This window comes from Lysinibacillus sp. EB106-09-02-XG168 (assembly GCF_058791475.1).
This window is the reverse complement of record NZ_JBYTDN010000003.1, coordinates 2,363,309-2,420,979: the sequence shown is the minus strand read 5'-3', so window position 1 is coordinate 2,420,979 and position 57,671 is coordinate 2,363,309. Positions and strand designations below refer to the sequence as shown.

The window sequence follows — 57,671 nt, the reverse complement described above, 5'->3', positions numbered from 1 at the left end:
GTTGTTAGAAAAGCACTATAATTGTTGGTTTAGAATAAAGTTTGCTTGAAAATAACTTTAAATCCTTTATTTCACGGCAAAACAAAAGCCATTGTTTTGAAAAAAGATTGATCAAAACAATGCTTCTCTTTAAATTTTAAAACAATTTTTTATAACAAAGTTAGTTTGATTTTTTTAAGACTTCTTAAATACAATTATAGATAAATAATACACCTTTTTTCTTCTAATGCACCTAACCACTTTGGTATGTTTAATTGATGGTTCCATCTAAGATCCAGACGTTCTAACCCCTCAATTTCCAGCAACGATTTTGGTAATTCCGTTAGAAGATTACTTCTTAGATCAATTTTTAATAAATTCTTCAATTGTTCAATCTCTTCAGGCAATGTGGTCAATTGATTATGTCTCAAATACAATCGTCTTAACCTAAAAGATTTATGTAACGAATGAGGTATTTCTTTTAATTCATTTGTCTTCCTCCTTTTTTTTTGGAAATATAATCTTAACATAAACCTTGTTGGATAAACGCCAACGTTAGCTCAATAACTATTTTAAATCAATTCTTGAGTAGATTTTATTATAGGTCGTACCATCATCATTATAAAATATGGGTCGGAGATAGGTTCGTAACGGTGTTTGTTTATCATTTTGGGATTTTCTATTGGGCAACACTCAAATATCTCAGAATGACCTAAACTCTTTGCTTATCTTCCATTACCCCTAGGTTGTTCAGTATCCAAAGTTTGATAACTCACAATTAAAGAAGCACCATTCAGCATATTGAACGGTGCAAAAGGAGTTCTCGTTAAGAGTTTAATATTTGTAAACGATGAATCTCTTGTTTTTCAAGTAGCGGGTCTGTTTGCTGGCTACAATATTTATAATGTTCAGTATTAATATGAAAAGTAAGCGCGTTTTCATCTTTCCATCTTTCGTAAAAAACAAATGTATCGCTATTTTCAACAGATTCGTGAAGAATATATTGAATGCAGCCATCCTCGATTCGAGATGCCTCAACCAAATTTAATAACTCTTTTTTTAGCAGTTCACCTTTTCCTGATTTAGCTTTTAAAACTGCATTGATTATAATTTCGTTCATTATTTTTCCTCTCCTTGTTAAGGACATATTATCCTCTTATTCATACAGAATTGAATCATTAATGCCTTTTGTAGTATGTTTCCTAAAAAATGGATTCCGTCGTTTATTAAAATCAATTCATGGATCACCCGAATCAACACTGAGAATAATCCTCCTCTTCAGTGCTTGCAAGCAACAATACCCCCACAGTGTACGAACTAAGTTTGTTACCTACTGATATCAGATCGGTCTTAATATCAAGACAGTACGCACTAAGACGAACAGCCAAGGCTTTTTTGAAAAAGCTCTTGGCTGTTGAAGCATCTTTAGATATAAAATTCAATATTTCTGAGATTTAGTAATTAGTGTGAGTAGCCATGTAACCAGAAACGGTCCCTTCATAATTGAATAAGTGTAGTAACGCTCCTTATTGTTAAATGCTATTAAACGCTCTACAATCGCATCACGATCAGAATTAGCTAAATGATGCACACGTCCACCCTCACTTACCTCACTGCTTGGTATATAAAGTAACCAGTTCTGAAGGAAGTCAAATCTCTTAATAATCTCCAGGTCTGTTCAGGTGAAACTCAAATTTTAATAGATGTGTATTTGCCTTTTCATTACTATTTTTATTTAACATCGATTGGAAGTGGTGCATTAGGTGCTACTAGTTTTTGTTCACGCATTTCTTCCCAGAATGCTGTCGGAATTACCGTGTTCAATGCAACTTTGTCTTCTGCAATTCGCTCTGGTTTACTTGCACCAGGAATGACAGCAGCAACTGCTGGGTTCGCCAATGAAAATTGTAAAGCAGCCGCCTTGATGCTAATTTGATGTCGATCTGCTATATGTTTGATTTTCTCCACTTTCGCCATAATTTCTGGTGACGCTTTTTGATATTCGAAGTGAGTGCCTCCCGCAAGAACACCTGAACTATATGGGCCACCAACGACAATGTCCATGTTATTTTTTTTAGCTGTAGGCATTACTCGTTGTAGCGCACGTTCATGGTCTAATAAAGTGTAACGACCAGCCAGCAAGGATACATTAGGCTTTGCTTCTTCCAGGTCCAGCATGAGTTCAATTGACTCTACTCGGTTTACTCCAAGTCCCCACCCTTTAATGACTCCTTCATCACGTAAACGTGTGAGAACACGAAATGCCCCTGTTCGAGCAGTTTCAAATTGTGCAATCCATTCATCGCCATAAAAGTCTTGCGCTAAATCATGAATAAAAACAAAGTCTAGATGATCTGTTTGTAAACGTTTCAAACTATCCTCGATAGAACGAAGAGTTGCATCAGCACTATAATCATTGATAATTTTATTCTTACGGCCGAATTCAAAAAGCCCACCTTTTTCACCTAAATCACGTGCAGATGGATCTTCTAATTCATCTGAAATAATTCGACCTACCTTTGTACTTAAAACATACTCATCACGATTTCTTTTCGATAATGCTTCACCAAGACGAATCTCCGCTAAGCCGGAGCCATAAAGCGGAGCTGTGTCAAAGTAACGAATACCACTCTCCCATGCCGCATCTACAGTTGCTATAGCTTCTTCTTCCGGGATATTACGGTACATATTACCAAGCGGCGCAGTACCAAAACCTAGTTTTCCTTTCAGTAAATCTCTCATTTAAAGAATCCTCCTAAAAATTTATAGTAAGAATTGGATTGAATTGTGTGAATAGATATAAAAATCAATGACTGAATGATATTTTATCACCTGACTTGATAAATCGTTTAACAAGAAAAAAGTACACACTATAAAATACCTTATTACACATCTCCGTCTTACAAGTGTCATTATGAAATATATTTAACACGATGAAAAGTACGTACTTAAAAGTGCTTTAGAAACAAAAAAGTACCCTATGTACCTTTTATAAAAGTAAAAAAACTTAAACAGCTTGAATTAAAAAGTTTATGCCTGATATAGCTCAAAATATATTAACAACAATAAGGAGATGATGTAGGGTTCTTCATAAGGTTACAATGTTCCACCTGAAGTCGAATATTTACTTACCGAGGATGTTATCTTTAGATAAAATATAAGTTTTTTGTTTACACAGTAAAGTTGCCATCCCTGTAATCACATATATTACAATTTCAATCCTAGAACGTTTTCTTTCTAACCTGTTATTTTTCAGTTGACTGAAATATATAGCCACATTTTCATTGTTTACTTATAGGGGATAATACCTGAGAGAGAAATTTTAATAATATTCGAATACAGTTTGTTTTCAAAATTAAGGAGACACAAAAAAGGATTGAACAAAAAATATCAATCCAAAAAGTACAAACATTTAATTATAATAACTTCAGATAGAATCCTATTATCCCTAGTCCTACTAGAATATAAATTAAAACTTTTAATGTTGAAGATTTGATTAATGCTGGGTATAAAATTTCTGATACTGTAACCATAAAAATTATGCCTATTGTCTTAAAAAACTACCAATAAAAACGCCTATAGAAACTGGAATGGATACAATAAGGGAAATTAAAAAACCAATCAAGATATTTGAACCTGCTAAATTCATAGGAATAAACAAAATAATTCCTTCTGGGATACTATGGAATAAGAGTGTTTGTAATAAAGTCATTGTAAATTCGGGTTCTTGATTTGCACCTAAAACAATTCCCATAGGTATATTGTGAACCGAGAAACTAAACACTAATATTAAACCAGTACGAATATACAGTTTTTTCATTGAATTACTCTTTATATCTTGTTTATTGTGCAACCGATTATGCAATACTTCGAATATGAGCATCCCTATAGTAAATCCAATGAAGGTACTTAACCAACCACCAGTTTCAATTGCTTCTGGGAAAATTTCGAAACTAATTAAGCCCAAGATAATACCTGCACAGAGTCCATAAATGATATCTACCTTCTGTTGCAACCCCTTAAAAAGCCAAGCTATCGTTCCACCTAACAATAGCCCTGAAGACGTACATAAAAAACCTAGTAGCCACATTCCACATTATCACCTTTCAATGGTTATAATTAGTGGTATGATTAACTAGTTGATTTTAGCACACCAGTCAATTTTATTTAACTAAAGAACAAGCTTTCTTTTTTCCAATTCATATTTATCAGGGGCTGATGGCAGTATAAAATCAGGATAATATTGTGTTTACTCTTGTTATATTCGTATTTTCCTAAAGGGCGTACTTCTTTATCTATATTTGAGTTAAACAACATATCCTTTAATTTGAAAAGTTTTCGTGTCCACATTATTTCCCCCGACTCTTAAGGAATTCCAGTTTTAAAACAATTATATATAAAATCATTATTCAACTACTTGTAATGAGATTTTGTAATCGGCTAAGTTCATCAATCTAATGAATAATTTTTAAAATTATCGGACAAATCTACATTAAACGATAATTAGCATTCTTTAAACGAATAATCCCCTTTTGAACGATAAATTATAGGACCTCCCCGTTAACTTGAAAGTGGTGGCCAAGGTATTTATACTATGTAAACTAAAATTATTTGGCGAGCATAAGGGCTTGAATGCTTCAACTACCCATAATATTTGTACTTTTATATGGACAAGAATCTACAGACAAATTAAAAATGATGTTACTTATGACTATCTTCTTTCTTATCAACAATGCACTTATGTTTGCTTGTGGTTTTGTTCAACTTCCGTTACTTAAACCTTTTATTTAACAGCTTGAATAATAGCTGAGACATCGTTTTTTGGTTCATTTGAGATTTTGTAAAGCCTGCATCTTTTAAAAGTACTATCTTTCCCATAAATCTTTAGGATTTTATTATATGCACCTATACTATTTCCTTTTAAAAACAGAAAAAGGATTTATAAAACTGATCCCATTAATAAATTCTTTGAAGAACTTTTAACTAGAAAATCACTTATAAAATTAATACTATAAAGCATAATTGAATATTTGATACGAATAATACATATATTGGTTTTAGTATTTTATTAAATTAGAACTCTATAATTATCCAAATGATGGATTTATAATATGAGGGAAAATTATCTATAAAGATAGGATGATGACATTTATTGAAAAATCGGTTCTTGCTATGGTTATTTTACGAGTATTGTCTGGAAGTATTGAAGTAAGTGCTGGATTGTTGATGCTAAAGTTGAATAATTTAGAAAAAGCCTTCTATATTAATACAATGCTTGCATTGGTTGGTCCAACAGTTTTAATCGTAACGACAGCAATTGCATTATTTGGACTAGCTGATAAAATTCCTGTGACGAGAATCATTTGCCTATTTACGGGAATAACACTTATTATTATTAGCTCACATGTTAAGTAATATGAACATTCCATTCTTAATCCTTGCTAAACTTCTTAATTACAAACTCACATTTATTAGCCATAATTGATTTTCCTTTCTAAATAATACCTTTTGATTATTCTTCCTAATAGTGTTCATTAGTTTGCTGTAGAGTGTGACGACGCTGCGTTTGCGTTTTTTTATGTATAAGGAACCTCTACCTGCACAAATTTATATTGAGTGTAATTTCACTTTATCACCGATTAATATTTCAATTTCTTGTATTAATGATTGTAATTAAATAGTGGCATAAGTATCCAAAAACGCTTATTTTTAAAGTGTTTTAGTATTCCCTTGTTTCATTTTAGTTATGGTAAGGTCATAAAAGGTTTCATTCGTGATTTTAAAAAAAAGATAAAATTCGTGTTTTATTCAATTGATAGAGTATCCAGCTGATGGACGAATCGCATTTTTGGTATTTAAACACGAATGTTTGTAGTGGTTATATCTAAAAATGTTCGTTAATTTTATTTGTCAGGAATTTTTGCCAAACAAATCAGCACTTCCCTGTCTTGAACTGTATTAATATCAGGGAGAGTAAATCCTTACTGTGGTTTTCCGCACAGCAGCACAATCCATCCCTAAAATCTAATACAACTTGATATGATTTGCTGAAATATCTTCAAGTGGATTCGATCCTTCACTAGCACATGTGTGGAGTTTATGTGGTAACACAAGGGATGTAGGTTGATTTATGAAAAAGACTAAGTTCTATCATAGTAGAACTTAGTCTTTTTTTAATTCCAAACAGTTTTCCATCAACATACACACTTAGTACTTAAAGAATGGTTTTCTTCCCAGTCGAGTTCTTTTGTCAATGATACGTATCGTTATGCTTTCACTTTAGATCCAACGAATTGATTATAAAATGACAGGATTTTTTGATAAACAGCAATTTCATTTTCTTTTTTAGAGAACCCATGTCCTTCGTTTTCAAGAAGCATGTACTCGACATCACGACCTTTATCTTTTAAAGCTTGTACGATTTGATCAGATTCTTCTTTCACAACACGTGGGTCATTCGCTCCTTGGATAACGAGCATTGGTTTGACCATGGTTTCTAAATACGTTAATGGAGAGTATTCAATGAGTTTTTGCTTGTCTCTTTCAGGATTTCCTACCCATTGATCCATAATTGGCTTCCAGTCTTCAGGAACCGAGTTGATAAATGAGAACAAATCAGAAGGACCGAATATGTCCACTACGGCTTTGAAATACTCAGAATGTCTACCATGAAGCAATAAGGCCATGTATCCTCCATAACTTCCGCCCATCAATAAAATATTGCCTTTTACCGCGTAGTTATTTTCGATGAGCCAGTCGAGACCAGCTACATTATCAAGGCGTGGGCCGTGTCCCCAATCTCCTTCTACCATTTTCGTGAAAGCCAATCCATAACCTGTCGAACCACGGAAATTCGGAGCAAAGATGCTATACCCATGATTTAAAAAGAATTGGAAGGAAGCTCTAAAAAACTTACGCTCTGCAGCTTGCGGACCACCATGCGGCCAAAAGATGATTTCACCATTATCATTTTCCTTTTTAGCTTTGAAAAATAAGGACTCTATTTCAAGTCCGTCAAAGGAAGAATAAGTAATCACATCCGGCTCAACTAATTCGCTTTGCTCTACACCTGGAACTGTGTATTCCGTTAAAGATGTCCATCCATTTTCCTTAAATTGATAAATATTATGCGGCTTTGTAGCACTTCTTCCTAATAAATACAAACTACCGGATTTTGTGACTATAAGCTTTTCGATGACACTGCATGGTGAATCTAGTTCTTCCCAATTATTCGATCGCAAATCATGCTTGTATAAATGATCTTCTATACCTTTTTCACTGATTACATATAGGCATTGCTTTTCTTTGTTATATTTCAACGAAGTAAAGCTTTCATTCTCCAAATCTCTCACTTTTACAAACTCATTTGTCTCTAAATTATACGAAGCCAAATACGTAAAATCAGCATCGTAATCCGTTAATAAATAGATGAGCTCATCGGATACAAAAACTGCGTCACTGACCGTATGTTGTTGATCTGTTGGCGGTGTCAGGAGAATATGTTTCTCTCCTCGTTTGGCGTATATGAGTGTATACGTATTAGCAAAATGTTTATAGTAGAGAGCTACCTCTTCATTCGGGCTAAAATCGATTAAAAAAGTGGGCGCATCTTTTCCCTCAAGAACTGTTTCTTCCTCACCAGTCTCCAAGTCATAGACATATGCATTTAAATACGTAGGATTTCCTTTCGAAGATGTATAATAAAGCTTGTTCCCATCTTCTGATAAAATTGGCTTAGCATTGCGAGTTCCTTCTTCATAAATAATTTTCTTCATTGTCCCACCTTGAAGAGGAAGTCCATAAAATTGCGTATTTTCGTCCCCGTTCTGGTCAAAACCAGCAATGATGAATCTTCCTTGTTTATCATAGAGAAGGCCTTGACAGCTCTGGTCAATAAAAGTAAGCGGCGTCGGGAATGTATTTGGTAAATTCATGGCCCATAGATTAAACTTGCCACTTAAATTTGTACTGAAAACTAGTTGTTTTTCATCTGGACTAACCGCAAAATCACCAATCGAAAATGTTCGTAAAAATTGTTCTACATCTGGTTTAGAAAAAGATATCATAATGAAAACTCCCTCCTTTTTTAAATTGAGCAAAAAGTCTATCTTTTTATACAATACCATTATTACGCATTAATGTATAATTCATGGTGATTAATTTTATCTAAACTTTGATGATAAAAGTTAACATCATAATACTAGTTATAACTCAGTGATTGAATAATATCTCCGTTTAGTATTACGGTATCAAACATTTCAAGTTTTTCTTGGGTAATTTTCAAACATTCTATTTGCCGTTCTAAATACCATATTTTAGACTTCAACAAAAATAGCATTTTTCCTTTTTACAATAAAAAACGATTTCCATCATCAGAAATTCGTTTTTTCAATATACTCCTCGCATTGTGTTGTTTCTGTTATCAGTAGTTGTTGATGTTGTCGTTGAAGAACAGCTATTAATTAGTAAATTAGTAGCTGCACTTATTGACGAAAAACTTAGTTCATTGCGCTTCCTCGTCCGCCGAGGGACTGTAGATGCCTGGCACCGAAATAGCAAGTAGGTGCAAATATAACCCGAGCTGTGCCCGATGGTGGACCATGTGGTTTAATCCGAAGGTGCGGAACGCAATTGCTCTTGGCTCACGGCGGATGATTTGATCACCGTGGCGCAGCGTCCATTCCTCACCGAGCGCTTTCTCGTCACATTTGGCCAGCAAATTTTTCAATTTACCGAAATTTGCGTCAAACTCATCCAGAACGGAAGATTGTTTTTCCAAAGGCTTTCGTCGCAGCGGTACGGTTGAAAGATCAAACTCTGAATACTGAAGAATTGCGATTTGCCAATTCAGCAGATTGATCAGGTGCGTGGCCAGCTCGCCAAGCGTCATCGATTTCTCATGTGGTTTCCATGACATATGCTCCTCGGGCAAGCGTTCAGAATGCGACGCGTAGTAACCAGTTCATACGTTGCGTCACCGACAATCAATTGTGTAACCATAAAGTTCCTCCCCTCCTTATAGTTAGCATACTATAAATTCCATTCGAGTAGAAAGCTCTATGATTAACGGACTATGATATTTCATCTTTCATTCAGTTCTATGCCGCTCCTAGAGCGAATTTTACTTGTTTTACTATTATTAGTAAGATTTTTTAAAAGCGCCACCAAGTGATACAGTTACAAAAGGAGTCAAAACTATTTGCTATTTGCCAGTTGTAGCTACAAATAAAAAGCCGTGAGAGCAATCGAGATTCGATAACACGTACCGTTGCCCATCTCGATTGCTCTCACAGCTCAGAAATAAAAGCACTTTTTTTAGAGCATCTTTTAATTTTGAAAATTAGATAAATCACTCTTCCTAATTTATCCATTCGCATTTCATCAGCAATTGATCTCCATTTAATTGTGCTGATATATCCCATCCATCTTTGTCATTAGACTTTTCGCAAGATATAATCTAAAGCTGTATTTCTTTTTGTTCTTGGTTGATTAACTCTATAAAAACGATCAAAAAGAAAAGGAAGATTGTATTCTTTTAATTCTTCGGGATTCAATAGAGTAAGTTGAACAGATGGTGAATTTTTATACTGAAAAATCGGACTTATTTATTTCCTTTACGGTGTAAAATCAATAGTAAAGTTGACTCAATACCAAGCAGCCCAGAAAATTTTAACGGACAGTAAAATTTTCTGGGCTTTTTATTATAAATTTTGATTTCTTAGAATAGCAATTTTATTAGTCGCTTGATTGAATTAATTGTATCTATTTACAAATAAACCTATAACAACGACATTACTATTAGAATAATAATTCAGACCTAAGTCTGAAGACAGGAAACGAATAAAAGTTGTATTATTTCATTTATACTTTTTAGTTATAAAAGTAAAGGGAGAAATTCTAGACAACCATTACGTAGTCTAAAAATTACTACTACTAATACATTCAACTACATTAATTTTTAAATACTACGTAATGTGTTTGTTATATGGCACGAATATGCAAGCAGCATCTTGTACATCTTTAGTACAATGGTGTTTTTTTGATGTCTTTTTAGCCATGTGCTATATAATAATTCATCAGGCAATTGACTGATTTTAGCTGAAGATTATTGATATGAATTAGTGCATTATTAATCATACTTTTTATTTTAAATAGATTGTGAGTAAGAGAACGATTTGCCTGCTGAATCTAATTCGGCAATTCTACTTACACTAAATCAATATCGAGGCTAAGATTACTTTGTATATTCTTTTTAACATACCGCGTTTTTTGATGGTATTAGCTATCAATGTATCCTGAAAATATAAATGATAGGTGGAAAATAAATTGAACTATCGAGTTTTACTGTATTACCATTATACAAATATTCAATCTCCTGAGGAATTTGCTAAGGAGCATTTGGAAATATGTAAAAAAATGAACTTAAAAGGTCGTATTTTAGTTGCTTCTGAGGGCATCAACGGTACACTTTCTGAATCAATTGAAGAAACAAACGCTTATATAGAAATGATGAAAAATGATCCGTTATTTAAAGGCATTGTGTTTAAAATTGATGAGGCAGAAGATCATGCATTCAAAAAAATGCATGTACGTCCAAAACCTGAGCTGGTTAATTTAAGCTTAGAAAATGATATTGACCCACTCGAAATGACAGGTCGTTACGTTGCACCTGCTGATTTTTATGAACAAATGCAGCAACAGGACACAATTGTTATTGATGCACGAAATACTTATGAATATGATGTAGGTCACTTCGAAGGTGCAATTCGACCAGAGATTCAATCGTTTCGTGAATTACCTAAATGGATCAAAGACAATAATGAATTATTAGAGGGTAAACGTATTTTAACGTACTGTACGGGTGGCGTACGTTGCGAAAAATTTTCTGGTTGGCTTATAAGAGAAGGTTATGAAGATGTAGGTCAACTACACGGCGGAATTGTAACCTATGGTAAAGATTCTATTGCAAAAGGTCAACTTTGGAATGGGCAATGTTATGTATTTGACGAACGCCTTGTTGTTCCAATAAATCAAGTAAACCCAACTATTGTCGGTAAGGACCATTTTGATGGGACTCCATGTGAACGTTATATTAACTGTGCTAATCCAGAATGTAATAAACAAATATTAAGTTCAGAAGAGAATGAGGCAAAACACTTAGGTGGCTGTACGATTGAATGTACAAAACATATACGCAATCGTTATATAAAACTTCATGACATTTCTCACGAAGAGGTTACCAAACGCATTGCTAAATTGGAGAAATCATTGAATTTAGCATAAGGGAATAAAACTGAACTATTAAAAGGTCTGATCACAAAAAGATACGCATAGCTCTATCGAAAGAAATTCTTTTGGGTACTGAGTTATGCGTTACTAATTTATTTAATTGAATAGTAAGCCCTTACTGACAATGATTTCTAACAATTTATCCTGTTCATCTTCAAAAAGTAATTTACCTTCATGATAAATTTCCTCTGTCAGGCACCTAAAATTCAGCACAATTTTGGTGCTACATCTTATGAGAATACTGTAGTAACTGTACATATGATAAATATAATTATAAATTGAGGAAACTTTATCATTACTTAAACAAAAAGAAGCGAATTTGGGATTTCTATCTTCCAAGTTCGCTTTATTCTTAAATGGAATTGTAGAATTTCAAAGAACGCTAAAATTTGTGCATACTGAGCAAGTACTACTCTTTTATAACCAAATATGAATTAACGGATACGAGCTTTACGGAAACCATCAAATATACTCATTGCCGCGAATAAAATAAAGATCATTATTGAACCGCAACTATCCATATTTCAAATTGCTTAGCTGTTGTGGTAAATAATTTACTCATGCGTTATAAATTCTTGGTTGATTAAATTTGGATTACTTAATATAACAATGAATGCAACAGTTGCGAAAAGCTCAAAAGTTGCATTAAAGCTTGCCATCTTTTTCGTCCATTGTCCTTCATCCATACCCATACAGAGGTCTTCACTAGGTAAAAATTTGTTAAAATCTCACTAAATGAATGATTTCTAAGTATGGGAATAGTCGGATTAATACAAACTGATACTAACAGTTGCTTCGTTATTATTAGGAAAATATGAAGGGAGTAATTCATAGATGCCATTTGTCACCGTATTTGGAGGAAAAACCTTTGAAGTAGAGGAAGGCAAAAAATTAGTATTAGCTCTTGAAGATAATGATATAAATATTTTTCATCAGTGTGGTGGAATAGCAAAATGTACTACTTGTAGAGTGGAGGTACTAGCAGGTGAATATAAGGATATTTCTAAAATAGAAAAAAACGCCTTCGCTACAAAAAATATTGATGAGAATTTATATGAAGACTGTTTGCGGCTATCTTGTCAAATTCGTGTAATAGGAGACATTACAGTTCGGCCTATTTTAACCTTGGAAAATACACAAGGCAATAGAGGTCCAAGACCAGCAGATTAACCAAGAATCGATTAATTCTATATCACAAATATAGAGAAAAGTTAAAAACGCGGGCTTTAAGGTATCCGCGTTTTTAAGTTAGGCTAAATTATTTTTTCTGTATATTTGCTTATGTCAAATCCAATTACAGATGTCTGGTCGAGGTTGATAACATCTATATAAACTATGACATCACCCTTTACAGCTAACCCTTCCCTGCCGGCTTTTAGAATACTTTAAATACTACTGACTTTTTATAGTATTGATAACTGCGAAATGTCAGCGCTCCCCCCATTACGGATTTCTTCGAATGATATTATCTGCCATCCGTATCGCAAGTGCAACCGTTGAGTTTGTCGGGTTTGCCGCAGCAAGAAAAGGTATAACACTGTTGTCTGCTACATACAGACCTGAAACACCATGGATTTCTCCATAGAGATTTGTTGCCGAAATAGATGGATCGGTACCCATTCGACATGTACAGGATTCATGCACGTCACTTCCCGGCGGCATTAAGGTAGGCTCACCATCTAATGTAACTCCCATCGCCTCAGCAGATCGAATGATTCCCTCACGCATTTGATTAATAACAACCCTATCCCTTTCGCTATAAGAAAAATCAACTTGCCCCAGAGGAACACCATATTCATCCCGTTGGTTAGGATCTAAGAAAATCCTGTTCTCTCTCCGAGGCTCTACCAAACCGAAAGTTGCATAGACAACACTAACTTGATCTGGAAGTACTTTATCTTCAAACTGTTGGTAAGAAAAATATTGATTAGGACCTAATATTTGTATTTGATAAGGGAATTCTCTTGTTTCACGTTTCAAAATGGCTAAATTACCGATATTATCTGAGAACTGCCTGCGACTTATTTTTCCCGTACCTAATACAAATGAATGATTAGTTAAATAGCGACCTATAGCTGGACCACTAATCCCGGAATTTAGCAAAATTCGAGGTGTCTCTAATGTACTTGCAGAAACAACTACATTTTTTGCACGAATAGTGTAAGTTTTTTTGTCTTGTGTTGATACAACATTTACCCCAACAGTTCTTCCGTTCTGAACCAAAACTCGCGTCGTATAAGCATTTAGCGCAAGATCAAATGGTTTATCATTTAAGGCATAAGCAAGAAATTTGATTGAACTAAACCATGCGTTAGAGTGAATTTCCCCCATGCGCGGTCCTCTCATATCAATGGCAAGAGGCATATTCGTGGCTTCTAAAATACCACCAGCGTGAAGCCGATTCATAAGAATCCGTTGCATTGAAGAACCATCTGCATAGGTCGTTGTACAATTCAAGACACGTTCTGCCATTCTGAAATATACATCTAATTCATCTGGATGAACAGGCCAATTTTGAAGTTGAAACTGCGCAGGTCTCGGACAGGCAGCATTCCAAAATAATGTCCTTCCACCAAGTGCGAATGTTAATCTAGCACCTGAGAATTCTGGTAAATTTTCTCCTACTGGAGTTGAATTGTCAGGCCATAGCTGGTCGCGCATTCGATCGACATTCATAGTGGGGATATTCAGCGCATGTGAATGAAATAGCTTCGTCCCTTTCTCTAAAATACCGATTCGCTTAGCCCCTTGATTCTTCCACATTTCGCATAAACGGTAAAGCGTTGCCCCTCCACCTGCACCACTTCCGACGATTAGAACATCATAGTTCGTATTGGCCATTTGCTCCAGTGATTTAGTTGGGATCCAATTATTTGGATAAACCCACATAATAGCCACGTCCTTTCGCGTTAGTCTTTGACATTTAAGGTTATGACTTTTGGTATTTTGATATCACCATTTTGGAGCTTTCAAAAAAAGTTTGAATAAAAATTTAGTTCAAACCAGATTTTATGCCAAATAAAATATACATATTTCATTATTTGGTATTTAGTTTTTTTAAAGCAATGCAATTTTACTTTAGAAATGAAAGTATTTTCTTCCCTTTAGTAAAATAAAAAAGACATTGGAAAAGGTTTATATGCCTGTTTTGTTCCAATGCCAGTTTTTATTTATGCAACTGTATCTATAGGGATTTTCTTCATGAAAAAACCAGTTCCGTAAAGGTACTAGTTTGGTTATAACGAATACATAAATTACTTGTAAAATTTTATTCGCTCTTCAAGTGGTTGGAATTCTTTTTCACCTGGTGTTCCCGTAGGATTTCCAAAAGGCATTTGCGCAATAAGCTTCCAATTATCAGGAATATTCCATTCTTTTTTCACTTCATCATCAATTAGTGGATTATAATGTTGTAAAGAAGCTCCTAATCCTTCTGCTTCCAATCCTGCCCACACAACTAATTGATGCATACCTGATGCTTGATTTGACCAAATCGGAAAGTTCTCAGCATATGCAGCAAATTGCTCTTGAAGCGATTTAACTATAGCATCATCTTCTAAGTATAATACTGTGCCATAACCTGCTTTAAAGGAATCCATTTTTTGTTGAGTTCCTGAAAAATCACTATCTCCAACTACTTTTCTTAACGTTTCAGTTGTAATGTCCCATAGCTTATTATGTGCCTCACCTGATAATACAACAATACGTGCAGTTTGAGAGTTGAATGCTGACGGCGTATGTTTCACAGCAAATTCTACAATTTCTTTAATTCTTTCATCTGATATTTTTACCTCTTTATTAATTCCGTAGTAAGTACGTCTTTCTTTAAGTGTAGTGTAAAAATCTTTTGTCATAATTCTCTTCCTCCAAATTTACTGAAATTATTTTTCAACACACATTGCACTAGTCGCGTAGAGATTTTTACTTACAAAATTAGAATTTTCAAATGGCTGTTTTATACCTAAAACCTCATCGGACTTCAACAGGAACACCTGTAAGTTAAGTCTTAATGAGAACCGCCATTCGTATGTTCTTTTATCATTTCGACTATGTTTATTCTCCAGTACATAATTAGTGTTCTTAAAATATGTTTTCCAAACAAACAATAGAGTATTCAACTATCTGTGAATTAAAAATAAAATTCAATAATTTTTAGTAAAGATTGATAAAAAGATCAATGTTATAGATTATGTTCGACAACTAAACCGGAGAGAGCAACAGTAAAGCTAGACCTTTCAATTTGAATTGCTAAATGGAATGTCCAATAAGCAGACGTATATGTAAGCTAAATTTGCACACATTAGTATTGAGTGTATCGCACGCACTTATTTTGGTTGTGGCGTTGGTTGACCGTCACATCCTCCCTCAATTGTTTATTTGGATCACTTTCAACAGTGATCCTTTTTTGCATCAATCAAATGATGGGGAAATTTCTTTTATGATGAACTTAAGAGAGGTAGAAAATGCAGGTGATTAGTGATTATCCCTATTTCTACCTCCTTTTGGCATATTGATGAACTGATTTATCTCAAAACAAGCATTGTAATTAAACATAACCCCGTTCTAAATTTAGGACGGGGTTAAAAAATTTTGAATGTAAAATACTTCACTCGGATGTTTAGATATTGCCTAGATAGCTTCGCGTTATGTTTGGGAGAACAATATTTCCGTCCTTACTATATTTTTCGAATAACTCTGACAGGAGAAAAACAAAACGTTTATACTCTTCGTCATCTTTTTTTGGAGCATAGGACGCTGACAAGTTCCTCCCTAAAAAACCTTCATAATCAAAAATCAATTCATTTTGATACTTTTTTACCTCATATTTTCCATCCTTAAAAAAGCTGTTAAATACTTCTGGAGTTTCCTCTATTCCACCGCTAAATCCTTTGAAATTTAAACAGGTCTTTTGGCAAATTTCTGCATTTGCTTTAATAATCGGACTAGCTAAATCTCTGCTATTCCAAACAAGAGCAACATTTGCCTTTTGTTTTAAAATCCGTTGACATTCGTTTTTGAACGCTTTTTTATCAAACCAATGAAATGCCTGGGCAACAGTTACTAAATCCACACTATTCTCTTTTAAAGTGGTATGTTCAGCAGTTGCTTTTATTGATTTAAAACGAGAATATAGTTTTAACGATTGCTCAGCCATCTTTCTCATGTCATCATTTGGCTCAACTCCAATAACATTTATACCTCTTTCAAGTAGCTGGCGGCTAAATATCCCTGTACCTGAACCGATATCGGCCACAATCCGATCCTCTTTCAGTTGGTTAGCTGAAAACAAATAATCAATATATTCATTAGGATAACTTGGGCGATATTTCGCATATATATCAGCCTTGTCGGTAAAATTTCCTGTTGGATTCACATTATTACCTTCTTCCACACGATTCTCATTAGCTATTTTCTAAAGGGTCCATACCTTAATTATATAATCTCAGTACTTCTTTTTTCCATTATAACGGTATCGTGCCATTGCCCATGTAATTGAGCAATTTTTTCTCTTGTACCCACTTTTATAAAACCCATCTTTTTATGTAACTGAATACTTGCTGTATTAATGGCAAAAATTGATGATTGAAGCGTCCAAATACCTGCATTTTCACTCTCCTTAAATAGTGTTTCAAATAGCTCGGAGGCAATACCTTTTCCTTTACTATCATTTGATATATAAACACTTACTTCCCCAACTCCAGAATATACAGGGCGTGTAGAGACAGGTGAGACGGCAATCCAACCGATAACTCTATTATGTTCTTCTGCTACAAAGCGCAAAGTTGCCATGATGTCCTTCATTCCATACTTGTTCACTTGGTGCATTTGTTTCAAAGGTGGCCATCCCTGTTTCGATTCCTTCTTTATAGATGTTTAATACCTTTTTTAAATCGTTAAGTTCCATTTTCCGAACAAATAATGTTTCCATTCAATTTCCTCCCCATTATTTAGAAAAGGATTGCTAGCTCTCGCTAACAGTCGAATAATTAACAACATGTATTTGATTGGTTGGAAATATTACTACTACATACGCCTGTTTCAGGTAGCTCTAATTCCACACGTTGCGAAGCTTCCAGATTGCCTGCTAAATAGGCAGTTATTGATCGGACTTGTTCATAACCTGTTGCCATTAAAAATGTTGGTGCACGACCATAACTCTTTGCTCCGACAATATAGAAACCTTTTTCTGGTTGTCGTAGTATTTCTTCTCCATGTGCTCGTACTGTACCACAGCTATGGATATTAGGATCAATTAGTGATGCTAATGCTTGCACACTCTCTGTTGCATTATCAATGGAAAGACGTAGTTCGCTGTTTATTGAATAATCCGGTCGATTCCCTGCATTTACAATGAGCTCATCGAATCCAGTTAATACAGTTTGTTCTCCATTTGAAGTACCAACAATATTTATTTTTTCATCTTTTTTCACCATTGAAATATGAAATGGTGTCATTACTTCAATCTTACCTGCATCTACTAATTCATGAATGCGTATACCTAGACCTCCACGTGCTTTCAAGGCATCTTCTTCTTCCCCACCATATACTTCTTCAACAGATTTTTTACGCATAATCCAGACAAGTTTCGTTGAAGGGTGCTCTTTTTGTATGGCAACCAAAGATAATAAAGTATTGATAGCTGAATGACCTCCTCCAATAACAGCGACCTTCTTGTTTGCATATCTCTTAGTATTCGTTTGGATATCTGGAATACCATACTCAATGTGACCTGCTAATGCTTTTTCATTTTGCAGCCAAACACCTGTCGAATTTGCTGGATTTGGGTTCCCCCATGTACCTGTTGCATCAATAACAGCTTTAGCCTCAATGATATTTATGTCATCTTCCGTTTCAATATATATTTTAAAGGACTGATTTACACGATTTTTTGATTTCATCTTATCATTCAATTGACGTGAAACGGCTACTACTTTTGATTCTAGATGAATGAAAGGTTTTATTTGTGCTAACTCTGCTAAAGGTTTTAAATAGAGCTCAATTAATTCATGTCCAGTCGGTAATGTTTCTAGGTCAGGTTCTTGCCAATTAGTTTCCTCAAGTAAGGCTTTAGCAGCTTTATTGATGTTATATCGCCATGGAGAAAACAGTGTAACATGACCCCAAGTTCGAATATTATGAGCTATTTCACTCCCAGCCTCTAGTAAAATAAAAGACTGCTTTTGTTGTACTAAATGGGCTGCTGCAGCTAACCCAATTGGACCAGCACCAATTATTACAATAGGTAAATCCTTATTTAAATCACTAAAAGCCTCTTGTGCCACGATGTTAGTTGCAGTAGTACAACAAGAATCATTTTGCTTAATGATTTTAAGTGTATTCATAAATAAACCCTTCTTCTCTATAAAATTTTAATATAAGCATATTCTTATATAATGTGTATTTTTTACGTCTAGCTTTAAGCTAGACGCAGTTTTATTTAAACTTTCTGATGCAGTTAACATGCTTCAATCTCGCACATTTTTTCTCAAATGTGTTTTTACCTCTGAATTAGCTAGTACTGGCTCTATAATTGAATGGTTTTATAATATTTCTTCTGCCATCGTAGGGCAACCCATACAAGTCCAATGAGTACAGGTACTTCGACAAGAGGACCAATAACAGCGGCAAACGCCACGCCACTATGAAGCCCAAAAACACCTACAGCTACTGCAATTGCCAACTCAAAGTTGTTACTAGCCGCTGTAAATGAAAGGGCTGCTGTTACTGGATAAGATGCACCTACTTTACGGGAAGAAAAGAATGAAACCGCAAACATTATTACAAAGTAAATTAATAATGGAATTGCAATTCGCACTACATCAAGTGGTAATTCCACTAATTTCTCACCCTTTAATGCAAACATCATTACAATTGTGAACAGAAGTGCTATTAACGTAAGTGGTGAAATTTTTGGTAAGAACTTTTCCTCATACCACTGTTTCCCTTTTGTTTTCATACCTATTAATCGTGTTAGGAATCCAGCAGCAAATGGAATACCTAAGTAAATAAAGACGCTTTTCGTAATTTCCCACATAGAAATAGATACATTAAAATTTTCTAAGCCAAACCAACCAGGTAATACATTTAAGAAAAAGTAGGCAAAAACTGAATAAGTTACGATTTGAAAAATAGAATTAAAGGCAACTAGACCTGCTACATATTCCCGATCTCCACGCGCTAAATCATTCCACACGATTACCATTGCTATACATCGTGCTAAACCAATCATAATAAGTCCAGCCATATACTCTGGATAATCATGCAAGAAAATAATGGCTAAAAAGAACATTAAGAACGGTCCAAGTAACCAGTTTTGAAAAAGTGATAGTAAAAGAACTTTCCAATCCTTAAACACACGCCACATTTCTTCATATTTTACTTTTGCCAGTGGCGGATACATCATCACAATTAGCCCTATAGCAATCGGTATGGATGTTGTACCAACCGACATGGATTCTAATACTTTGCCTATATTAGGCATCGTAATACTGAATAGAACGCCAATACCCATCGCAACAAAAATCCAAAGAGTAAGGTAACGATCTAAAAACGAAAGCTGTTTTGTTAAAGATTCATTATCCACTAAATTTCCTCCCCTATGTTTGTACAGTCAGAGCCACAATTGCATCCATTTAATGGCTCAATTTGTTCTAAAATCCCCATCATAAGTGGCGTCTGTTCCTCTACTAAACGATAATGTTTCCATGTACCAACTTTTCGTTCAGTAATAATACCAGCTTCCTTTAATTTTCTGAGATGCTGACTAACTGCTGGCTGTGAAATCCCTAGAACATCTACAAAATCACATACACAAACCTCCCCATTTTTCATGCATGCCAATAATTTAATACGGTTCAGATCAGCTGCTGCCTTTAATTGTTTTTCAATTAGTGTGTTTTCCATTTAATTGTCTCCTTATATAATCATTTGCTTATATTTAATTTAAAATAAAATCCCCAGATAAGTATAGGTGATAAATTAATATATAACTATACACTTATATTATGCTTCCTTTTCTTTAATTGCAATAGTATGGAAATAATTTTTTTATTTGTTCCAATTCTAATGTATAGCTTATACGCCAACATTACTAATATTGGAACATTATTTTAATACTGTGTTGGATATGTAAATCTTTTAGAAGGCTTAAGCACAAAGCTTATTCTGAGCGCATTGTTTATCTGCGCGGGAGCAATGCGACAGCTAAATTTATGACAAGCAAGATCGATCAAATTTCTGCCTACCTTTGTATGATACTACTCATACGAACAACCTTATAAGAAGAGCTTAAACCGATTCTGAGCTGTAGCGTGTGACAACGCTGCGGCTTTTATGTATAGAAAACTTAAATTTGCACACATTATTATTAAGTGTATCGCACGCACTTAGGTTGTGGCGCTAGTTGACCGTCACGACCTCCCCATTTGTTACTTAGGGTCACTCCACCCCAGTGACCCTTTAAAAGTTATTTTCTACAGCTACAATTTATATTTTGATTTACTTTTATTACATATCGAGGTGCTTTCATTGACTACATTCGGAAAATGCTTATATATCAGTTTTTTTGTAACAATGTTTTTATTAACAACAGTTTGGGATTATTTCAAAAATAATAATTTGGCTTTGCTTGAAAATTTTTTCTTTTCCTTTTGGGTAGCAAGTTTTTTATTTATTGTATTGTTACTTAGAAGTAAAAAAGATGAAATGGAAAAAAGCGAAAAACATGAAGCGGAATAGATTATGTATATTCTGCTTCATGTTTTTCTTTATATAACACAGGATTAAAGAGGGGGATAGTATAGTCACTCTTTTTTCATTTCTTAAGGCCATGAACTATCCAACCTTAGTTTTTAAATCATATAAATAGTAGTATTAAGATAAAGCAGTCTAACTTGGTGTCTGTCTTCCTTATGAACACATTAATTGTCATACACTTTTTCCTCTTCTATTCACTTTATACTAAAAGGAGGAATACACAGTAATACATCTAAATTTATTGTCATTCATACTGTCGTTATGCTGGTTAATAGTATTCTTTATCACAATTAACTCTTCTCAATTCACACTATTTTTTGTATCTTACTTTCACGTAGATCCCTTGATTTTTTTATTAGTAGCAACCATAATAACTTTTTTCCTTGCCAACTACGGGTTAAAGAATGTAAAAAATTTAACTACTATTGTTAGAGGACTTCTTACAATTATTATAACTATAATCCTATTGGTTATAATTTGTATCACATTGATCATAAGGAGTTTTTCAAGTTAAAAACAGATGGCGAATCTTTAAATGCACAAAGGTGTAAATATAAAATTAGGATTAGTATTGGTCACTTCCTTTTTAGGAAGTGGCCTTTTTTAATTTTGACCATTACTTTTTAAGGAAAAAGCTCGAATTTCATTTCTTACATTTTCATAGTTGTAATGTTTTTAAATAGAAGTACATACACTTGTTTTGGGATAGCAATCTGTTACTTGCATCGCCCCAAGTTGTTAATGCACTGCGCTATCCCGCAAATACATAATTTTTCTCCTTCACAGCTAATGTACAAAAATAATAATGTCTATATTGTTATTCGTGTAATATCTAAAGCTATAACGACCGCGTTATGGCTTTTTGTGATGTACCACAACCCGAAAATTATGGTAGCATTCATTCTTCTTACTGCTTTTCATTTGCCAATGTGCCGATCTCCAATAAATATATAATTTGTCCGTTTTGAGGTGATTTATATTTTTTATCGTAGGCTTAATTTCAAAATGATGTATCCTTGGGTTCCAATTTGATACATAAAATAAACGGGACCTGTTGAGATTTTTTTATCTTCAAATACTTCGAGGGAACAACTTGGAGCTAAACTATTCTTAAGTAGTCTCTAACTACGTATTTTCATACAGATAAAAAATTAAGCAAACTACTACTGTCCATCAATTACATCATAAACGAAAGCAAAAAACATTGAAAAGAATATTCTGAATGAAGTATTTGATGAAGCAACTTAATAAAATTAAGAAGAACTATTTAGTAGCTCTTTTAATATAGGTTGTTGCTCCTTGATTTTAGGTAAGTAGTATTTTAAATTGTCGGATAAAGCAGGTGTTTTCTTACAATGAGAAGAAGTACTTATAAGGGAAGCATTAGTAATATAAGAGGTGAAGATAAGGTGAAGATAAGGTGAAAATAAAAACAATATTGTTTTTGATTATTTGTTCTATGTGGTTAGTGGCTTGTAACGGTAATGAAGAAACAATAAAAACGATAGAAATTCAAGAATTAATTAATTTCGAAGAAGAAAAACCCGACACATTACAGTTAATATCCGATGCGAAGGATATTAAGATTATAGAGAAAACGTTTAAAAAAGCTAGAGAATTTGGTGAAGTAGATAACAAAGTAGTTCCGCAATATAAGATCAAAATAAATGATGATGACTACTATTTATGGATAGACAATACTTTTACAGGGACAATAGCAAACGTAAATAGTAGAAATATGTTTTATAATATCTACACTACTAAAGAATTTAAAGAGGCCATTAATTATCAAGAACAAAAATAAATTACTTCTAAAAACTTGATCAAGTCTATTTGGAAAACTTGAAAACAACCCATACGCACCTTCCTACTGTGAGAAAAAAGTACCATTTATAATGGCTCCACGCTGTATGAAAGCAGCTTTCCAATATGGCTACTACATGTTTCTTACTTAATGAGAAATTGCAATAATTACATTTCTTTATTTTTTGTGATGTTGGCATAAACTAGTATTGGAAAGTCCCCAATTATCTAGCTAGACCATTTATTTTAGTCATTTACTTGTGGGTAGTTACTCATTTTGAACAGTTACACTTACTAAAATATTAACACTCAATGCAAGGAAACCGATGTTGATATCTTGAATATAGGATGACCAGCTTGGAAACAGCTTACTTAGATGGGCACCTGTAGCTGCTTGCCTACCTACAATCGTGACACCTACGATAATCCCGGCAAAGACACCTTGTAAAGTTATTGGTTTCTACCTTACATTGAATATCGCAAAAAAAGAGTGTTTCAAAGTTGAACTTTGAAGACACTCTTTTTTTAGATACACGGAACAAATCCATAGCTCTCTTGGTCAATATGCAAAGAAAAAACAATAAGAAACCTTATATTGAAGGCCTCTTGTTTTTTCAAAATAAATTTCTTAGTTACTGAATGAAACGGTTATTTAAGCTGTAAAACAAGCAATAGCTGCATAGATAGTAGCGTCACCAGTTCAAGCTGTGCAACTCGGTAATACTACTCTTGATTAGGTTCCATATAGTAAGGATTTACATGGATAAGGACTTCCCCTACATCAGGGTATTTTTTTAATATCGAATTTTTTATGTCACGAGCTATATCATGACCTTGTTTAATTGTTAAATCATGATTAAGGGATAGACGGATGTCGAGAAGCTTATAGTGACCGTGTTCTCTTGCGCGAATTTTGTCTATTCGTTGCACTTGATTAAATTCATGAATAGTAGCTTCATATTCATCTAAAAGTTCCTGATCCACACTTTTTTCCATTAAAACGTCAACGGAAGGTTTAACTAATTCCATTGCGATTCTAAAAATAAAATAAGCTACTAAAGCACTTGCAATAGCGTCGGCGTATAATAAGAATGTCCACCCAATGGCATTTCCTATTATCGCTAAGAGGACGCCAATGGATGCAGCAAGTGATGCAACAATATCACCCTTATGATCTAAAGCAATCGCTATAATCGCCTTACTATTCCACTTTTTGCCCTGTTTTATGGAGTATCTATATAGTATTTCTTTCGCTATGTAAGAAATAATAGCTGCAATTAAAGCACTGTATTGTGGTACGCTAGGTTTTTCAAAAAATCCTAAAATTGCTTCTACTAAAATATATAGTGCAACTAATATTAAAATAATTCCAACGATCGCTTCACTAATAACCTCCGCCTTACCATGCCCAAAGGGATGATCCTTATCAGGTGGTTTATTAGAAATACCGACTACTGCTAGCACAGCAATCGAAGCAACTACATCTGCTCCAGAGTGAATCCCATCTGCAAAAACAGCCTCACTACCCCCAAAAAGACCAAAGAAGATTTTACCTACCATAAGAATTACGTTGGATATAAGTGCAATCCATGCAACCTTTTTGCTAATTTGTTCTCTCTCACTAACCATTTATATCTCCTCCGAGTAAGAGTTTTAACCATAAAAAAATCCGGGAAGAATACTCCTCAAATACTCTTTACTCTTCTTCCTTCAATTAATACTCAACTATGATATCAGACGAATATCGAGTGGGTCTACAGCAACCTTTTTTACCATTACTAAATAAAATTCGAGCGTAAAAATAAGTTGCCTCAGACCAAGATTAATCAAATTAAAGGTTTCACGAAAATAGACATTTCACCGAACTAGATGAGCCCTATAAAGTCGTTCACTTATTGCATTGGCTCCATTGCATTCGAAAAAATTATCCATTCCAATTTTATATGCAATATGCTAATTTATTACATATCGATATGTAACATGATTTATTAAGTATTAAGAAAAGGTGGATTGATTATGAATTCAATGTACAAGCCACTAATTTTTGCTTTGATGGTAGGGCTATACGTTTATATAGTGAGCAAAAGTGAAAATAGTGTAATTCTTAATTTTGTCATACTTTATTTTGTACTAACGATGATTTCTTGGGTATTTCGAAAAATCGAACAGAAAAGAAAAGCGGTTCGAAAGCTATAGTTACTCTGATAGAAGAATAAGGAAGTGGAAGTAACAATGAACTACATAATAAGATTAGCGAATGAAAACGACTTATCGGGTTTATGTGATATTAGAAATAATAAAGATTTATTCACAAAGTATTTAAAGCAATTTGCAAAAAGGGAAGTATATTTGGCAATTGCTGTACAAGATTCACTTATATTTGGTTTTGGAGTTCTTAAAATAAATGGTACTTTGATTCCTAAACTAAGTGACTTATATGTAAAAGAGTATTATCGGGGTAATGGTATAGGTTCAGATTTAATTAGGTATAGAGAAAATATTGCAAAGAGTCTAGGTTATTCTGAGATATTTGTGAGTGTCGACCCAATAGAAAATCCCAAAATGATATAGTTAATTAGCCAACACGGATATGAACCTATCTCTAACACATATTTGAAAAAAGCCGTATTTTATAATGATGATGGTACGACCTATAATAAAACGTATACAAGAATTGATTTAAAGAAACTGTTAAACTAGCGGTGATTAGTTGAAATTTGAGAAAACAGTCTTTCCCAAAGATCGTTGCTGTAAAAACTAAAAGCAGAGTTACTCTACAAAACGGGGAGAATAAATCTGCTTTTTTTGTATTAAACTTTGGTGAGTGGAGACATCCTTAAAATTGCCCTCTTATTTAAGAAATTTTACTATTTTTCTATTAGTTCTTCTTTCCATAAACGTTCCATATTTATTTCATTCTTTGTGTAATATAATACAAACACATCAGGATTACTAAGTCTCTTCCAGCAATCAAAATCAAAGCTGTTATCATAATTCTTTAGCAGTAGAGACATTAAATTTCCATGAGTAACGATCATTGTGTTTTCATATTCACTTTTAAAAACTTCATCTACAACTGTTACTATTCGGTTCATAGCTTCTTTACTTGATTCTCCACCTTGAAATTTCAACTCCAAATCATTGAATGTTGCTTTAAGTTTTTCAAGCCAATCAGGTAAATCCGCAGTACTTAGTGTACGTTCTGATAAACGTTCATCAATCTCTATGTCTATGTTTGTTTCCTCGCTAATCGGTTCTACTGTCTGAATTGCACGTAAAAAAGGACTTGAAATAATTCGATCAATTTCACTTTTTGATAAAAATTCAGATAAATAGTTTGCTTGTATTAATCCTTTTTCCGTAAGTTGTGACTCCGCTGGTTGCCCCTGTGCCTCACAATGTCTTACAATATATATCCTTTTTTTCATACAAAGCCCTCCATTTATGTATAACTACTTTACTGCTATGATTAATTTAAAGCAGTAATGACAAATGAATTTGAATCAACGCATTCGCATGTTTAATACTTTCCTTTAAATGGGGGTGGCTTAATAGTTCTTCAGTAATTTAATTACCATACCGCTTCGAGATCATCGCTTCCCCCATTCATAATCACAACTTTTTCACCTGTAGTTGATTCGTATCGCGCTTTATAATGTAATAGCTATTCTACTTCTAAAACAAAGGCAAAGAAAGCGTCCCCATTAGATACATTCGCTTCCTTTTCATCCATCCACCAAACGCCATAAGAATAATAATACACGCCACGTTGTGTAGGTGCAGTAAAACGATTGTCTTTGACCACGACCTCAGTTTCCTTATTACCACTTATTTGCGCAACATGAAATTCATTCGGTTTTGTTTCATAGTCCAATACAAGCGTTATGGTTTCACCTGATTTAACTTTTATAGGCTTTTGGCCTTCTAAAAGTTCAACTGGTCCAGCAGTATCAACGCATCCATTTTGCCAACAATAAGTACCGAGTGTAGTTTCGAATTTTTCATTTTCAATCTCTATAAAGGCTTTAGGAGGCTTTTCTCCCGACAATCCATCAGTATTTGAACACCCCGTTATAAAAGTAAGTCCTAAAAGAGCTACTACATATAAAAAATATTTCTTCATGCACATCCCCCCCTTACCATTCGACGAACTCGTTTAAACTAAGTTACAAAACAATATCCATATTATGCTGCAAGGATAAGGTTTCTTCCTACAACACTCGCTCCTGTGCTTTCTATTCGGAGAAATGTTTGTGAAAATAGAAACGGCTGAGTTCTTGTATAACAAGAGTCTCAGCCGTTTGTTTAACCAGGATGCATGATCGTATTTACCCGCTTCAAGCCCTAGCTTAGATTGGATTGTGATAGTACCTAATTAATAGTACCTGTTGGGTGTAATGTAGTTCCTCCAATTGAAACTTTTATTTCTTTTGATAATGGAACATTGTATTCGTCAATAATTGTTCTCCACCAATCCCATGCGAGACCTGTACATTCTCTCGCATAAATTCTTATATTTTTTGAGTTAGGCGGTAGTGGTATTACAGTAGAGAAATGAGCTGTTTTGTCTTTCCAGTTTCCATTCCAAGTTTTATGGGATAGCACTTCTTCGCCATTTTCATCGTATGAAAATTCATCCCATGCTACTTCAAATTGAGCTACATATGCACCATAATGATCAAGGATGATGCTGCCTTTAGAGTATTCTGTAGATGTTGTCTCGATATAATCTGTATTGTTATGAACAGCAGCAATAGAATTGTCCTTTAAGAAAACACTTGTATATGATATTGGGTATGCTGGATTTTTAAGACTAAATTCTGCATTATCTTTAATTATTTTTCTGATATCATTAAAGTCTTTTGAGACAACTTGATTATGCTGTTGAGAATCTCCACCTAATACTACAGCAGTAAAGGAACTTTCTTCAAAAATATCTTTATACTGTCCACTAGTTTCTACATTCGTATTCACATTATTCAGTAAGGCTTTAAAGGCAGCTTGTACATCCTTGCTCTTAGAGCTTGTTTCTAATTTTACATAAATTGTTCTGCCATATGCTACATTTGACACCATAACGGGAGGAGCATCATTACTTACCCCTTTACGCGTTAACTCTTCAAAAGACACACTGTCATCAAAAAGATCTGATGGATTGTTAGGTAGTTCTGCACTTACGGTATAAAATATTTGTTTATATGCCGCAACCATCACTTTTTTCTCTCCATTAGCAATTGCATTAAAGTCAATTCCTAATGAATTATCAAGAACTTTGGCGTTCACATTTAGCGTACTTGCTATTTGAGATTTGCTATAAACCATAGACTCTGAATATTGTAGTCTTGCAGGTAAAGTATGAGTTGTTGAATATTTTTCACTCCAAGTAGATACTAGCTCATCTACAGCACCAGAAACATTACCATATGTAGGATTATCCACGGTCGTAGTATTTTCTCTTTTCATGCCAGGTAAATCTATACTTATATTTAGTGGTTTTCTTTTCGCCACTAATAAACTAGGTTGATTGTCTACAAAAGCTTGATTTGCAAGTTGTAATGCTCCTGGATAAGTACGATTTGCCATAGAATCGATAATTGAAATATCCACTGGTGAGGTTGTAAGTGATTTTTTATTACGTTCCACCACAATAAATTTATCATTTGTGTTCATGCCTTCTCTTGGAACGAAACTATCAATCTTCTCTCCTTTCAAAGCTAAAACCTCGTTGTTATTGTAGTTCAAGTTAGCTATACCCGAATCGATGTCATTCGATTTGCTTTTTTCACTAGGATGGATGTCAAGTGTTTCAGCAAAGGTAATAACCGGATAATTAATCATGCATAAAATAACAGCTAAGCCTACTAGAAATTTTATTACGTTAAATTGATTTCGATTTCCCAAAAAATCACTCCTTTTTTAGGAAATTATACCACAGAATTATTTCAGTCGAATATAGTAGTTTAGTTACATGGTTGCTTGTGAATAACCAACGAATAGTTAATATGGCATATATAAGTTGTTGACTTTAATGTTTAAATAAATACATATTCAAAAAATTCTCCCTCTACAAGCTTTAATAAATCTACATTGTCATGCTCGTAGATGTCAAAGCTACCTTTACACATAACACATAACTAATTTTGATATTAATTCTTTAATGAAATATAAGGGTCTCTATAAGAATAATGTTATAATATAAGAAATAATTTTATTAAAGAAGGTACGTATATGGAGATACGACAGCTAGAATACTTTTTAGCACTGTGTAATGAGCTTCATTTTACAAAGGCTGCCGAAAAATTGAATATTTCTCAACCGACGCTTAGCCATCAAATTAAAGTATTAGAAAATGAACTGGGCATTCCACTATTCGATCGTCTAGGGAAAAAAATAGCGATTACAGAAGCAGGCAAAATATTGCATGAACAATGTACCCATATATTTCGAGCAATAGATAATACAAGCAATCAGATAATTGAACTGAAAGAATTAAAGGCAGGGAAATTAGTGATAGGTACTTTACCTGGTGAATTAACCAATTTAGTGTCGGACTATTTGTTAGACTATCACCTTGAATATCCAGATTTACAAATCTGTATAAATAGCACAGATGATTTATTAAAACAGTTCAAAGACAATAAAATAGATTTTGCGATTTCCTATAAACAAGAGTACATTGATTATGAGGATGAGCAGCTTCAAATAATTCCATTGTTTACTGAAGAATTACTATTCGTTGCGCATAGCGCGCATCCACTATTAGCATCTGAAAAAATAGCATTGCAAGATGTTTTAGAGCTTCCACTTATATTATTTCCAACTATCCATCAATGTAGAAAAGTAATTGATAGTGCTGCGCGCAAAGAAAAGCTTAATGTGAAACCTAAAATAGAGACAGCTAGTATTCAAGCTATTTTTAAACTAGTTGAACAAAATGTCGGGGCAACAATTATTTCGAAAACGCTGTGTAACCTATATAAAACAAATACTATTTGTGAGCAACCGATCTATAACCCACCATTAACGCGAGAAATTGTACTTCTATATAGAAAAGATAAATTCATTAATTTTGCGGCGAAAGCTTTTATTCGTTTAATGGTTGATGAACTTGAAAAAGCTGACTTTTCAAGTTCAGAAAAAAGTCAACTATTGATTCAATCATTGATAAAATCTCAATAAGAAATCCACTAATCACAGTAATACTATGGCTGTGATTAGTGGATTCTATTTTTCTACTAACTAAACACTATGCCTAGTCAACATTGCCTTATTTTTTCATTGTCTTAGCTTTCTCTAGATGAACATGCCAAGATAGCGCCTCTTCTAATAAATGAGGTGTGTGATGATTACCAGTCTTCTCAACAGCAGCATTATAATACGCCCACAATTGGGGACGATAATCAGGATGTGCACAATTATTAATTAACAAAGGCACGCGTTCTTTTGGTGCTAAACCACGTAAATCGGCTACCCCGAATTCTGTAACAATGACGTCCACATCATGCTCTGTATGGTCTACGTGAGATACCATAGGTACAATACTTGAGATATTTCCACCTTTCGCATAGGATTTTGTGACGAATATTCCTAAACATGCATTACGGGCGAAATCACCGGATCCTCCAATGCCATTCATCATTTTTGAACCAGAAACATGTGTTGAGTTTACATTTCCGTAAATATCAACCTCAAGTGCTGTGTTAACTGAAATTAATCCTAATCGGCGAATAATTTCTGGATGATTGGATATTTCTTGAGGTCGTAAAATTAAACAATCTCTATACTTATCTAGCTGACTATAAACTTGCTCACCACGTTCCTGTGATAGTGTAATGGACGTACCAGAAGCGGATTTCACTTTTCCTGCATCTATTAATTCAAATACGGCATCCTGTAATACCTCTGAATATATTTCTAAATCCTCAAACTCTGATTCTAAAAAACCATTTAAAACCGCATTTGCCACGGATCCAACGCCTGATTGAATAGGTGCTAATGTTTTTGTTAAACGACCAGCCTTAACTTCATCACGTAAAAAATTGAGTAAATGCTCTGCCATTTTAGCGGTTTCCTCATCTGGCTGTACAATTGTTGATGGAGCATCTGTTTTTTCAGATAGCACGATGCCACGTACCTTACTAATATCTAATGGAATACCAACTGTTCCAATTCGCTCACCTGCACTATTTAAAGGAATAGGATCTCTCTTCCCTTGTACATTAGGGACATAAATATCATGGATTCCCTCTAGAGAGTCAGGATGCGAAACATGCGCATCTGTATACAGCACTTCTCCACTATTAATCATACGACGGATAGCTGGATCACCTTGATAAGGTGCTCGCTTACGAATAATCCCAGCTTCAGCCATCTGTTGATCTACCTCTGGACCAAGTGAAGCTCCTGTATAAACATCAACTTGGAATTTTTCCATTTTTGCTTTTTCTACTAGCGCTAGTGGTACTATTTTTGCATCGCCAGCCCTTGTAAAACCACTCATTCCTAATAACATTCCATTTTTAATCAAAGAAGCCGCTTCTTGCGCTGATATAATTTTATCTTGTAATGCAACATGACGAATTTTCTTATGTGCTAGTTTTAACATATATATGAATCCCCTTATCTACTATCAATTTTTATTCAGACCAAGATGAGTGCAAGACACAGTCACAAAAGTTCTTAGGTTTATAATTTGGAATGAACAATGCACAAACATCAGATTTAATATTGCCAAATGTTGTTTCGGGTTTATGTTTAAATCCTTCAAAAAATGCTGGCAAAATTTTTTGTTTAAATTGGTTACGTGGGAAAGCATTTATAATTTCATTTCGTTCTTCATTCGTTAAATCATGATAACCGTCTCCCATTACATCAAGACCTACCCCGGCATATAGCAAAGCGACTTCATTTTCTTTATGCTCAGCTACACCGATTGTAGTATGTAGTGCGATTGCATCCCAAACAAGTTGTATTGAGTCATCATCAATATGATGGTGTGCTAGAAATTGACGTGCAGCATTTGCACCATCCACCTCAAATCGTTTATCTAGGCTACTGAATTGTTTTGTTAAACCTAAATCATGAAACAAAGCACTTACATATAGCAGCTCTTCATCATATTTCCGCTGCGATTTTTTACCTTGTAGAGCCCCAAACAAATAAACACGATTTGAGTGATTCCAAAGTAATTCTGAACCATGTTCTTTTAAAATTTCCTGAGCTTCCAATGTCAAACGGCTGTCAGGTATTTTAATTCCAGCAATATTTGTCATCCGTATTACCTCCCCATTAAAAATAACTATTGCTTAAAAAAATTATAAGAATCCAATTACTATATATCAATTCTATAATTTCTATAATAACCATAGATATTTTCTATAATTACTCTCATAGATTATTTCTATAATTAAAAAGTCCTCTACAGATTATTTTGTAGAGGACTTCTAACTGTAATCCACCATATAATGAGGATTCAAACAGAACTATTGAAATGGGCAGATTTTGTCGTAAAGTACATATTTTATATCATTGATCACTATTCCACTTTAACTTGCCCCATCATACCATTTTCTTCATGCTCAAGAATATGACAGTGGAACATGTAAATGCCTTTGTTATTAAATTTCACAGCTAATCTTACTGTTTCTCCAGCATCTATTGCGACAGTATCTTTCCAACCATATTCGTTTGTCGGAGGTTCTTTACCATCGATGGAGAGAACTTTAAACTGAGTACCATGTATATGGAATGGATGTGTCATGCCGCCCATCATATCTGGTTTATTATAAATTTCCCATATTTCAGTCACTCCTTGTTTTTGCGTAAAGTCGATTCGATTCATATCAAATTGTTTATTATTAATAGTGACCATCTTTCCCATTCCGAAAAGTTCCAGCTTTTTAGAAACAGGCAATTTTCTTTCTTCATCGGTTACTACATAATTATTTAAGTTTTTTGGAGAATTACTAGATGTTGCTGATTTTTTATCGACGATATTAAATGATAGTAATTTAGTGTCTTCTTCATTCATTAATACTATATCCGTTGACACATTGTATGTTGAAAAATCAATTATAATTTCTGCACGTTCGCCTGGCGTTAATGATAGTTCATTCATCGAAATTGGTTTATTTACAAAGCCACCATCAGTAGCTATTTGTTGAAATGAATCTCCTGTATTTAATTTAAATGTATAGTTTCGGGCATTTGAACCGTTTAATAAACGTAAACGGACCTTTTCTTTGCCAACTGTTAGCTTAGGATTAACTGTGCCGTTTATTAACAAAGTATCACCTATAGTACCATCCTCATTCATTGCAGCTTTAAAATTTAATTGTTTATTATCGTCAAATTTTCTATCTTGGAATACTAAAGGGAAATCATTCACACCATATTCACTTGGTAAGCCTAGTTTTTTAGAATGTTCATCTTCTACGTATATTAATCCTGCTAAACCTTTATATACTTGTTCCGCAGTCGCTCCTACAGGATGAGGATGGAACCATAATGTCGATGCTCCTTGTTTTACAGTAAACTTCACATTTTTCGTATCTCCAGGCTGTAATAGATGATGTGGACCTCCGTCTCCTTCTCCTGGAATATCTACACCATGCCAATGAAATGTCGTTGGCTCTGATAGTTGATTGTTTGTTTTAAACGTTACTTTTTGACCTTCATTTATTTTAATGACAGGACCTAAATACGAGCCATTATAGCCATATGTTTCGGTGTTAATGCCTTTGAAAATTTCACTTGTTCCTTGTTGTGCAGTAATAGTAAAAATACCATTTTTTGCTTCTAGTAAAGGCGGAAGAGCCAGTTCATTTTCTCCAGTCGAATGATTTAATGTTAATGGATTCGTATGGCTCTCATGTCCATTCATTGTTTCCATATTTTTTCCCGACATATTTGAATGATCCATCCCCTCCATATTCGACATTTCTTCTTTTGTCATCTTGGAATGGTCCATCGTTTCATCAGATTTTGAACTACTAGCACTACATCCCCCAATGATCACACTACTCACTAGTAGAGAAGTAATCAAAAATTTAGGCTTCATCATATTTCCTCCTTGCATTTCAATACAAAGTAACTGTAACAAATAAATATGAAGAAATTATGGAGTTACAAGATGATACTCGAAAAACATCACGATGGCTCCTCTTTGGACAATAAAAAAAGATATCCAAGTCAAAATTGACTTTGGACATCTAATTAATATTACTTTATAATACATTACGCTTCATTAGCCCCATTTATATCCGATTCCCCAAACGGTATTAATAAAATTATCACTCGGAAAACCAGCATTCACTAATTTTTCTCTTAAATTTCGAATATGAGAGTCTATTGTTCGTGTATCGATATCTGTATCATATTCCCATGCAGAACGTAATAATTCTTCTCTAGTATACGTTTTAGATGGTCGGGAAATTAAAGTTTTTATAATATTAAATTCTTTTAACGTCAGTTGAATAGATAAATCATGATAGTGTAAGGAGTACGTTTCTATATCTAACATAAAATCTTTGTAACTAATAATTTTATTCTCATCACGATAAGTTCGACGTAGTAGCGCATTTACTCTTGCAACTAATTCTCGTTCATCAAAAGGCTTCGAAATATAATCATCCGCTCCTGTATTTAGACCCTTTGCTAGATCTATTTTATCGGATCGTGCCGTTAGCATAATAATCGGAACATTTGAGAATTCGCGGATTGCTTCACAAACGTCCCATCCATCCATTCCGGGCATCATAACATCTAAGATGATAAGGGCTATGTCTTCTTTCTTTACGAGCTCAATTGCGTTTATGCCACTTGTTTCCTTTATGCAATTAAAACCATATGGCAATAGAAATAATTCTACTAAATCCAACATTCTTAGTTCATCATCAACTAATAAAATTGTTTTCATGTATATTCCTATCCCCTTCTATATTGTGATTGTAAATGTACTGCCTTCGCCTAAATTGCTTTTCACTTTAATTGTACCGCCATGGGCCTCGACTAGTTCTTTAACTACAGCAAGTCCTATTCCTGAACCCCCAAAAGTTCGCGAACGTGATTTTTCCACTCTGTATAATTTTTCGAAAATCAATTCCAGGTCGTCTGAAGGAATACCGATCCCTTCATCAATTACGTTTATTACGGTTCTTTCTTCTTGTTTCATTGCTTCTACTACAACTCTCGTGTTTTTATCTGAATACTTCATAGCATTATCTAATAAATTTAGCATGATTTGCTCCAGCCTTATACAATCTGCGTATATTTCAAAATCCTCTTCACAAACAAGAATTAACTTTATGTTATTCATGTCAAAAGAAGGTGCAACTCGTTTACATATATTATCTAGAAATAGATGTGCAGTAAAATATTCCTTTGACACACTAAAAGTGTTTTGATCCATTTTTGCTAATTCCAATAAGTTTTTTACAAGCTCTTTCATTCGATTTGACTCTTCAGTAATAATTTCAAGATAGTGTTTTCGATCATTTTCGTTCAAATTTTCTCTCATGGCTACTTTTGAATACCCTATTAAATAGGTTAAAGGTGTGCTTAATTCGTGCGCTATTGATGCCAGAAATTCATTTCTTTCTTTTTGTAATCTTTCTAAATCATCGGCTAACTTCTGAATCGAACTTGCTAACTCACCAAGTTCGTCTTGTCCTACATCAGCGAGACTTACATTAAAGTCGCCATGACTTAATTTTTCAGTAGCCGCTTGCATACGGATCAATGGTCTCGTTAGAACTTTCGATAATAATGCGTATATAGCAAGAAGAACGACAATACTAGTAATACCAGATATAAAAAAGTGTTTATTTAAATTATGAACCATTTCTTTGATAGCACTTGTACTTTGAAACATGATAACATAACCAGATTGATTTTTATTTATTTTATAAGGGTGCGCGCTGACTATATACGGAGAGTTTCGCCAGTCTGCTACTAGTATTTGATCCTTTGTTTTACTTAGATTTTTTACTAAAGGCATATATTCTTCTACTATTGTGTTATTTAAAGTGGAACGACCTATTATATGCCCATTTTTATTTGTGATTATGACTTCTCGATCTTTATTCTTTTCCATTAACTCGATATGTTTTATAGTCATTTCTGAATAATTCTCGAGTAATACATCTCTATGATTTTCTCCATTTGCTAATAAACTGGCTAGTTCTTCTTCAACTTTCGACTTAATAATATTTCGATGTAGGTAAAACATTAGAAATAATTCCATAATTAGCACGACAACAAAAAAACTAGCTGCTAATTTAGTAGAGATTTTATTCATCTTATTGCATGCGCCTCCTTACCTCAACGTATTATATCGTCTAAAATCCTGTAAATCCTCCTAAAAACGGTGTTAAAAATGCTATCACTTTTGTCATCATATCAAAATATAACATGATTCCCATAATAACCATTAACACACCACCTATTTTCATAAAGAGAGCACTTCGTTTTTGAAACATTTTCATTTTCTCAATAAATAGAGACATAACTAAAAACGGAATAGAGAAACCAAGTACATAAAATAGCATATATAGTATACCTCTACTAGGATCGGATATACCTAATGCAATAACTCCCGCAAGAATTGGACCAGTACACGGAGTCCATCCAGCAGCAAAGCCCACGCCGATAAGAATAGAACCAAAATACCCCTTAGGTCTTTTCGTAAACTGTATTCTCTTATCTAAAAGTAAAAAATCGAACTTAAAAACACCTAAAATGATTAAGCCAAATATTACGATAATAATAGCGCCAATTTGTCTCAGCAAATCTTTATGCATAATAAAAAGAGAGCCGATAAATGATGTAGATAGACCTAAAGCCAAAAATATAATAGAAAAACCAAATAAAAATAAAAGTGTATGTATCAAAGCTTTACGATGAAATACTCCTTTGTCATCCTTTAGTTCATTAAAGGACATCCCCGTAACATACGAGAGAAATGCTGGGTAAAGTGGTAATGAACAAGGGGAAATAAACGATAATAACCCTGCTGCAAAGGAAAGAAACAAATTCAATTCTCCTGCCAAAGCCATTCACCAATCCTTCCTTATTTAATGAAACACATCAATTATTTAGTATAAATAAAAAATATGAAAAATTTATGGAGAATGGCCAATTGTTTTTATGAAAATACAATTGGGATAAAAGGTGCTATTTCCCATTTGTGAACTAGCTTGTAAAGAAAGTCTTCGTTTATAAGTATAAAAATCTAGCTAATAAACGAGGTGTTAAACTGAAAAGGACCAACAGTGCCATAAAGCACTAAATAGGATTAGATGTGGAAAACAATGAATTACTTAAAGTTTTTTATGTTGGATAGAACCACTAAATTAACCCTTTCCACCCTCTATAACCATTTATTTAAATTATTTTTAGTAAAATTGCCCATGATTATTGCAGAAGTTTTACACAGTTAAAATTAAGGTTTCAATTTTGCTGTTTAACGGTAATCGGTAATATGATTGAAAAATAACTGAGGGCTGTTTCATGCTATTCTTACTTTATTAAAAACTGAAAGCTTTTTGGAAGGAGTAAGTTTACATGAAGAAAAAATGGTTACTTCCCATTTTTGCATCGTTTATGTTTTTCACAGGCATGGGTGTTCATGATGCGAAGGCAGCGACAATAGCAGATATAACTAATACAGCAAAATCATATATAGGTGTACCTTATCTATACGGAGGAACGGACATTAAGAAAGGTATAGATTGCTCAGCATATACACAAATCGTTTTTTCTAAGTTAGGCATTTCACTACAACGTACATCGAGTGCTCAATATCAGCAAGGTACTTCGATTGAGAAAGCTGAGTTGAAGACTGGGGATCTTGTATTTTTTAATACTTCGGGAAGCGGCGTTTCTCATGTTGGCATATACATAGGTGACAGCAATTTTATTTCAGCTACTACAAGTTCTGGAGTAAAAATCGACAAGCTTAATGATCCTTATTACTGGGGATCTCGTTACGTAGGGGCAAAACGCGTAGCAAACTTCTATGAAGGAGAAGTTAAAGGTGCTGAAATCGACTTTAGCGTTTATGCATCGCGTGGAGAGGTAGCTCTTAAACTAGCTAAGCATTTAAAGTTAGATACTAGTAACACCAATTCAAGTTTTCCAGATTTAAAACCTTCGTCTAAATATGCGGGTGCTGCAGAAGCACTTAAAAAAATCGGCGTTTTTAAAGGTGATCAAAACGGAAAATTCAATCCAGGTTCTCCGATGACACGTGGTCAATTATCAAAAGTTTTAGTGGAAGCATTCCGTTTAAAACAAGAAGGAACATCAGTACAATTCGTTGATGTTTCAAGTGCGCATTGGGCCTACAATTATGTATCTATTCTCGCTTCTAATAAAATTACAGTTGGTAAAGGTAACAATACTTTCGGGGTAAATGACAATGTCACATTTGTACAATTAGACACTTTTATCCAACGAGCAGCTCAATAACTTCAAGAAAAGGTGTTTCATCTATGGATGAGATGCCTTTTTCGTTCTTTTACCCTCTTCCACTATGGTATTTCATTATGATTATGAAGAAATGAAGGATAAAATCGGGAATTAGATTAATCTAGCAAAACTAGAAAACGTAAGCAATCACCTATTCAATACATAAATATAATAGGTGGTTGCTGCGTTTAATTTCTCAAAAGCAATTTTATTCGTTTTTTTTACTCTAACTTTGTTATCTTTAAAAAATTGTTTCAAATCTTCATCTGTAAAATCAGCTACGGTTTTATCCGTATACTTAGGATTTCGATTATTATCAATTACGACGGAATGTACACCTTCGAAAAAGTCATCATGTCCCAAAAATTTTATTGCTAAAATAAAATCCGTGACAAAGCATTCTTCTACTGTTTAATAATTTCCATCTTTTAGCTGCTCCTAACTTTTGGGGTGCAGCACCTTAAGGATGGTCAATTGCCGCTATTTACATGCAGGTGGTTGTGTAGGTTGTTCAGGATTAATTCCTTTATCATACTCTTCTTGAGTTATAGGTATCAATTTCATAATGCCACCAGAAGCACCATGTTTAACATTCATAACTAAGATATAGTTTTGTCCGTCTACAGGTTTAAAATCTTTGCCCATTACTTGATTGACAGAACTTATTTTAAAGTTTCTTTGTTCAGACATCCATACAGAACCGTCAGAATTATAATCAACATTTCTGAAAGAGTACACCTTCATAGACGGATATTTTTCATATTTTTTATTTTTCTCATTTGTTTCGTTTTCTAGGTATGTTACGGCGGTAAATGAAATACTACCTTCATTTAAAATATCCCAGTTATCATAAGCAGTTAGCTTATCTTTGAATACATCCCACTTAGCTGTCGCTGTTTCATTGAATGGATATGCGTGTGCAGGTTCTTCTGCTTGATTACTACCCATGATAAAACCACCAGTTGTTGCTACTCCTAACGCTAATACGCTCGCTAATACTTTACCTTTAATGTTCACAAAAATCATCCTTTTCAGTTTGTATTTGTCTTACAAGTAATATTTTAGCACAGACTTATATTAGAAGTTATTTAGTCAAAGAAAACGTAAAAAAGGATTACCCACGAATGGAGAACCCTAGTTTATTATGGAAATTCGATAATCTCTAAAATACCTTGTTCAGTTAAGTAGTATTTATCATATACAACTAAGTACTCTCTACCTGCTAAAATTGGTTGCTTAAGCTCTGAATTACGTACAAAGTGACGTTTATGGAAAGTTTGCTCTCTGTTTGTGTATCCTTCTTTAGATCGAATAAGAGTGAATCAGGGTTCCGGTCATATTGTTTCTCGTTCAGTACGAATACCATAATCTAGTTGTCTTTAGTTTAGCCGCCAGGATATATTTAGTATTGTTCGAAGCTTTCATATTTCATTTCAGTTGGTAGTGTTTCAGCATGAGAGCACCAACTCTTATACAATAAGGATAGGCCCAATCGCTAATAGGGTAAAGACCCATTATCAACCAATGATTCTCTGAATAATCGGAATTAGATTGATAGAAATTATAGTAACTAGGGAACCAATACACATTAGAGTAGTAAGGGCAGTGCCTACATATTCTGCTATTTCTGAGACTGCTACAGAAAATTGGGCGGAATCGGATATGACAGACATCCCCCAAATTATAGAAATGATGAGCGTTAAACAAAACGATTGTCCATAAGTAAAACCTCTTACTATAGAGCATATAGCACTGATACCATAGATAAAATCGTTAAATTGGCTCTTCCGATTTTATCGGAGATAAGTCCACCAACTACACACCCAATCCCTATTGACATAAATGAGGATAATGCAAGACTTTAATTCTAAAAGAATTAAAATTTGATTAACGGGATGCTAAAGAAATATACATTTTCACGGATGAAGAATTGAATCATCTTTTTATAAATGACTGGATATTTAATTTTATTATTTTTATGTTTTAATAGATAAATATCGCTAATCATTTTAACAACGATTCATATTATATAGTATTGAAAGGAGGGAAATTACTATGTCTGAATATTGCGGTAATGGTTCTGGTTCTGGTTATGGTTCATCATTTGCGCTAATCGTAGTTCTATTCATTCTATTGATTATTGTTGGTACTAGCTTCATAGGTTATTACTAATACCGAAAACCACCTTTCATGCTCATAATGTATAGGATTATACAAACTAATCCTATATACCTCCCATTCTTCAGGGTCACTTTCCGCCAGTGACCCTTTTAATAGTTTAGTTAATCTATATGTATTCATTATTTTTAGTACTTAAATATTCAGCTATTTGAAGGTAATATCAGTAGCTATATAAAACAAATCAATCCTAATACTTAGAATAGCCCTGGATTAAATCGATCATCTGTAGCATCTGTGCTTTTATATTTGGTACTACTAAATGAAAAAGTAACGGTTTTACCCATTAATTTATCCTCCTATTTTAATCATTCATTGATTCGCCTTTTATAACAGCATCTGGTATTTCTTCATATTACACAAACCTCCCCCGTTAGCAAAAGAAGCGACTGCTCTTATTGAACAATCGCTCCCCGTTAGCCATCCATGAAGTGCAAAAAGCAGCACTTCACCACAGAAAATGAAAGATGATTAAGTTCTTTCATGGGAGTTTAATAAATTAACAAAAAGTAGTACAAATTTTATTTTGAGTTGAACCTTTAGTTTTCTATTCGGATATAGTATTTTTCATAAAAAATCTATTGCTTCAATCTGTGGATTTAAATTAATTATTAACTCACTCTCACACTCTTCATCTAGCCAACAAATATAAATTTCACATAATCACCTTGTGGAAGTACCTCTTTTAGTAGTGACATAAATAAGAAAAGCTACCTTTGACTTTGGAGCTTAACTTTAAACTCTTGGCCCCGTTAGTCGAATATAAATCAGCTACGCTAATTCCAAAATCGCGCCTGATTTTGAAAATGATCTATTGTGGTCTCACAAAAAAATTCACGACCACCGAGAAGAAACCTCGATATCGTAGTGTTCTAAATCATCTTTAGACAATTTGGCTTTTAAATACTTTTCAACTTCAGGTATATCATTTTTATCATATACATCTATCCATATAACCGGATCAGTAACACCAATCTGAGTGCTTTGTACTTCATATTTATCCCACAATGAGTCTATAACTTGCTCTGTATTATATGGTTTTTGTTGTGCGTACAAAAATACCACAGACATTACAATAACACCCGTTAAAATTAGTGCTCCGAATTTTCTTTTAACACCCATTTTTTCTCCTCCATCATTTGTTTATCACAATACTGCGTCGTAAATAACTTTTCATTTCAATATAGATTACGGTGTTTCTAATAAAATTAATTAAAGTTGCTACCTTTCATAATCCTACTCCGTTCGTTTAATAAGAAAAGAGCTGCTAATGCAACTCAACGTTCTTCAAGTTAGACCCTCGTTAGTTGAACAATACGCCCCCTTTTTTAACCTATAAATCTTGAGATAAACGAACCATATCCCTGCACTGAATACCGTTCTCAAAAATTTCTTCTGGGTAATGCTTAACAAAAAAGTCCATATCAACACCAATTATTCTAAAACCGCATTTTTGATAAAGAGCCAATTGCCCTATGCTTGAATTTCCAGTTCCAATTTCTATTGTTTTGTATCCTTTTGACTTAACTACTTTAATTGCATCCATTACCAACTGTTTTCCTATACCTCTTCCGTGTTGCTCCTCTACGACTGCAACATTCACCAGCTCCACTGTTTCTGGTCTTGTTGGAAGTAAGACATAAACTCCTATAATTTGCTGTTCGATTACAGCTATAAAACATTCGCCTCTATTGACATATTCCTCAATTATCTCTCTTGAAGGGTCAGCCAATAACAACAATTCCATTGGAAGTTTTTCATCTTTATTCAGTTTCCTAATATCCATTTTAATCTCCTTTTTTTTAACTTCTGACTTCTTTGATAAAATATTATTGTTTCTTAAACTAATCTGCAACGTTAGTTTAGGTACATTTCTTCACAATCTTCAAAGTGATATTATCATAAATTTCCAATAAAAAAAACCTTACCTCTAAAAATCTATTGAGGTGAGATGTTTTTAATCAAGCTTTATTACAAATTATCAACCTTTTTTATAAAGCTACACATACTTTCCATCGATATAGATTAGAAATTAAGAGGATTTTAATAATAGTTTTTCAACTAATTTGTTGTGTAATTTTTATATTTATTAAACAACATGAAAGAGCCTTACTACAATAAGATGTAGTAAGGCTCTTATATTTTATATTTCTCAGCAGTCCATAACCCAACTATATAAGTTTTTTAATACTCTAAAATGCTTACATTTTAATCAAGTTCCAAAGGCAGAAAAGCATATTCTCCGCTTCTAATAACATCACATTTACGAACAGGAATAGGATGTTTGAAAATGGGTCCGTCTAATACTGTAGTATGGAATTCTCCACCTTCTCCGCAAGTGTCAATACCGCGGGCTTCAAGCTCCTTCACGTATTCATGGGTTAATGTTCGCCCTAAATCATCCTCTCGCATCCCTAATAATAAATTTACAGTGACTATGATTGTAACAAATCCTAGGTTTATAAATTCATCGACAGCTTCACGATGATCCATTTCCCATAAAGGCATGCCTAGTTTTAATCCAGCATTCTTCGTAACCTTGTCATGCCAGCAGCCATGTTCAGGCATATCTAAGTCACCTGTGACTAAAACTTCTGCACCTTCATTTTTAGCTTTTTCTAAAAGGCTCATAAATACTTTTTCATAATCTGTCCAACTTGCTTCTGCAGTATAAACCGGTAAACCTATAGAATTAGCTTGAGCACGAATGAGTTCCGGAGGCATGCCATGAGATCTGGAACGATTTCCTTCTTCCTCCATCATGACGATTAGTCCAACCGCTTCTCCAACCTGCATAGCTTTATATAAAGCTAAGACACTATCCTTTCCTCCGCTAAATGAAGCTATAAAACGATGCCCTTGAGCATTATTTTTCCAGTCCATCAATTCTGTCATTCCTATCTTTCCCCTTTTATCCGACTAACTTTTTTACAAGCACTTTCTCAGGATAACATAAAAACTCATTTGCATTTATTATTGCAAATGAGTTTTTGAAGTAACTTTCACTTAAAATAAGGCTTGCTTTAATTAATTATTTTGCTCAAGGCATTGGTAAACCGCTATCATCTCTCGTTTATTTAACTCTCGAATACGATTGAAAATAGGGATATCAGCAACAGCGTCCGTTCGTAAGTTTTCAGCAACAACATCGCTTACTTTGCCGGTTAGCCATGTTTGCACGTCTACACCATCGACAATTTCCTTACGACCTTCGTCATTGATCCCACTTTCATAGCAACGAACACATGGTACTGATAATTTATAAACACCATCATGGAGATTATCTTCTGAAATGACTTTCTTCCCACTACAATATGGACATTTATGACTTGCTTTAATTTTATTAATTTGTGTAACAATTTTTTTATAGCCAAATGCTTCATAAACATACGTTAATTTTTTGTATTTTCCATTCGTGAAATACTGATCAATAATAGCTTCTCTCGTTTCGTCAATATGGGCGAAATCACAAATTGTAATTTGATTTTTACTGCTTATGGCTGCGATATTATTTTGGATTTTGTCCCAAAATGGTAAAACATTTTGTAGGACTATTTCATATCCAGCAAAGCTTGCGAGTTCTAATTCCAGCATTTTTAACGACACTTGTGTTTCTCTAGGAAGTAAAGAGACATCTTCTGTAAGTATCATATCGCCACCAACAATTGATTTTAGCTTTTCAAGCTCTGGTAAATTGCCAATCGTTTTTAATACCTGATCGATCGGTTGATGAATAAGCTTACGAATATCAGTGTCTCCAATTGTTAGTGGTTTCTTATGGTTTAGCACCGCTCCTTGACAGATTGGACAGGCAATCATCTCTTTTGATGCTTTCATTTGCTCTTTAATAATTGATTTCGAAATCACCATATAACGTCCAAGGATCAAATTAAACCCTTCCCATTTTTTCGAAGACTTCGTTGCTTTATCATAAAATGATTTTTCCCAATAACCATAAAGGAATGTATGTCTTTCTTCTGCTGTCATGTCATTGTAGCTTTTACTAATATCTTGACCCAGTTCATTTTTAATCTCATCAAACAGGAATTGCAATTTAGGATATTGATAATATTTTAATACTTCCATCACGTCTTGATGTAATAAACCATCCCAAAATGGCACTGTTTTGTCTTGCATGACCAAATCAACATCAAATTTTTCTATTTGCAGGCGGCCAGAACAGCTTGGGCAATGATTTTCCTGACTAAAGAAATCGAAGCTTCTTGTATCTTTATTCGTCGGATGTGACGCCACAATATGGTTGATAAGACCACCGATTTCATATAAAAAACTATATTGACTATATAAGTGTCTTTCTAGATCAATGGCGACGACAGGAGCAATAGTTGCGGATTCGTATTCACCATAAATTAATCGGGCCATCGATGATAAGCTTTTTAAAATACCGCCTTTATAAATGTTTTCAGCATTTTTAAAATAGCTAATATGATTCTCTTCTAAATAATGAATACCATTTTTAGAATTTAGTGTTGAAGATATATGCAATGGAGCTTCACTATTTGGTTTGTTATGTTGACTAAAATACTCATCATGACTGACAACATCAAGATGTCGAACAGGTTCCGGCTGTCTTTTACCAAAATCGACGATGAAATCAGAGTTTTCCATCATATAGGCATTATGTTCAATCATCATAATAGAGACAGATTCATCTCGTAGAATATCCCTAACACTATCAATGAATTGGTTTAAAATATTTTGAGATAAACCTTTTGAAGGCTCATCAAATATAAATAATGTATGGGAGTTTCTGGCATTTGAAAACAGCTCAGACACTAAATGGACGCATTGAAATTCACCTGTTGACAAAGATTGTGTTTTTCTTTCTAACGTCAAATAACCAAGTCCCAGCTTAATTAATAAATTTAAGCGTTTATGAGCGATGTCTTCATTTGGAAGCTCCGCGATAATATCCTCAATGGAACGTTGGAAAATATCATCAATTTCGTCACTGTATTTCGTCATTTTCTTTTTAATATCAAGAAACGTTGCAACCGTTGATCGGCTAGTAATCGATTGGTTTCGGTCTTGTCCTACCATAACCAATTTATCTTTCGGGTATCGTTTTTGGAAATCCTTTGAGATGCACTCATTGACAAGAGTCGATTTCCCACAACCAGACTCACCTGTAACGGTTACGAGTCTATTTTTAGGGATCTGAATGTTAGCCATTTCAATATTACGACAGTAAAGATCATGAAATTGATAATAGTCAGTTGGCATTGCCTGATTTCGTTCCCAATAGACTGGTTCTGGACGTGGTGATACTTCGACAATTTTACCACCGTATTTTCCACTACCTGGTCCAAAGAACAGTTGCTCATCTGCTGTATCTAGCACCGTATCAGAATGATCAATAAGCCAAATTTGGTTTTTATAGCCCAATTGTTTAATCTGCTCTACTATTTTCAACAGCGTTTGATGATCAAGACCAACAGAAATTTCATCTATAATAATGACCGTATTTTCACTAGCTGCCATAAATTCCGCCAAGTACAGTCGTGTTAATTCCCCACCAGATAGAGTTCCCATAATTCTATTTAACGTTAAGTAACCAATATTCATTTGGATAATATTTGTGAGAATACGTTGTCTTTCTTCGCTAATCGCTAATTCCTCTGAAAGAGAATAAATCGCTTCTATACTTAAATTGTTAATATCGGAAATACTATGTGGTTGATCCCATAATTCAAACTTATATTGCTCAACTTCCGAATTATAACGCTTACCTTCACACTTTTTGCATTCGACATTTTTAGTCGTACCACGCCCTTTACAAGCAGGACACCAGCCTAATGCATTATTAAAGGAAAAAACTTCTGGAGAAAGATCTAATTTATTTGCCAGCTTTTCACGTATCTCTTTAAAAACACCTGTATGAGTACCAACCGTCGAACGTGGATTGGCAGAAATGGATGATTTCCCGAGAAAAAGGACTAAAGGCATTTCTTCCATCTTAATGGCACTGAAATTCGTTTCCATAATATTCGGGAATAAATACTGATATTCAGCCTTTGGTAATAAGGAAACGAGACGCTTCTTGGATTCTTCACCAATTGCTTGGCAAAATGTAGTTTTACCTGATCCGGACAATCCTGCTATTCCTAATGATTGATCTTCCGGCAAGTCGACATTTAATCGGTTAATATTGTTAGCAATTAATTGATTTATTTTCATTGGATACTCTCCATTCAATCTATTATTGTCATGTTAGCACAACTTCAGAAGTATTTGCTGTGTTTTTGAATCGAATGCCAATCAATTAAGTCTCAGCATAAATGCGTATCAACTTCTTCTGAAAGAAGTTAAAAATGACGCTTCCCGAGTTCGGAAAAGCGTCAATTGTTGAAGAACGGTTTATTTATATAAACGATAAAAATGAATTATAGTTCTGCTAACACTTTTTCAAGCTGATTACCATTGTTAATCCAAGCATATTTAGCTCCCTCGATCGCTCCTTGACGAGCTTTCGTTGCTTCACTAAATCCAGATTGATCAAGATGTAGGTTAGTTGTACCATCTTCACCTTGTGTCAACGTCCATGTAACCGTAGTGATTTCTCCGGCACTCGCCCAAGTGTAAGATAATGTATGAGGCTCATCCACTACAAGCACCTCACAATTGACAATTCCATCCCACCATTCGTTTGGCTCAGCTCGGAATTGAAATTTATGTCCTACGATTGGTTTAAAATCATTTTTCCATATCCATTTTTCAAGAGTGTCTGAATCCGTTAATGCGCTCCAAACTTTCTCGATTGAACTTGTGAATTGGTAATCTAAAGATACATCTGCTTTCATTTTTTTTCCTCCAATATAAGATTTAATTTAGCCATTCTTTCTTTCCAGAATCCTTCGTAATAAGATATCCAATCTTGAATTTCCTTTAATGGATTGGCATTCAACCGATATCTCGTTTCTCTACCAACCCTTCGAGCAATTACAAGATCAGCATCTTTCAGGATAGCCAAATGTTTAGAAACTGCTGTACGCCCCATTTGAAAATGAGCCGTTAATTCGTGAAGAGGTAATTCTTCTGCATCAGCCAACAAGCGTATTAATTGACGTCTTGTGGGGTCAGCAATCGCAGCATAAACATCACGCTCTAGATTTTTCTCGCTCAAAATCTCCTCTCCCTTTTTGAATAGGACACTAAATGGTGTCTTAATTATATGACACCATTTAGTGTCCAGTCAATTTTTATTTTTGACAAAATGACATTCGTTTTATTCTTTTTCACAACAATAAAAAAGAGTGTCAAATACTTTTACAATTTGACACTCTTTTGACTGATATTTTTTTAACTAAACGGCGTTGTTTAAGTCCAAATATATACTATGATCTTCCTTTAGGAATAGTAGCTAAAAATTGAACACCATTTTCGGTATCATTCATTAAATAGGTAATAGAAAGTGATTCAAATATTTGCTTTACAATATAAAGACCTAGTCCGCTCCCACCAGTATTTCGATTTCTCGATTTTTCGATTCTATAAAATGGCTCAAATAATTGTTGTATTTCCTCTTCTTTTATTGTGACACCTGTATTCATCACTTGTATTTGAATCTGATTTTCTTTTTGGAGATCGGATACGTCTATACATACTGTTTCTCCTTGCGGTGAATACGTAATCGCATTATGGATGATGTTTTTGAAAGCTTTTTCTAATAAATCTCGATCTGTGCGTACATTCATGTTAGGAGAAATTTGTTTTATAATCTGAATGTCTTTTTGAGAAGCAAAAAAACCGAGGTCTTTCGTTATTGAATCTAATAATTCTAGAAGGTTGACTTCCTCCAATTGCAATTTTAAGGTATCTTGTTCTAATTTAGACATGCTTAAAATCTCTCGAACTAATTGTTCCATTCCTTCGATAATTTTGTGGTTTTTTTCTAAGTAGAGGTCACGATTTTGATAAGGACCGATATTATAAATCATCCCTTCTAAATATCCTTTCATAACAGTAAGCGGAGTTTTTAATTCATGTGCAACTGTTGCGAAAAATTCTCGGCGTTTTGTTTCGATTTTTCGCTCTCTTTCAATATCATCTTTTAATTGCTCATTTGCTTTTTGTAAATCAAGCATAGTTCGTTGCAAGTTATTCGACATCTCATTCAAGCTATTGGATAGTTCCTCTAATTCATCATTTGAACGAACTACGATGTTTTCGGAAAAATCCAAGTTGGCCATCTTTTGCGCACCTTCATTCATATAGATGAGCGGTTTTGTAATGAACCTTGAATATAAAAATGCACTTCCTAATCCAATACACACTACAATGATACTTATATAAGGAAGAAAACGGACTAAGACATGTGTCGCTTCATCAATAGGTTGTAATGTCGCTAATACAGTAACCATTAAACCATCTTGATTAAGGAATTGAATAGGCAAAGTAACATTAAATACATTATTAAGGTTTTCAGAATTTTGCAATGGCGCTGTTTTTGCAGTAAGTATTGGTGGTTGCGTATTTCCCTGAATAAAAAAAGAAGGCGAATATATCATAGTTCCTTCTTTAGTTTGTAAGTAAATGATGGCATTGTTTTCTTTTGTGTACTCATCCAAAAGTGGTATCGCATTTTGTATTGTTAAATTTTTAGATTCACCAATTATTTCCTCTAATCCAGATTGGAGTTGATTCTTTTTATATTGTTCATAAAATGTTGGAAGGAAGAAGTATAACGTTAAATAAATCAAGACTGCAAAAGATAACAATATGAGGGAAGTGATCATAAAGAGCTTATACGTTATTCGTTTCATCTTCATGATGTTTACAATCCTATTCATCGATTTTGTATCCAATACCCTTTATTGTTTTTATATAGGGTATATTTAATTTTTTTCTTAAATTTTTTATATGTGTATCAATCATCCTTGTTTCGCCTGCATATTCATATCCCCATATCTTTTCTACAATAATTTCTCTAGTAAGCACCTTTTTTTCATTATGAAGTAGTAGTTGTAAAATTTCGAACTCTTTAGTTGTTAACGGGATTTCAACTTTATTTACATAAGCCTTATATCCGTCACAATCGACATTCAGTTCATTAAAATTCAGATGATTATCGCTATTTTGATTACAACTTCTTCTTAGAACTGCTTGTACTCGTCTGATCAATACATGGAATGAAAAAGGTTTCGTTATATAATCATCAATTCCTATATCAAAGCCTTTCATTTGATCTTGTTCTTCTTCTAAAGCCGTCAACATTATAATGGGTATGTTTGACTGACTTCGGATCATTTTGGCAACTTCAAATCCATTAAGGTTTGGCATCATGACATCAAGAAGAATTAAATCAAAGGGTTGTGTATTAAATCGTTTCATTCCCTCTAACCCATCTGAAGCAACCTCTATTGTATAATTTTGTGTCATCAAAAACTGTTTAATTAATTCTTGAATTTCTAAATCGTCTTCTACTACAAGAATATGATAGTTCATCAATATATCCCCCTCGAAGCACATTATAACCTTTCAATCTGGAGTTTATGTGAAGAAACCTCATATTCCCTTTGAATGCTATACTATCCTCTCAAATATTCATTCTGGAATGGATTCGATATAACTATATGTTCTTTTTTGAAATTGAATAAAATAATAAATGTTACTGACGCTAATTTTTATCTTCTCTACATAAACTCCTCTTTATCTCCATACAAATACCAGATTGGTCATATACATTAGTTGTTAGGAAGAAAATGAATTCTTTTATGTGTACTTTCAATAGAATGAAGCGTCTGAAGATGTATATGACTATACAGTAGTTTTCTTTCAACATGTTCAACTAAGGAGAAGGTTTTATGTATAAAATTAATCTACGTCCATTATTGTTAATGGTCGTATTTATGTTGGTATTGTGTTCGTGTTTGACATACGTATCCCTTAAAGCTTTAGGAGCAGAGGAAATCTTCTTTAAGTGTACGAAGTCATTTGTTAATATGATAATGATTAAAATAATTTAAAAGTTATTTATAATTAAGAATCCATTTGGAAAAAAAGATGGATTCTTTTTTATCGTCCAAAGCTTCGTTTATTATACTTTTGATTCCATAAATGTCTAATGATAGATTTCGCAAAAAATTTTGATAAAGACACGAAGTTCCCCCTAAGATAAACATGTTTTAATTTTCACCTGTTTATCCTAGGGGGAGCTTATGCTATTCATACCTGTTCATTTATGCCTGGTGTAAATCTGTCGAGCTAAAGTTTTATAGAATTTATTTATTGTATGAAGAATTTCAATTAGGAGATGTAGAACCAGATGTAGAATCTTGTATCATATCTTCTTCTGAATTAGATGAGTAAGGATCCCTCTGTTCTGGTGACCGTTCACCTGGTTTTGATGTGAACTCCTCCCACTGTTCTGGTGTCATTTCTCCTCTTGGATTTGGAGATTCCCACTGTCGCTGATCGGGAATCTTTTCTTCTGAATACGTGTTATGATCTTGGTCCATATTCGTTTCACTTTGATTCAGGTTTCCACCAAAATTAATCAAATTTGCAAATAAACCAATTGCTATTCCGATTGATACTAAGCCAATGGATGCTGCTATTTTCGTCCACATTTTTTTCACTCCAATTTTACATTTTAAAAGATTTTCTATAAAATTTTATTCCCGTTTCTTCTTCAAACTTTTACAAACCAAATTTTGATTTTCAAGATACACTACCTTATCAGATTGTTTAGCGACTTCCTGGGAATGAGTGACAACGATAATACATTTGTTTTCTTTATGAGCTAGTTCTTTAAACAATTTTACAATTTCATCCGAAGTATTCTCATCTAAATTACCGGTCGGTTCATCCGCAATTAATAAATCTACTTCACAAGATAATGCACGAGCTATTGCTACACGCTGTTGTTGACCGCCGCTAAGCTGTAACACCTTTCTTTTCGCTTCGATTTCCGACAAGCCAACCATTTCTAATAATTCAAGCGCTCTTCTTTTTTTATCATTTATGTTAACTCCTGTAATCTCCATTGCCGTGACGACATTTTGAAGTGCCGTCATATACGTAATGAGATTATAAGATTGAAAGATGATCGAAACATATTTATTTCTATATTTATCTAATCCAATTTTCCGTATATCTTTTCCTTTGTAAAGTACATGTCCTTCTTTTGGGTTATCTAATCCACTTGCTAAACTAAGTGCGGTTGTTTTTCCTGAACCTGATGGACCTAAAATGCTATAGAAACATCCTGTTTCAAAGGTGAAATTTACATTCTCTAACAAAGTATTCTTCTTATTATTACTTTGATAATAGTAAAATAGATTTTTAAATTGTAATATAGTGTCCATGTGACTCCTCCTACTCATCTTTTAATAGAATTTCTTTTGGATTTAAACGAAGAATTGATAATGCTGGAAGAAGTGTTGATAAAATCGCGATTAATAACCCTAATGCACCTAAATTCAACACATCTTGTGATGATATACTTACATCAATATCGTCGATAGGCTCTACATCCTTATCTTGTTTATTCATACTTCCAAACGTAAATCCTAAAGTATTTGATTCTTGTTGTTGATCTTCGGCAGCAATAACTTCTTGCTGTAATAAACTGTCTCCCATTTTTTGAGACACTGTTTTTCCTGTAATGATAGAAATGCCAAATGCTAGTACAGCTATACATAGTACTTCTACTAACAGTTGTCCTATTAATTTCCTCTTTTTTTCACCGATTGCCAATAGAATACCTAATTCCTTACGTCGCTCTTTTATGGTCAACATGATAATAAGACCTAATATAATGGATCCAGCTATGGATACTAAATAAACAATCATTTTGGAAGTAGCGGCAATATTCTCGATAGGGCCTACCATTTTTTGATATAAAGCATCATGTGCATCTAGCTTAAATAAATCAAAATCAATATTTGTTTTCTTTGCCTCGGCTTTAAAATCTTGAATATTCTCTGGATCATTTAAGTAGTAAATTGCTTCGTTAATAGATACACCCTTTTTATCACTTTCTTCAGACATTTCTTTCGTCGCGTCATAAGTAGTGTATACTTTGTTAGATGGGTGCATCATAGCTGGTAAATTTTCATCGAAGTCAGTTATCCCGGAATTTTTGTATATCCCTATTATTTCCAACTCAACTTCCGATGTTTCATCAGTTGATTTAATCTTTAACTTATCACCAACTTGAAGCTCGTTTTCTTCGGCTAACCGTTTTTCAATCAGAGCTACTTTCTTATTCACATCCTCTGATTCAATTGAACGACCGTCAATCATTTCATTCGTTCCATCTGTAAATTCTTGCAATAAATCGGAACTTTTTACGCCTTGGATAAATGTATTAGGCATTTTCATATTTCCAGAGTGACTACCACCTACTGCTCCAACTACCCCTTCATCATCCGTTCCACTATTAATAGGTGCAAAATCATCTGCTACAAGCATGTCACTTTTAAGATAGTTGTAGTCTATTACATAAGGTGATTTAGCTAACTGATCTGCTTCATCAGCAAAAAGTTCAGGGTGTTGTATTTTTCCATTTGGATTCTCTTGTCGCTGTTTCTCTACATTTTCCATAAGCTTCTCTTCGTCCATTCTAAGACTCACGTCAACACCTAATGTTTGTCTAGCGTGATCATTCGCCTTTTGTGAGACATTTTGAATAGCGAAACCCGCTAATACTAAATTGGAAACTACTAAAAATACAGTAAATAATATTAGCGATTTCCCTTTCCTTGCTTTAACACTTAAAAATGCTCGTTTGATAAAATTCATTTTTATTACCTCCTTGATAGCTATACTATAAATGGGTAACCTGTAGTTTATATGGAGATACTGCGGAGTTTATCTAGAGATTATTTAAATATAAAATAAGCTTGTTTCTCAAAATGCGAGAAACAAGCTTATTTTATTTGAATATTATCCGTTTTCAAACTCTTCAATGATTAATATGCCTGAGCAAACCAAACTTTATGCTTCGCTTCGTTGCCACAGCAAATACAAGTAGTTTTTGTAGTTGGTGGGTTAAACGGAATGTTACGAGAAGTATATTTTGTCTCCTCTTTCACTTTTTCCTCGCATGCATCATCTCCACACCATCCAGCAAGAATCCAGCCTGGTATAGATCCGTTTTCTTTGGACGTGTTAATATGCTGCTGTAATTCCTGTAGTGTATCAATCGTAGTATGAGCGTTTTCATCACGGAATGTACGTGCTTTTTCAAATAAACGCGTTTGCATAGTTGTTAGTTCTAACTCAATGGCTGAAATAATGTTATTCAGGTCAATGGATTGCTTCTCATCTTCATCTCGTGCTTTTAACAATGCCTGGTTTTTCTCTAAATCACGAGGTCCTAGTTCAATACGAATCGGTACACCTTTTAATTCCCATTCGTTAAATTTGAAGCCAGGTGATTGGTCCGAATCATCTAAACGAACTCGAATTTCCTTCTTTTTAAGGGCTGCGAAGATGTCATCTAGTTTCTCTATAATTTCAGGGTTCTTTTTCCATGGACCTACAGGTATTAAGACAACTTGGGTTGGTGCAATTCGTGGCGGTAAAATAAGCCCCTGTTCATCACCGTGAACCATAATGACAGAACCGATTAAGCGTGTGGAAGTCCCCCAAGATGTTGTGTGTACATGTTCATGCTGATTAGCTTTGTTTAAATACTTAATATCAAATGCTTCAGCGAATTTTGTCCCTAAATAATGAGAAGTACCAGCTTGTACGGCCTTGCCATTTTTCATCATTGCTTCAATTGAAAATGTATCAACCGCTCCTGCAAAACGTTCTGAAGGTGTTTTTTGTCCATCATAGACAGGGATTGCAAGTAAATCCTCAACTACCTCTTTATAGATCGTTAACATTTGCTTGGTTTCTTTACGTGCATCTTCTTCATCGACATGCGCTGTATGGCCTTCTTGCCACAAAAATTCAGAAGTTCGAATGAACGGAAGTGTTTTCTTTTCCCAACGAAAAACATTTGCCCATTGATTAATGAGGACCGGTAAATCACGATAACTTTTGATCCAATTTGAATATAAGTGTCCAATCATCGTTTCAGATGTCGGGCGAAGTGCTAAACGTTCTTCTAATTTCTCGCCTGCTGCTTCCGTTACCCAAGGAAGCTCTGGTGAGAAACCTTCGATATGATCTTTTTCTTTTTGAAAAAAAGATTCAGGGATTAGCATAGGGAAATAAGCGTTGCGATGGCCTGTTTCTTTAAAACGGCGGTCCATTTCTTCCTGAATATGTTCCCAAATCTCATAGCCGTCCGGTTTAAATGCGATACAGCCTCGGACCGGTGTATAATCCATTAAGTCTGCCTTTTGAATTGTTTCAATGTACCATTTTGAAAAATCATTTTGTTGTTTCGTCATGTTCTTTCCTCCATTTCGATTAGGTGTTTGCCACCTATTGAATAAAAACGAAAAAACACAAAGCTGTCCTTAAAATAAGGACGTCTTTGTGCCGAATTAACGTGGTACCACCTTGAATTTAGTTTTAAAAACATCTTAAAACCCTCAAACGTTTTGTAACGAAAACGACTCGGTTATGTTTGCATAACATCTCCGTGGTAGGTTTCAGATAGAAGCGGTGATATAGCTCTCAACATTTGCTATATTTTCTGTTTCACAATTCTACCTTACTTGGCCACATCATCAATTTATATTGTATATAACTTTAGCAAAACAGTTAAATAATTTCAAATATTAATAATTATTTTTCGGAAAATATCTAAAAATTAACATTACTCCAGTGCGAAATATCACTTTTAATAACAAAGGATTTTTCAGCAGTTGATTTTTCACAAAGACTTACTATAATTATTTACTCTCAACTATTAACTGCGCAAAGTCATCTACCGATAGTGGTTTACTGAAATAATAGCCTTGTACATACTCACAGCCATGTTCACGCAGCACTTTTAATTCTGCTTCTTCCTCTACGCCTTCAGCTACTACTTGAAGATTTAGGGCATGTGCAAGAGAGATCATAGCTGAAATCATGGCAATGCCTGATTTTTCAGGTAAAATATCACGGACGAATGCACGATCTATTTTTAAAACATCTACTGGGAATGTTTTTAAGTAATTGAGCGACGAGTAACCTGTTCCGAAATCATCTAAAGAAATCGTAATACCGAGTGCTCTTAATTGGTTAATAGTATTGATCAAGTCTTCGGTATAATCCAACATACTCATCTCAGTAATTTCTATTTCTAATAAGTGTGGATCGATTTTAGTTTCTGTCATAATTTCGCGTACCATTTTGACAAAGCCTGTCGTACTAATATGAATCGGAGAAATGTTTACGGCAACACGTAAGTTTAAATTATGTACCTCGTTCCAAGCGCGTGCCTGGGCGGATGCTTTTCTTAACACCCATACCCCTATATCATTTATAAGCCCACATTCTTCAGCAAATGGAATAAAGTGATCCGGAGGTATATGACCAAGTACAGGATCATGCCAACGAAGTAAAGCCTCCATGCCAATGATTGTATTCGTTTTTAAATCAATCTTTGGTTGATAATGTAATTCTAAAATATCCTTCTTTAACGCTTGATGTAATTTTGTTTCAAGTAATAGCCATTTATCATTGATTTCATCCATAGTAGGTCGATATAAGCGATATTGATTACCACGGGAAGATTTCGCAGCATACATTGCAATATCTGCATTTTTCAATAATTCCTCCACAGAGTTTGCATGATCTGGAAAAATACTAATTCCAACACTAATACTAGCGTAAAATTCATACGTATTCACGATAAAACTCTCATTAAAGACGCTAATTATTTCCTCAGCCTTCTCTTCAATACGGTCAACATCGTTTATTATAATTACAAATTCATCACTATTGTGGCGGTAGATAGAATTCGATGTGTAATCCACGTTGCGTAGGCGATGTGCCATTTCCACTAAGAACAGATCCCCGATGATATGACCAAGTCCATCGTTAATGTTTTTAAAACGATTTACATCAATAAAAAATAACGCAAACTTCTCACCTGTACGTCGAGATTGATGGAATTCGTTTTCTAAACGTTGCTCTAACTTACGACGATTTGGTAGCCCTGTTAATTCATCGTGATAGGCAATATGAGTAATCTTTTTGATATCTTTTTGTGCAGTTATGTCGACTCGAATAGCAATATATTGATATGGTTTACCATTGTCATCAAGAAAAGGAAAAATCGTCGTCTTCACCCAGTATAGACTACCGTCCTTTGCGCGATTACATACCTCGCCATTCCACATGTCACCCTTACCTATCGTTTTCCACATCTCTCTAAAGAAAGATCGTGGATGGTAACCTGAATTCAGTAAACGGTGATCTTGCCCTAATAATTCTTCACGTGTATATTTAGAAATTTTGCAAAAATGATCATTAACAAACGTAATTTTCCCAGTTCGGTCTGTGATTGCCACAATGATTGAACTATTCATTGCTGAAAAAATATCTTGTAATTCTTTCAGACTATAGTGAACTTGATTAATACTACTAGGCGTGATATTCATCATTTACATTCTCCGTTCATTAGAAGGGTTTGGTACTTTTGCTTTATAAAAAGCGGGGTATGGGATATCGCCCTTTATTATGTAATTATATTATAGTATTAGAAAAGCGGTTAATTCAACCCAAATATTCAAACGTTTAAATCTATATTTAAATGATTTTTGTTAGAACAGACTCAAAAAACAAGGTCTTTTAACTCATTTAACACGCTTGTTTTGGAATACACTAAGTACCTTAGTCCATTTATATGTTACGTTTAGCCTATTCATTTCTCAACTGAATGATCGGTCTGTATTTTCAGATACTTGAATAATTACTTCATTTATGATAATTACTAAAAATACCTTACTGTCATAACTAGGCAGTAAGGTATTTTATAAGCTAAAAGACTTCATATTCTATTGGACCTCCCAATGTTTTGGCTCGTTCATTGTAGGCATCAAGTTGCTCTTGAGATAAGGTCAACATATAATAGTGAAAATTGATGGGTTCTAAACCGTGTTTCTCACATACTTGTCGGTAAAAATCATAGCCTTCGCGATATTTTGTCATCCTAATACTTCCTTCCATTTGTGCAACTTCATTAAAATAGTCTAGTCTTTTTTCAATCAATTTCGCCTTGGCGTAATTGATTATGGATTTTGAATTGTGATCGCACAATTCCTTCTTTTAAAAATCAGTGA

At 34.1% G+C, this 57,671-nt stretch carries 48 protein-coding genes, 3 pseudogenes and 1 other annotated feature; of the genes and pseudogenes, 9 read left to right on the top strand and 42 right to left on the bottom strand.

The genetic code is table 11. The features are described from left to right. Positions 1–194: 194 nt before the first annotated feature. The 5 genes and pseudogenes from AC3WSO_RS12740 to AC3WSO_RS12720 all read right to left on the bottom strand — a co-directional run bounded on the left by AC3WSO_RS12740 (position 195) and on the right by AC3WSO_RS12720 (position 4,069). Positions 195–509 carry a leucine-rich repeat domain-containing protein gene (locus tag AC3WSO_RS12740; RefSeq protein WP_492531242.1) on the bottom strand — a complete coding sequence of 105 codons (315 nt, stop codon included), beginning with the start codon at positions 507–509 and terminating at the stop codon, positions 195–197. 296 nt (positions 510–805) lie between these two features. After that, the gene (locus tag AC3WSO_RS12735; RefSeq protein ID WP_492531240.1) at positions 806–1,099 is read right to left on the bottom strand and encodes a putative quinol monooxygenase; all 294 of its coding nucleotides are present in this window, start codon (positions 1,097–1,099) and stop codon (positions 806–808) included. 324 nt (positions 1,100–1,423) lie between these two features. Next, positions 1,424–1,665: pseudogene (locus AC3WSO_RS12730) on the bottom strand (SRPBCC family protein); the annotation flags it as partial. Between the two features lie 45 nt (positions 1,666–1,710). Beyond that, positions 1,711–2,721: an aldo/keto reductase gene (locus AC3WSO_RS12725; protein WP_492531239.1), complete on the bottom strand. Its 1,011-nt coding sequence runs from the start codon at positions 2,719–2,721 to the stop codon at positions 1,711–1,713. Positions 2,722–3,523: 802 nt separating this feature from the next. Then, positions 3,524–4,069 (bottom strand): ZIP family metal transporter, encoded by a 546-nt coding sequence (locus AC3WSO_RS12720; RefSeq protein WP_492531237.1) that lies wholly within the window; start codon positions 4,067–4,069, stop codon positions 3,524–3,526. Between the two features lie 1,049 nt (positions 4,070–5,118). On the opposite strand from AC3WSO_RS12720, the gene AC3WSO_RS12715 reads away from it, so the two are divergent. After that, the gene (locus tag AC3WSO_RS12715) at positions 5,119–5,394 is read left to right on the top strand and encodes a YqhV family protein (protein WP_492531235.1); all 276 of its coding nucleotides are present in this window, start codon (positions 5,119–5,121) and stop codon (positions 5,392–5,394) included. Between the two features lie 851 nt (positions 5,395–6,245). Here AC3WSO_RS12715 and AC3WSO_RS12710 read toward each other — a convergent pair. Both AC3WSO_RS12710 and AC3WSO_RS12705 read right to left on the bottom strand, forming a co-directional pair. Then, positions 6,246–8,045, bottom strand: a complete 1,800-nt coding sequence (locus AC3WSO_RS12710) for a S9 family peptidase (RefSeq protein WP_492531233.1) — start codon at positions 8,043–8,045, stop codon at positions 6,246–6,248. Positions 8,046–8,482: 437 nt separating this feature from the next. Next, positions 8,483–8,979 (bottom strand): annotated as a pseudogene (locus tag AC3WSO_RS12705) (DinB family protein). A 1,326-nt stretch (positions 8,980–10,305) separates the two neighbouring features. Between AC3WSO_RS12705 and trhO the strand changes: the two are divergent. Next, positions 10,306–11,262 carry an oxygen-dependent tRNA uridine(34) hydroxylase TrhO gene (gene trhO / locus AC3WSO_RS12700; RefSeq protein WP_492531231.1) on the top strand — a complete coding sequence of 319 codons (957 nt, stop codon included), beginning with the start codon at positions 10,306–10,308 and terminating at the stop codon, positions 11,260–11,262. Between the two features lie 560 nt (positions 11,263–11,822). Here the strand turns inward: trhO and AC3WSO_RS12695 are convergent. Then, positions 11,823–11,960, bottom strand: a complete 138-nt coding sequence (locus tag AC3WSO_RS12695) for a hypothetical protein (protein ID WP_492531229.1) — start codon at positions 11,958–11,960, stop codon at positions 11,823–11,825. Between the two features lie 142 nt (positions 11,961–12,102). On the opposite strand from AC3WSO_RS12695, the gene AC3WSO_RS12690 reads away from it, so the two are divergent. Next, a complete protein-coding gene (locus AC3WSO_RS12690) occupies positions 12,103–12,438 on the top strand; it encodes a 2Fe-2S iron-sulfur cluster-binding protein (RefSeq protein ID WP_492531227.1) in 336 nt (111 codons plus the stop codon). Positions 12,439–12,711: 273 nt separating this feature from the next. On the opposite strand, the gene AC3WSO_RS12685 is transcribed toward AC3WSO_RS12690, so the two are convergent. The 8 genes from AC3WSO_RS12685 to AC3WSO_RS12650 all read right to left on the bottom strand — a co-directional run bounded on the left by AC3WSO_RS12685 (position 12,712) and on the right by AC3WSO_RS12650 (position 20,172). Further along, positions 12,712–14,157, bottom strand: a complete 1,446-nt coding sequence (locus AC3WSO_RS12685; RefSeq protein ID WP_492531225.1) for a GMC oxidoreductase — start codon at positions 14,155–14,157, stop codon at positions 12,712–12,714. A 365-nt stretch (positions 14,158–14,522) separates the two neighbouring features. Further along, positions 14,523–15,122, bottom strand: a complete 600-nt coding sequence (locus tag AC3WSO_RS12680) for a nitroreductase family protein (RefSeq protein ID WP_492531223.1) — start codon at positions 15,120–15,122, stop codon at positions 14,523–14,525. A 764-nt stretch (positions 15,123–15,886) separates the two neighbouring features. Continuing rightward, the gene (locus AC3WSO_RS12675; protein ID WP_492531222.1) at positions 15,887–16,642 is read right to left on the bottom strand and encodes a class I SAM-dependent methyltransferase; all 756 of its coding nucleotides are present in this window, start codon (positions 16,640–16,642) and stop codon (positions 15,887–15,889) included. A 59-nt stretch (positions 16,643–16,701) separates the two neighbouring features. Then, on the bottom strand, positions 16,702–17,058 hold the full coding sequence (locus tag AC3WSO_RS12670; protein WP_492531220.1) for a GNAT family N-acetyltransferase: 357 nt from the start codon (positions 17,056–17,058) through the stop codon (positions 16,702–16,704). Further along, positions 17,024–17,197, bottom strand: coding sequence for a hypothetical protein (locus tag AC3WSO_RS12665; RefSeq protein ID WP_492531219.1), 174 nt, complete (start codon positions 17,195–17,197; stop codon positions 17,024–17,026). The genes AC3WSO_RS12670 and AC3WSO_RS12665 overlap by 35 nt, the downstream gene beginning before the upstream one ends. A gap of 58 nt (positions 17,198–17,255) precedes the next feature. Further along, positions 17,256–18,611: an NAD(P)-binding domain-containing protein gene (locus AC3WSO_RS12660; protein WP_492531218.1), complete on the bottom strand. Its 1,356-nt coding sequence runs from the start codon at positions 18,609–18,611 to the stop codon at positions 17,256–17,258. Positions 18,612–18,793: 182 nt separating this feature from the next. After that, positions 18,794–19,852, bottom strand: coding sequence for an ACR3 family arsenite efflux transporter (arsB, locus tag AC3WSO_RS12655; RefSeq protein ID WP_492531216.1), 1,059 nt, complete (start codon positions 19,850–19,852; stop codon positions 18,794–18,796). Next, positions 19,852–20,172 carry an ArsR/SmtB family transcription factor gene (locus AC3WSO_RS12650; protein WP_492531214.1) on the bottom strand — a complete coding sequence of 107 codons (321 nt, stop codon included), beginning with the start codon at positions 20,170–20,172 and terminating at the stop codon, positions 19,852–19,854. Before AC3WSO_RS12650 ends, arsB begins: the two co-directional genes overlap by 1 nt. A 624-nt stretch (positions 20,173–20,796) precedes the next feature. Between AC3WSO_RS12650 and AC3WSO_RS12645 the strand changes: the two genes are divergently transcribed. After that, on the top strand, positions 20,797–21,006 hold the full coding sequence (locus AC3WSO_RS12645) for an RNA polymerase subunit sigma (RefSeq protein WP_492531212.1): 210 nt from the start codon (positions 20,797–20,799) through the stop codon (positions 21,004–21,006). A 1,438-nt stretch (positions 21,007–22,444) separates the two neighbouring features. Continuing rightward, a complete protein-coding gene (locus tag AC3WSO_RS12640; protein WP_492531211.1) occupies positions 22,445–22,828 on the top strand; it encodes a hypothetical protein in 384 nt (127 codons plus the stop codon). Between the two features lie 722 nt (positions 22,829–23,550). Here the strand turns inward: AC3WSO_RS12640 and AC3WSO_RS12635 are convergent. Then, positions 23,551–24,456 (bottom strand): cation diffusion facilitator family transporter, encoded by a 906-nt coding sequence (locus AC3WSO_RS12635; protein WP_492531210.1) that lies wholly within the window; start codon positions 24,454–24,456, stop codon positions 23,551–23,553. 591 nt (positions 24,457–25,047) lie between these two features. On the opposite strand from AC3WSO_RS12635, the gene AC3WSO_RS12630 reads away from it, so the two are divergent. Beyond that, positions 25,048–25,398, top strand: a complete 351-nt coding sequence (locus AC3WSO_RS12630; RefSeq protein ID WP_492531209.1) for a GNAT family N-acetyltransferase — start codon at positions 25,048–25,050, stop codon at positions 25,396–25,398. Between the two features lie 296 nt (positions 25,399–25,694). Here AC3WSO_RS12630 and AC3WSO_RS12625 read toward each other — a convergent pair whose 3' ends face one another. The 3 genes from AC3WSO_RS12625 to AC3WSO_RS12615 form a co-directional block, all read right to left on the bottom strand. After that, positions 25,695–26,255: a histidine phosphatase family protein gene (locus AC3WSO_RS12625; protein WP_492531207.1), complete on the bottom strand. Its 561-nt coding sequence runs from the start codon at positions 26,253–26,255 to the stop codon at positions 25,695–25,697. Between the two features lie 236 nt (positions 26,256–26,491). Then, the gene (locus tag AC3WSO_RS12620; protein WP_492531206.1) at positions 26,492–26,950 is read right to left on the bottom strand and encodes a hypothetical protein; all 459 of its coding nucleotides are present in this window, start codon (positions 26,948–26,950) and stop codon (positions 26,492–26,494) included. Between the two features lie 248 nt (positions 26,951–27,198). Next, positions 27,199–28,665, bottom strand: coding sequence for a thiol-activated cytolysin family protein (locus tag AC3WSO_RS12615; protein WP_492534343.1), 1,467 nt, complete (start codon positions 28,663–28,665; stop codon positions 27,199–27,201). A gap of 390 nt (positions 28,666–29,055) precedes the next feature. Between AC3WSO_RS12615 and AC3WSO_RS12610 the strand changes: the two genes are divergently transcribed. After that, complete coding sequence (locus AC3WSO_RS12610) at positions 29,056–30,006, top strand: LysR family transcriptional regulator (RefSeq protein ID WP_492531204.1); 951 nt, start codon at positions 29,056–29,058, stop codon at positions 30,004–30,006. Positions 30,007–30,094: 88 nt separating this feature from the next. Here the strand turns inward: AC3WSO_RS12610 and scpC are convergent, their stop codons facing one another. From scpC to AC3WSO_RS12580, 6 genes are all read right to left on the bottom strand, one after another. Then, positions 30,095–31,432, bottom strand: coding sequence for a succinyl-CoA:acetate CoA-transferase ScpC (gene scpC, locus AC3WSO_RS12605; protein WP_492531203.1), 1,338 nt, complete (start codon positions 31,430–31,432; stop codon positions 30,095–30,097). Between the two features lie 31 nt (positions 31,433–31,463). Beyond that, positions 31,464–32,099, bottom strand: coding sequence for an HD domain-containing protein (locus tag AC3WSO_RS12600; protein ID WP_492531201.1), 636 nt, complete (start codon positions 32,097–32,099; stop codon positions 31,464–31,466). A 263-nt stretch (positions 32,100–32,362) separates the two neighbouring features. Next, complete coding sequence (locus AC3WSO_RS12595) at positions 32,363–33,886, bottom strand: multicopper oxidase family protein (protein ID WP_492531199.1); 1,524 nt, start codon at positions 33,884–33,886, stop codon at positions 32,363–32,365. A gap of 186 nt (positions 33,887–34,072) precedes the next feature. Beyond that, positions 34,073–34,744, bottom strand: coding sequence for a response regulator transcription factor (locus tag AC3WSO_RS12590; RefSeq protein WP_492531198.1), 672 nt, complete (start codon positions 34,742–34,744; stop codon positions 34,073–34,075). Positions 34,745–34,762: 18 nt separating this feature from the next. Next, positions 34,763–36,124, bottom strand: a complete 1,362-nt coding sequence (locus AC3WSO_RS12585) for a sensor histidine kinase (protein WP_492531197.1) — start codon at positions 36,122–36,124, stop codon at positions 34,763–34,765. Between the two features lie 40 nt (positions 36,125–36,164). Beyond that, positions 36,165–36,881, bottom strand: a complete 717-nt coding sequence (locus tag AC3WSO_RS12580; protein WP_492531195.1) for a cytochrome c biogenesis CcdA family protein — start codon at positions 36,879–36,881, stop codon at positions 36,165–36,167. A gap of 508 nt (positions 36,882–37,389) precedes the next feature. Here AC3WSO_RS12580 and AC3WSO_RS12575 point away from each other — a divergent pair. Then, positions 37,390–38,295 (top strand): C40 family peptidase, encoded by a 906-nt coding sequence (locus AC3WSO_RS12575; RefSeq protein WP_492531194.1) that lies wholly within the window; start codon positions 37,390–37,392, stop codon positions 38,293–38,295. Between the two features lie 147 nt (positions 38,296–38,442). On the opposite strand, the pseudogene AC3WSO_RS12570 reads toward AC3WSO_RS12575, so the two are convergent. Both AC3WSO_RS12570 and AC3WSO_RS12565 read right to left on the bottom strand, forming a co-directional pair. Continuing rightward, a pseudogene (locus tag AC3WSO_RS12570) lies at positions 38,443–38,691 on the bottom strand (enoyl-CoA hydratase/isomerase family protein); the annotation flags it as partial. Between the two features lie 84 nt (positions 38,692–38,775). Then, positions 38,776–39,312: a hypothetical protein gene (locus AC3WSO_RS12565; protein ID WP_492531192.1), complete on the bottom strand. Its 537-nt coding sequence runs from the start codon at positions 39,310–39,312 to the stop codon at positions 38,776–38,778. A 1,038-nt stretch (positions 39,313–40,350) separates the two neighbouring features. On the opposite strand from AC3WSO_RS12565, the gene AC3WSO_RS12560 reads away from it, so the two are divergent. Continuing rightward, positions 40,351–40,467: a YjcZ family sporulation protein gene (locus AC3WSO_RS12560; RefSeq protein WP_349657922.1), complete on the top strand. Its 117-nt coding sequence runs from the start codon at positions 40,351–40,353 to the stop codon at positions 40,465–40,467. Between the two features lie 840 nt (positions 40,468–41,307). On the opposite strand, the gene AC3WSO_RS12555 is transcribed toward AC3WSO_RS12560, so the two are convergent. From AC3WSO_RS12555 to AC3WSO_RS12490, 14 genes are all read right to left on the bottom strand, one after another. Then, on the bottom strand, positions 41,308–41,595 hold the full coding sequence (locus AC3WSO_RS12555; protein WP_492531191.1) for a YolC/YozM family protein: 288 nt from the start codon (positions 41,593–41,595) through the stop codon (positions 41,308–41,310). 211 nt (positions 41,596–41,806) lie between these two features. Further along, positions 41,807–42,259 carry a GNAT family N-acetyltransferase gene (locus tag AC3WSO_RS12550; protein ID WP_492531189.1) on the bottom strand — a complete coding sequence of 151 codons (453 nt, stop codon included), beginning with the start codon at positions 42,257–42,259 and terminating at the stop codon, positions 41,807–41,809. A 422-nt stretch (positions 42,260–42,681) separates the two neighbouring features. Next, positions 42,682–43,368 carry a Dph6-related ATP pyrophosphatase gene (locus AC3WSO_RS12545; protein WP_492531188.1) on the bottom strand — a complete coding sequence of 229 codons (687 nt, stop codon included), beginning with the start codon at positions 43,366–43,368 and terminating at the stop codon, positions 42,682–42,684. A 132-nt stretch (positions 43,369–43,500) separates the two neighbouring features. After that, on the bottom strand, positions 43,501–46,671 hold the full coding sequence (locus AC3WSO_RS12540) for an ATP-binding cassette domain-containing protein (protein WP_492531186.1): 3,171 nt from the start codon (positions 46,669–46,671) through the stop codon (positions 43,501–43,503). A gap of 206 nt (positions 46,672–46,877) precedes the next feature. Continuing rightward, entirely contained in the window at positions 46,878–47,294 is a 417-nt protein-coding gene (locus AC3WSO_RS12535; RefSeq protein ID WP_492531184.1) for an SRPBCC family protein, read from the bottom strand. Further along, positions 47,291–47,617 carry an ArsR/SmtB family transcription factor gene (locus AC3WSO_RS12530; protein WP_197140822.1) on the bottom strand — a complete coding sequence of 109 codons (327 nt, stop codon included), beginning with the start codon at positions 47,615–47,617 and terminating at the stop codon, positions 47,291–47,293. Before AC3WSO_RS12530 ends, AC3WSO_RS12535 begins: the two co-directional genes overlap by 4 nt. Before the next feature lie 211 nt (positions 47,618–47,828). Next, positions 47,829–49,283: a sensor histidine kinase gene (locus AC3WSO_RS12525; protein WP_492531183.1), complete on the bottom strand. Its 1,455-nt coding sequence runs from the start codon at positions 49,281–49,283 to the stop codon at positions 47,829–47,831. Next, complete coding sequence (locus AC3WSO_RS12520) at positions 49,276–49,941, bottom strand: response regulator transcription factor (protein ID WP_492531181.1); 666 nt, start codon at positions 49,939–49,941, stop codon at positions 49,276–49,278. Before AC3WSO_RS12520 ends, AC3WSO_RS12525 begins: the two co-directional genes overlap by 8 nt. A 794-nt stretch (positions 49,942–50,735) precedes the next feature. Continuing rightward, entirely contained in the window at positions 50,736–51,062 is a 327-nt protein-coding gene (locus AC3WSO_RS12515) for a hypothetical protein (protein ID WP_492531179.1), read from the bottom strand. Positions 51,063–51,107: 45 nt separating this feature from the next. Further along, positions 51,108–51,800, bottom strand: coding sequence for an ABC transporter ATP-binding protein (locus AC3WSO_RS12510; RefSeq protein ID WP_492531177.1), 693 nt, complete (start codon positions 51,798–51,800; stop codon positions 51,108–51,110). A 10-nt stretch (positions 51,801–51,810) separates the two neighbouring features. Further along, complete coding sequence (locus AC3WSO_RS12505; RefSeq protein WP_492531175.1) at positions 51,811–53,238, bottom strand: ABC transporter permease; 1,428 nt, start codon at positions 53,236–53,238, stop codon at positions 51,811–51,813. 170 nt (positions 53,239–53,408) lie between these two features. Beyond that, positions 53,409–54,845, bottom strand: coding sequence for a proline--tRNA ligase (proS, locus tag AC3WSO_RS12500; protein ID WP_492531174.1), 1,437 nt, complete (start codon positions 54,843–54,845; stop codon positions 53,409–53,411). Positions 54,846–54,918: 73 nt separating this feature from the next. After that, positions 54,919–55,137, bottom strand: a binding site (T-box leader). A 155-nt stretch (positions 55,138–55,292) separates the two neighbouring features. Next, positions 55,293–56,993, bottom strand: coding sequence for a putative bifunctional diguanylate cyclase/phosphodiesterase (locus tag AC3WSO_RS12495; RefSeq protein ID WP_492531172.1), 1,701 nt, complete (start codon positions 56,991–56,993; stop codon positions 55,293–55,295). Between the two features lie 376 nt (positions 56,994–57,369). Further along, on the bottom strand, positions 57,370–57,540 hold the full coding sequence (locus AC3WSO_RS12490; protein WP_492531170.1) for a transcriptional regulator: 171 nt from the start codon (positions 57,538–57,540) through the stop codon (positions 57,370–57,372). Positions 57,541–57,671 lie beyond the last annotated feature (131 nt).

Coding starts and splice junctions, on each gene's coding strand:
- AC3WSO_RS12740 (WP_492531242.1), bottom strand. CDS start 509: ATGTTAAGATTATATTTCCAAAAAAAAAGGAGGAAGACAAATGAATTA.
- AC3WSO_RS12735 (WP_492531240.1), bottom strand. CDS start 1,099: ATGAACGAAATTATAATCAATGCAGTTTTAAAAGCTAAATCAGGAAAA.
- AC3WSO_RS12725 (WP_492531239.1), bottom strand. CDS start 2,721: ATGAGAGATTTACTGAAAGGAAAACTAGGTTTTGGTACTGCGCCGCTT.
- AC3WSO_RS12720 (WP_492531237.1), bottom strand. CDS start 4,069: ATGTGGCTACTAGGTTTTTTATGTACGTCTTCAGGGCTATTGTTAGGT.
- AC3WSO_RS12715 (WP_492531235.1), top strand. CDS start 5,119: ATGATGACATTTATTGAAAAATCGGTTCTTGCTATGGTTATTTTACGA.
- AC3WSO_RS12710 (WP_492531233.1), bottom strand. CDS start 8,045: ATGATATCTTTTTCTAAACCAGATGTAGAACAATTTTTACGAACATTT.
- AC3WSO_RS12695 (WP_492531229.1), bottom strand. CDS start 11,960: ATGGGTATGGATGAAGGACAATGGACGAAAAAGATGGCAAGCTTTAAT.
- AC3WSO_RS12690 (WP_492531227.1), top strand. CDS start 12,103: ATGCCATTTGTCACCGTATTTGGAGGAAAAACCTTTGAAGTAGAGGAA.
- AC3WSO_RS12685 (WP_492531225.1), bottom strand. CDS start 14,157: ATGTGGGTTTATCCAAATAATTGGATCCCAACTAAATCACTGGAGCAA.
- AC3WSO_RS12680 (WP_492531223.1), bottom strand. CDS start 15,122: ATGACAAAAGATTTTTACACTACACTTAAAGAAAGACGTACTTACTAC.
- AC3WSO_RS12670 (WP_492531220.1), bottom strand. CDS start 17,058: ATGGCAACTTTGCGCTTTGTAGCAGAAGAACATAATAGAGTTATCGGT.
- AC3WSO_RS12665 (WP_492531219.1), bottom strand. CDS start 17,197: ATGGAAACATTATTTGTTCGGAAAATGGAACTTAACGATTTAAAAAAG.
- AC3WSO_RS12660 (WP_492531218.1), bottom strand. CDS start 18,611: ATGAATACACTTAAAATCATTAAGCAAAATGATTCTTGTTGTACTACT.
- AC3WSO_RS12650 (WP_492531214.1), bottom strand. CDS start 20,172: ATGGAAAACACACTAATTGAAAAACAATTAAAGGCAGCAGCTGATCTG.
- AC3WSO_RS12635 (WP_492531210.1), bottom strand. CDS start 24,456: ATGGTTAGTGAGAGAGAACAAATTAGCAAAAAGGTTGCATGGATTGCA.
- AC3WSO_RS12625 (WP_492531207.1), bottom strand. CDS start 26,255: ATGAAAAAAAGGATATATATTGTAAGACATTGTGAGGCACAGGGGCAA.
- AC3WSO_RS12620 (WP_492531206.1), bottom strand. CDS start 26,950: ATGAAGAAATATTTTTTATATGTAGTAGCTCTTTTAGGACTTACTTTT.
- AC3WSO_RS12615 (WP_492534343.1), bottom strand. CDS start 28,665: ATGATTAATTATCCGGTTATTACCTTTGCTGAAACACTTGACATCCAT.
- AC3WSO_RS12610 (WP_492531204.1), top strand. CDS start 29,056: ATGGAGATACGACAGCTAGAATACTTTTTAGCACTGTGTAATGAGCTT.
- scpC (WP_492531203.1), bottom strand. CDS start 31,432: ATGTTAAAACTAGCACATAAGAAAATTCGTCATGTTGCATTACAAGAT.
- AC3WSO_RS12600 (WP_492531201.1), bottom strand. CDS start 32,099: ATGACAAATATTGCTGGAATTAAAATACCTGACAGCCGTTTGACATTG.
- AC3WSO_RS12595 (WP_492531199.1), bottom strand. CDS start 33,886: ATGAAGCCTAAATTTTTGATTACTTCTCTACTAGTGAGTAGTGTGATC.
- AC3WSO_RS12590 (WP_492531198.1), bottom strand. CDS start 34,744: ATGAAAACAATTTTATTAGTTGATGATGAACTAAGAATGTTGGATTTA.
- AC3WSO_RS12585 (WP_492531197.1), bottom strand. CDS start 36,124: ATGAATAAAATCTCTACTAAATTAGCAGCTAGTTTTTTTGTTGTCGTG.
- AC3WSO_RS12580 (WP_492531195.1), bottom strand. CDS start 36,881: ATGGCTTTGGCAGGAGAATTGAATTTGTTTCTTTCCTTTGCAGCAGGG.
- AC3WSO_RS12575 (WP_492531194.1), top strand. CDS start 37,390: ATGAAGAAAAAATGGTTACTTCCCATTTTTGCATCGTTTATGTTTTTC.
- AC3WSO_RS12560 (WP_349657922.1), top strand. CDS start 40,351: ATGTCTGAATATTGCGGTAATGGTTCTGGTTCTGGTTATGGTTCATCA.
- AC3WSO_RS12555 (WP_492531191.1), bottom strand. CDS start 41,595: ATGGGTGTTAAAAGAAAATTCGGAGCACTAATTTTAACGGGTGTTATT.
- AC3WSO_RS12550 (WP_492531189.1), bottom strand. CDS start 42,259: ATGGATATTAGGAAACTGAATAAAGATGAAAAACTTCCAATGGAATTG.
- AC3WSO_RS12545 (WP_492531188.1), bottom strand. CDS start 43,368: ATGACAGAATTGATGGACTGGAAAAATAATGCTCAAGGGCATCGTTTT.
- AC3WSO_RS12540 (WP_492531186.1), bottom strand. CDS start 46,671: ATGAAAATAAATCAATTAATTGCTAACAATATTAACCGATTAAATGTC.
- AC3WSO_RS12535 (WP_492531184.1), bottom strand. CDS start 47,294: ATGAAAGCAGATGTATCTTTAGATTACCAATTCACAAGTTCAATCGAG.
- AC3WSO_RS12525 (WP_492531183.1), bottom strand. CDS start 49,283: ATGAATAGGATTGTAAACATCATGAAGATGAAACGAATAACGTATAAG.
- AC3WSO_RS12515 (WP_492531179.1), bottom strand. CDS start 51,062: ATGTGGACGAAAATAGCAGCATCCATTGGCTTAGTATCAATCGGAATA.
- AC3WSO_RS12510 (WP_492531177.1), bottom strand. CDS start 51,800: ATGGACACTATATTACAATTTAAAAATCTATTTTACTATTATCAAAGT.
- AC3WSO_RS12505 (WP_492531175.1), bottom strand. CDS start 53,238: ATGAATTTTATCAAACGAGCATTTTTAAGTGTTAAAGCAAGGAAAGGG.
- proS (WP_492531174.1), bottom strand. CDS start 54,845: ATGACGAAACAACAAAATGATTTTTCAAAATGGTACATTGAAACAATT.
- AC3WSO_RS12495 (WP_492531172.1), bottom strand. CDS start 56,993: ATGATGAATATCACGCCTAGTAGTATTAATCAAGTTCACTATAGTCTG.
- AC3WSO_RS12490 (WP_492531170.1), bottom strand. CDS start 57,540: ATGACAAAATATCGCGAAGGCTATGATTTTTACCGACAAGTATGTGAG.